Below are 56,751 nucleotides of genomic sequence, written 5' to 3'. Positions count from 1 at the left end.
CCAGTGGGAGCAGGCGTTCGCGCATCGCGTAGCCGACTTCGTCCTTGCCCAGGCGTCCGCCGCCGCCCGCGCGCAGTACCGGGTCGCAAACCATCGGCAAGTGCGGATGCGCCTGCAGCAGCTCGACCACGGTGTCGACCATTTCCAGCGAACCGAGCATGCCCAGCTTGACGGCGGCGACTTCGGAATCGTTGAGCACGGCGTTGGCCTGGGCCAGCACCCATGCTCGGTCGAGTACGCGGAAATCAGTGACGTTGACCGTGTCTTGCACAGTCAGCGCGGTGACGGCCGGAGCCGCATGACAACCCTGGGCGAGCAGGGCTTCGATATCTGCCTGCAAGCCGGCGCCACCACTGGGGTCGTGGCCGGAGAGACAGAGGACAACGGGGCGGGAGCTGTAGATATTCATGGTGCGCGAGCTTACCACCAGTCACTCGACTCATGACAGTGGACTCTGTAGCAGCAGGGTCGCTCCCACAGTCGGCATGAGGGGGGCAACCGCTCTAGCTCAATAGATAGCGCTGCAAAGCCCGTACTAGAGCCTTTCGAGTATATTTTTCAATGGTGTTCATTGGCCACTAACGGCTATGCTAGAGTGGATCCAAATCAATAACAGGTAATACCGGTTTTACGTCTACTCAAAGGGAATGAGGGGCTTCCTGAGATAACCGGACCGGCCACGCTGGGGCTTAGATGCACTATTTGCTGATGTTGCTGCTCTGCTTTCCCCTTTTGGCGAGCGCAGTCGAATTCGACGAGAACACTCAAAGCCTGCCATTGGGCCGAACCCTGCAAGTGTTCGAAGACGCGGGCGGGCAAGCGACCATTGCCGACGTCCGTGCCGAGGATGCCGCAGGACGGTTCAAACCCCACGATAATGCCACCCTCAACGCCGGCTATTCGCGTTCAGCGTTCTGGCTGAAAATCGACCTGCACTATCGTCCGAAGAATCCAGCGACGCAAAGAACCTGGCTGCTGGAACTGGCCTATCCGCCCCTCGATCATCTGGATCTGTATTTACCCGACGCTGCGGGCGAATACCGACTGGTGCGCCAGACCGGCGATGCCTTGCCTTTCTCCACCCGCGAAATTCGCCAGAACAATTACCTGTTCGATCTCGATTTCACCCCCGACCAGGCGCAAACCCTGTACCTGCGCCTGCAAAGCGAGGGGTCGATCCAGGCGCCGGTGACCTTGTGGTCCAGTACCGCGTTTCTCGAAGAGCAACCGCTGCGCCTGTATGTGCTGGGCCTGATCTACGGTGTGTTGCTGGGGATGCTGGTCTATAACCTGTTCATCTACCTGAGCGTGCGGGACACCAGCTACCTCTATTACATCTTCTATATTGCCTCGTTCGGCCTGTACCAACTGTCGGTGAACGGTGCGGCCGTGCAATATTTCTGGCCGGACAATCCCTGGTGGGCCAACGCCGCCACACCGTTCTTCATCGGCTGTGCCGGGTTGTTTGGCAGTCAGTTCGCCCGCAGCTTCCTGCAGACGGCCACCTACAGTCGCTGGCTCGATCGCTTGCTGCTGGCGCTGGTTGTGTTTGGCGCAGTGGTCATCGGTTTGTCCCTCATGACCAGCTACGCCCTGGCCTTGCGCCTGGCCACGGCCCTGGCGCTGATTTTTACCGTGGTGATTTTTGCCGCAGGGATCTTCGCCTGGCTGCGCGGTTTGCGCGTGGCGCGGTATTTCATCATTGCCTGGTCGGCCTTTTTGCTCGGCGGCATCATCAACACACTGATGGTCCTGGGTTACCTGCCAAACGTATTCCTGACCATGTATTCCAGCCAGATCGGTTCGGCCATCGAAGTGGCACTTCTGTCCCTGGCGCTGGCCGACCGCATTAATGCCATGCGCGAGCAGCAGGCGCAGACCCTGTTTGATGCCGGGCAGAAGCTCGAAGTGCTGAACCAGCAACTGGCGCACAGCAACCGGCTCAAGGACGAATTCCTCGCCACCCTGACCCACGAGTTGCGCACGCCCATGAACGGGGTCATCGGTTCGCTGGAGCTGATGCAAACCGTCGCGATGGATCCGGAGCTGGAGCAGTACCAGCAAACGGCGGCAGGATCTGCCCGGGACATGATGCGCATGGTCAACGGCATCCTCACGTTGACCGAGTTGCAGGCCGGCAGGCTTACGGCCAGCGCGGCGACGTTCAGTCTGCGCAGCGTGATCGAAGCCTTGCGCCTGCAGTTCGAGAGCAATGCCCTGAGCAAGTCGCTGGACTTCAAGGTCGACGTGACACCGGGCCTTCCAGACCGCCTGCACGGTGACAGCGCCAAGCTGATGCAATGCCTGGAATGCCTGCTGGACAATGCGATCAAGTTCACCCGGGTCGGTGGGCTGGCGCTGCGCGTCACAGGCAAACCTGCGCAACCTGGAAGAATGGCGCTGTGTTTTGCGGTGATTGATACCGGTATCGGTTTTACCGACCTGGGGGAGGCGACCATGTATCAGCGCTTCTTCCAGCTCGATGGCTCAATGACCCGCGAGTATGGCGGGCTGGGCGTGGGTCTGGCCATTTGTCGGCAGCTGGTCGAGTTGCTTGGGGGGCGACTGACGCACCGCTCCGAGCCAGGTCGCGGCAGTCGTTTCCAGCTGGACGTCGAATTTGAACTGTCAATAACGCAATCCCCGCCCCGCACTTCACAGCATTACTCGCGCCTGCGCCAGCCGCGAGATTGCAAGGTGCTGCTGGTGGACGGGAACACCGTCAACCAACTGGTTATCCGCGGCATGCTGCTCAAGCTCGGGTACCAGGTGCGCACAGCCGACAGCGGGTCGGCGGCACTCGATTACCTGCAGCGGGAGGCGTTTGATGCGGTATTGCTCGACTGCCAATTGCCGCCATTCAACGGCATGCCCGTCAGTAGCCAGATCCGTACGCTGGCGGGCTGCGCCGAGCTTGCGGTCTTCATGATTGCCTTGAGCATCGATCGCGAGCACTGCACCGGCGCCAGTTTCATCGACTACTTGAGCAAGCCGGTGAAGTTCGAGGATTTGCAGGCGGCACTGCAACGCCGGGTGCTGGGTTTTGAGCAGGGCGAAAGCGCCGCCAATTAGGCAGGTATGACACTTTGAACGCTCAGGGGGCAGTGCTTAACTGAAAACCCCTTGGCCGACCAAAGGAGCCCCGTCATGAACCTGCATCAGTTCGCCGAAACCCACGAAGTCACCAACCAGCCACCGTCGCTGGATGGCGCCAACCTGTACCGCGTCGATTTGCCGCTGCAGCAATGGTCGCGGCATTTTGGCGCCGGCTGGGCCGAATCGCGCATTGATGCCTACGGTGCGCTGGCCGGTGGGCCGCTGATGGCAGCCGGGTTCCTGGCCAACGAGAACAAGCCGGTATTTTCCAGCCACGACCGATACGGCCATCGCATCGACCTGGTGGAATTTCACCCGGCCTATCATGAGTTGATGCGTACGGCGGTCGAGCATGGCCTGACGTCGTTGCCCTGGGCGCAGCCGCAGCCGGGAGCGCACGTTGCCCGCGCCGCCATGACCTATCTGCATAGCCAGGCCGAAGCCGGTAGCGGTTGCCCGCTGACCATGACGTTTGCCAGCGTGCCGGCCCTGCGCCTGCAGCCAAATCTGGCTGACATTTGGCTGCCGAAAATCCTCGCCACCGAATACGATCCGCGCAACATCGGCATGGCGCACAAGGCGGGCGTCACCATCGGCATGGCCATGACCGAGAAACAGGGCGGCACCGATGTTCGGGCCAATACCACCAAGGCTTATCCGGTTGGCGCCAGTGGACCGGGCCAGGCGTACGAACTGGTGGGTCACAAGTGGTTCTGCTCGGCGCCGATGTGCGATGCCTTCCTGACGCTGGCCCAGACCGACAAAGGCTTGACCTGCTTCCTGTTGCCGCGCCATCGCCCGGACGACACTCGCAACCAGTTCTACATCCAGCGCCTCAAAAACAAGCTCGGCAACTGCTCCAATGCCTCCAGCGAAGTAGAGTTTCGCGGCGCGCTGGCGTGGATGGTCGGCGAGGAAGGGCGCGGGGTGCCGACCATCATCGAGATGGTGGCCATGACTCGCTTTGATTGCATGGTCGGTTCCAGTTCGCTGATGCGCCAGGCCTTGACCCAGGCGAGCCATCACTGCGCGCACCGCAGCGTCGGGGGCAGGCTGCTGAGTGAGCAACCGCTGATGCAGAATGTGCTGGCGGACCTGGCCCTGGAAAGCGAAGCCGCCCTGGCCTTGAGCCTGCGCATGGGCCGCGCCCTGGATCATTTGGCTGACGATCATGAAGCAAAATTCGCCCGGCTGGTGACCGCCGTGGGCAAGTACTGGATCTGCAAACGTGCACCGGCCATGATCAACGAAGCCGCCGAATGCATGGGCGGTGCGGGGTATGTCGAGGACAGCATCCTGCCGCGCCTGTACCGCGAGGCGCCGGTGAACTCAACGTGGGAAGGCTCCGGCAACGTGCAGTGCCTGGACGTGCTGCGGGCGTTGTCGAAAGAGCCCGGCGTGCTCGATGTGCTGTTCAGTGAACTGGGCGATGGCCATGGCGACAAGCGCCTGGCGGCGCATATCCACCAGCTGCAGGCAGCATTCAAGGACACGGGCGATATCCAGTACCGAGCCCGCCAGCTCACCGAGGACATCGCCCTGGGTTTGCAGGCCAGGTTGTTGCTGGAGGCGGGTAATGCTGCCGTCAGTGATGCGTTCATCGCCAGCCGACTCGGCTCGAACGGCCGCGTGTATGGTGCGCTGCCACGCGGCCTGGAGGTAGAAGCGATCGTCGCCCGATCAACCCCGCAGATGATTTGAAGGGCAAAAGATCGTCCGAAGGCTCGGGCCGCGTTCGGACGATCTTTTTTTCACTGTTCCCGTCCGACGACGATGCAGGCAAGATGAAGCTCTGCAAGTCAGAACACAGGATGCTGATCGTGACCGAAGCTTTTATTGTCGTTCAAACCGCCGAGCAAGCCGTGGATCGGCTTGCGCTCTTGCACGAACGTGCAACCACTGCGCTGAATCAGGCGCTCAAGCGTTACCTCAAGGATCGTATAGAACCGGACGCCGAACAGCGTGCGATGTTTCGTTATCCCGAACTGCGTCTGACCTATCACTGCCAGGGCGAAGTGCCGCAGACCACCCGCGCCTACGCCAAGGTTCAACTGCCGGGCACTTACAGTGTCACCGTCACTCACCCTGCGGCGTTTCGCAAATACCTGCTCGAACAGCTGGTGCCGCTGATGCATGACTTCACCGTGACCGTGGAAGTCGGGATCAGCCAGCAGAACATTCCCTATCCGTACGTGGTCGAGCAAGGCGACGAGCTGGCGGGTTCCGGGGTAACGGCTGCCGTCCTGGCACGCGTCTTCCCCAGTACCGACCTGTCCGCCGCCACCGATGGCATTGCCGATGGCCTGTACGACTGGGAAAACACCGACCCGCTGCCACTGGCCCTGTTCGACGCCGCACGGGTGGATTTCTCCCTGCGTCGCCTGGTGCACTACACCGGCAGCGACTGGCGCCATGTGCAGCCGTGGATCCTGCTGACCAACTACCACCGCTACGTCGACCAGTTCATCGTGCATGGCCTTGAGCAGTTGCGCAGCGACCCGCGTTTCGTGCGCATGGTACTGCCGGGCAACGTGATCATTGAAAAGAGCATGGACCACGGCGAGGCATCGGCCATTGCCGCAGGCGTGGTGTGGCATCGCTACCAGATGCCGGCCTATCACCTGATCGCCAGCGATGGTCATGGCGTGACCCTGGTGAATATCGGCGTCGGCCCCTCCAACGCCAAGAACATCACCGATCACCTGGCGGTACTGCGCCCGCATTGCTGGCTGATGATCGGCCACTGTGGCGGCCTGCGTCAGTCCCAGACCATCGGCGACTACGTGCTGGCTCACGCCTACATGCGGCGCGACGGCATTCTCGACCGGGTGGTGCCACCCAATATCCCGATTCCGGCCCTGGCAGAAGTGCAGATGGCCTTGCAGCAGGCGGCGGCGAACATCACTGGCGAGAAGGGCGACGAGCTGAAGAAGCGTCTGCGCACCGGCACCGTACTGACCTACGACGACCGTAACTGGGAACTGCGCTGGGCCCAGGAGCGTCCGCTGATCAACCTGTCCCGCGCCGTGGCGGTGGACATGGAAAGCGGCACCATTGCCGCCCAGGGCTATCGCTTGCGGGTGCCGTACGGCACGTTGCTGTGCGTTTCGGACAAGCCGCTGCACAGTGAAATCAAGCTGCCGGGCTCGGCGAACGCGTTCTACGAGCGTGCGGTCAGCCAGCACTTGAAGATTGGCATCGAAGCGGTGGACCTGTTGCGCACGGAACTCAACTCGCTGCACTCGCGCAAATTGCGCAGCTTCGACGAACCGCCGTTCCGCTGATTGTTCTCATGGTCATTTGGCGGTCAGGGCACTAGCATTAGCAGCCCTGACCGTTAGATGTTCTCTTCGCCATGTCCCGTCCCCCACGTCCTGCTTCCCGCCGCCCCGGTGCGAACCTTGCGCCATCCGCCTCGGCCCCGCGCCGGGTCGCCAAAGCGCCGCCTGCCGAACCCCGGCTGATCCTGTTCAACAAGCCATTCGATGTGCTGACTCAATTCAGCGACGGCGAAGGGCGGGCGACGCTCAAGGATTACATCGAGATACCCGGCATCTACCCGGCAGGACGTCTGGATCGCGACAGCGAAGGCTTGCTGTTGCTGACCAATGACGGACAGCTGCAGGCGCGCATCGCCGACCCGAAACACAAGCTGGCCAAGACCTACTGGGTGCAAGTGGAAGGCGAGCCGAACGCTGTGCAGCTGCAGCGCTTGCGCGACGGCGTCGAGCTCAATGACGGCATGACCTTGCCCGCCGAGGCGCGGCAGCTGGAAGAACCGCAGCTTTGGCCGCGCAATCCTCCCGTGCGTTTTCGCAAGAGTGTGCCCACCAGTTGGCTGGAACTGGTGATTCGCGAGGGCCGCAACCGCCAGGTGCGGCGCATGACGGCTGCCGTGGGTTTGCCGACCTTGCGTCTGGTGCGCGTCAGAATTGGCGACTGGTCGATCGAAGGGCTCGATCAAGGCCAGTGGAAGGAAGTGCCGGCGCGTTTATAAGGCGCCGGACTCGATCAGGCCGATCACCACGCTCTTGATGATGAACGCGGCCACGCCCAGGCCCAGCACGAAGAACAGAATCATTGAACCGAAGCGACCGGCCTTGGATTTCTTCGCCAGATCCCAGACGATGAAACCCATGAATATGATCAGGATGGTGACCAGTCCGGTCATCATCCACTCTTCGAATACGGCAGGATCCATCGAAACTCTCCGGCGTGGGCGCGGCTAAAATTGCGGGGGGGCGAGTATACGCCACGCAAGGTTCGCGCAGCATTGACCTGCGTCGGTGTGCCGCAGTCATTGGTCGCCTTCGCCGGCCCTATCGCTGGCAAGCCAGCTCCCACAGGGTTTGTGCTCGCTCACAATCGTGAGTTCAACACAAAACCTGTGGGAGCGTGGCTTGCCCGCGATGGCGTCTTCAGCTGCGCAGATGTGTAAGCGGCAACTCGGTACTGTTCAAAACCTGGTTCAATACAAAACTCGAGCGCACACTCGTCACCCCGTCAATCCGGGTCAAGTGCCCCAGCAGCAGCTTCTGGTAGTGATCCATATCCGGCACCACTACCTTGAGCTGATAGTCGGCGTCCATCCCCGTCACCAGGCTGCATTCGAGCACCTGGGGCAAAGTGCGGATCGCCGCTTCGAAGTTCTCGAAGCGTTCCGGCGTGTGCCGGTCCATACCGATCAGCACGTACGCGGTCAGGCTCAGGCCGAGCATCTTGCGATCCAGCAGGGCCACCTGGCGGGTGATGTAGCCGTCGTCCTCCAATTGCTTGACCCGACGTGAGCAAGGGGAAGGCGACAGGCCTATGCGTTCGGCCAGCTCCTGATTGGAGATGCGCGCATCACGCTGCAATTCCGCCAAAATGCTCAAGTCGTATCGGTCGAGTTTGCTCATCATTCAGGCCTTTATCATAACTATTGCGGCAGATTATCTATCCAGGGTTAAAAATTGCGCAAGTGATGTTTAATTCAGCAATCTTCGCAATCCTCTGCCGCAGCCTCAAGCCTATTCTTATTACCAGAATCACTGCTCGGACAAACAGTCCACTGCAGCTCGCCCAATCAGGTCAGCTGCGGCCGCCACCCCCACCGGGGATGTGCCGGCCTCCGAGCTGCACACTGTCCAGAAGACGGCGTGAGGTGAGCCGACGTCATAAGCGTCGAGCACGGACGAAGTTCTCAAGGGGAGGCCGACGGGTCTCCCTTTTTTAATGCCTGCGAAAAATACTGCGCGACTGATAACCTGTTGCAGAACCGGCCTGTGCTTTCCCAGTCTTATGTACAAGCCCTGAGCTCCTGTGAGGAAAAGCATGAAGTCGCGCATCTGGCGTTTGGCCGGTGTTGGTTTGCTGTGCATCAGCGTCACGACCCAGGCGCTGGCTGACGAGCCGCAAAATCGGGGGCCTGGTGGTGGCCCGCAAGGTGATGCTCGCCAGGGCAATAATCCGGGGCGCGGTGGCAACGATCATTCGCAACGCCCGCAGAATGCGCCCCAGCAGAGTAATCAGCCCCGTGGGCAGGGCAACGACATCATTCGCGGTGACAACAGTCGACAGTTCGAGCACAACGGACCCAATCGCAACGGGCAAAGTCGCCCGCCACCGGATTACAACAGCCCGGTGCGACCACCGCCGCCTCCACCCCAATTACCCGCCAATGACCTGCCGATCCAGGGTCGCCCCGACAGCGTGCGCCAGACCCAGCAACCTCAGCGGGGCTATTATCAGGATGTGCCACGGCGCAACGATGCTAACCCGCAGTGGCAATTCGGCGGGCCGGGGGCGCGTCCCGATGACCATCGTAATGACAATCGCTGGCCCGGTCGCCCGCCTGGGCACGGTAGTGGCTGGGGACCTGGGCCGCAGTATCGTCCAGGGCATGTGATCGACCGCTTCCCGGACCGTGATTATCGTGTGCCCTACGGTGGCCGCGATTACTTCTACTCGGGCGGCTACTGGTACCGTCCACAGGGGCCACGTTATGTGGTGGTGCAACCGCCGCGCGGGATCCGGGTGGGCTACCTGCCCGATTACGCACGCGAGGTGTGGATCGGCGGTTCGCTGCTGTTCCTGGCGGCCGGTTCGTACTATGCCTATCAGGAAAGCACCCGGGATTACGTGGTGGTCGAGCCACCGGGACAACCGCTGCCACAGTCGGCCAGCAACGGCTACGACGTTGAAGCTTACCCGGCCAATGGACAGTCGCCGGAGCAGGTCAATCAGGACGGCTACGACTGCTACCGCTATGCAGTCGAGCAGAGTGGTTTCGATCCACGTGCCGACACTTATCAGCCGGACCCCTCGGTGGTGCAGATCTACCGGCAGGCCCAGGGCAACTGCCTTGGCAGTCGCGGTTATCAGGTCAGATTCTGAGCGCGGGCCGCTTGCACCACTTCTTGCGGGTCGGCGTGCACCAACACCTCGGCCCGTGGGTAGGCGGCGTGGATGGCATCGGCGGCCTGGTCGCTGATGCCGTGGGCCACTGCCAGGGTCAGGTCGCCTGGCAGCTCCAGGTGTAACTGCACAAACCACTGGTTGCCCGAGACCCGGGTGCGCAAGTCATGCGCACCCAGCACGCCCGGTACACTGCAGGCCAGTTCAAGCATGTGCTGGCTGACATCCGCTGGCAGCTCTTCATCCATCAGCACGGTAAAACTCTCCCGGGCGATCTGGATGGCGCTCCACAGGATGTAGGCGGCGATGCCCAGCCCGAACCACGCATCCAGCTGATGCCAGCCGAACGCCGCCAGCACCAGTGCCACCAGGATGCTGCCATTGAGCAGCATGTCCGAGCGATAGTGCAGCGAGTCGGCGCGCACTGCATTGGAGCCGGTGGCCTTGACCACACGATGCTGCAGCATCAGCAGCGCCAGGGTCAGTGCCAGGGAGAACAGGATCACCCCGATGCTGATCCAGGCTGCGCCTATCGGTTCCGGATGCTGCAGCCTGTCAAACGCCTGCAGGGCGATCAGCACCGCACTCCCGCCAATGAACAACGCCTGGGCCATACCGGCCAGCGACTCGGCCTTGCCATGGCCGTAGCGGTGATCGTCATCGGCCGGGCGCAGGGCGTAATGCACCGCCAGCAGGTTGAGCATCGAAGTGACGCCGTCCAGCGCCGAATCGGTCAGCCCGGCGAGCATGCTGACCGAGCCGCTCAACCACCAGGCAATGGCTTTGGCGACGATCAGCGTACAGGCCACCGCCACCGAGGCACGGGTCGCCAGCCGCAGCAGGCGGGCGTGTTCGGAGCTTGAGATCATAGGTGCGGCGGTTCCTTGCAACAGGTTTATGCAGCGGGTTGCAGGCCGAACATGGCCAACTGCTGGGTGCTGCCCTTGTGCTGGATCAGGCGTGGATCATCCAGCGGGAAGCTGCGGCCCAGTTCGGTTTCCAGGATGGTCTGCAATTTGCCGTTGTCGACCTTGCCGTCGGCGCCAATCGCTTCCTGGAGTTTTTCCGGAGCCACTTGGGCGGTCTTCCCGGGTTCGAAGTAGATCGCGCCAGTGGCGAAGTCCACGGCGAAGGCGATCAGGCCCGGGACGATGTAGAACAGCAGGCCCACGGCATCGAGCACGGCAATGGCCGGATCGATCTTGCCATCGATCTGGCCGCGGCGATCAGGGTAGAAGATCGATCCGCAGGCGGTCACTTGAGTCAGCAGGGTCGCAACTAGAACACCACCAATCAGGCGAAAGGGAGCACGCATTTGAATCTCCTTGAGTCATCTGGAAAACGAAGCGTCGTCGGTATGAATTAGGACCGTGAGAAACGCCAGGCAGTTCGCCGTTATACTCGCGCCTCTGTTTGGGAGCCAGCATGATTTCTTTACCGATCGATGAAGTTTTACCCGCCCTGCGTGAAGCCTTGGCCGCACGTCATGAAGCGGTGCTCGAAGCACCGCCCGGCGCGGGCAAGACCACTCGGGTACCGCTGGCCTTGCTCGACGAGCCCTGGCTGGCCGGGCAGACCATCCTCATGCTCGAACCACGACGTCTGGCCGCGCGAGCGGCGGCGGAGCGCCTGGCCAGTGAGTTGGGCGAGAAGGTCGGGGAAACCGTGGGCTATCGGATTCGCCTGGACAGCCGGGTGGGGCCCAACACCCGTATCGAAGTGGTCACCGAAGGTATCCTCACTCGACGCCTGCAGGATGACCCGGCCCTGGAAGGCGTGGGCCTGTTGATCTTCGACGAATTCCACGAGCGCAGCCTGGATGCCGACCTGGCCCTGGCCCTGAGCCTCAACGGCCGGGAACTGTTCCGGGAAGACCTGCCGCTGAAAATCCTGCTGATGTCGGCCACCCTCGAAGGCGAGCGCCTGGCCGGGTTGCTCGATGATGCGCCGATACTGCGCAGCGAGGGGCGCATGTACCCGGTGGCGATGCGCTGGGGCAGGCCGTTCCAGGCGGGTGAATTCATCGAACCGAGACTGGTGCAGACAATACTTGAAGCCTTGAACGATGAAGCCGGCAGCGTTCTGGTGTTCCTGCCCGGGCAGGCGGAAATTCGGCGGGTGCATCAACAGCTGGCCGATGCGCTGGGCGACAGTTCCCAGGTTCTGCTCTGCCCGCTGCACGGCGAGCTGGACCTTGGCGCCCAGCGCGCGGCTATTGAGCCGGCTCCTGCGGGCAAGCGCAAAGTAGTGCTGGCCACCAACATCGCCGAGACCAGCCTGACCATCGACGGTGTGCGTGTGGTGATCGATGCCGGGCTGGCGCGGGTGCCGCGCTTCGACCCCGGCAGTGGCATGACCCGCCTCGACACCCAGCGAATTTCCCGTGCCAGTGCCACCCAGCGTGCGGGCCGGGCCGGGCGCCTGGAGCCGGGGGTGTGTTATCGCCTGTGGTCCCAGGATCAGCACGAACAGCTGGCGGCCTATGCCAGTGCGGAAATCCTCTCGGCTGACCTTGCCAGCCTGGCCTTGCAACTCGGTCGCTGGGGTGTAACGCCCGGGCAACTGGTCTGGCTCGACATCCCGCCGGCCGCCGCCTATGCGCAGGCGCAGGATCTGCTGCAACGCCTGGGCGCTCTGGATGGCGAGACGCTGACCCGCCACGGCCAGGCCATGGCCGAGCTGCCGGCGCATCCACGTATTGGTCATTTACTGTTGCGCGGCCAGGACCTGGGGTTGGCAGACATGGCCTGCGACGTCGCGGCTCTGCTGGGGGAGCGCGATATCCTGCGCGGCGCCGGTGCCGATCTGCATAGCCGGTTGGTCCTGTTGTCCGGCGCGGAACGCCCCTCGCGTGGCGCCCAGGGCGGCGTCCAGCGTGCGCGGCAACTGGCACGGCAGTATCGCGGCTACCTGCGGGGCAAGGCGACGCAGGCGGTCAGTGATCCCGAACATCCACGCTGGCTGGGCGCGCTGTTAGCGCTGGCCTATCCCGACCGCGTGGCGCAGCAACGCCGTGCCGGTGGCGCCGAGTATCGCCTGGCCAACGGCCGGGCGGCGCTGTTCGCCGAAGCGGACAGCCTGATGAAGCAAGCGTGGCTGGTGATTGCCGACCTAGGCAGTCGCCAGGGCCAGCGAGAGGAACGGATTTACCTGGCGACGGATTTTGATCCGGCGCTGTTCGACTCCGTGCTGTGCGAGCAGGTGCGCATAGTCGACCAGCTTGACTGGGATGAGCGCGAGGGCGTGTTGCGCGCCGAGCGCCAACGCAAGGTTGGGGAACTGATCCTCAGCCGCGAGCCGTTGACCGGCCTGGATGAAAGCGCCCGGAGTCAGGCGCTGGTCAATCTGGTGCGGCGCAAGGGCCTGGAGCTATTGCCGTGGACCCCGGAGCTGCGCCAGTGGCAAGCGCGAGTGGCGCTGTTGCGCCAGCTGGATCTGGCGGGGAAGGGTGAGAGCGAATGGCCGGACGTCAGCGACGCCGCGTTGCTAAAAAGCCTTGAACACTGGCTGATGCCGTATCTGGGCAAGGTTTCGCGGCTGAGCCATTTCAGCAACCTGGACCTGTCGAGCATCGTCCACAACCTGTTGCCCTGGCCGCTGCCGCAACGCCTGGACGAGCAGGCGCCGCATCACCTGAGCGTGCCGTCGGGCTCTTCGATCCGCCTGGATTACAGCGAGCAGCCACCGATCCTGGCGGTACGCTTGCAGGAACTGTTCGGCCTGTCTGACACCCCGCGCATCGCCGGCGGCAGGCAGTTGGTGAAACTGCACCTGCTATCCCCGGCGCGCCGGCCGGTGCAGGTGACCCAGGACCTGGCGAACTTCTGGCGCAGTACCTACGCCGAGGTGAAGAAGGACTTGAAAGGACGATACCCCAAGCATTACTGGCCGGATGATCCGTTGGTGGCAGAGGCGACAGCGCGCATAAAACCGCGCAAAAGCTGAAGATCAACAGATCGCAGGCTATGCCAGCGCCTACGTTGGCTCGCATTCAAATGCAGGAGCCTGCGATCTTTTGACGGTCAAGTGGCCGCCTTGGCCGTCAGCTGCTCCCGACAGTAATCGGCAAACAACTGCGCCGGCTTGGTCAACTGGCCGCGCTTTAACCACGCCGCCACCAGCCCGGAGCCGGTGACTGCCTCGGCGATGTCCACGCACACCACCTTCTTGCCGTCATAAGTGCATTCCGAGTGCGGCCGGGTTACCAGGATCGAGAAGCCGAATCCTTGCCCGACCATGCCCCGGACCATCTCGATCGACGGCGAGCTGAAAGCGATATGCGGTGCCAGGTCGAGCTCTTCGAACAGGCTGACGAAGTAAGTTCGACTGGGCTGCACGTCCAGCAGAATCATCGGCTCCAGGCACAGGTCCCGCAGCGACACCTGCTTGAGCCGGGCGAATCGATGATCCTCGGGCAGCAATGCATAAGGCCGTTGCGCCGGCATCAGCGGTTCGGTTTCGATGGTCGCATCCAGGTCGTGTTCGTACAGGATCGCCAGGTCGAAAGCGCCCGAGGTCAGACCCTGCACCAGCTCTTGCTGCTCGCCGTCGCGAATGCGGATTTTCACACCGGGGTACAGTGCCGAGAAGCCGGCGATCAACTGCGGCAGGTACAGCGGTGCAACTGTTTCAAAGCAGCCGATATCGATTTGCCCGGCCACCACGTCGTTATCGGCCAGGGCGTTCTGTTCGAACTCCTTGGCCATGCGCAGCAGTTCCTGGGCCTTGCGATAGAAGCGTCCACCGCTGGGCGTCAATGACACGCCCTGGGCGTGATGGCGAATCAGCAACTGCACGCCGAAGCTGTCTTCCAGGCCTTTGATCGCGGTGGAAATCGCGGGCTGGGCGATATACAGCTTGCGTGAAGCCTCGGCGACGCTGCCGCATTCGACGGTGGTGATGAAGTATTTCAGTTGACGCAGATTGTACGCAGCCACGGCAAACCTCGGATTGGATGGGTACGACATCCAGGCAATTTTGCGCCGACGGCTTCCGTTCTGACGACGGTGTTGTTGTGCCCGAACAATAACCACATAGGGCGTCACCGGGGAGATGGGTTGCCCAGTTTTTTCATGGTCTGCGAAGACATTTTTACTATTTTGGCTCGACACCGGCCTGGGCCACCATCCAAAGCACTGGAAAAGCCCATGGAGCATCTGAACCTGCTCCAGACAGCCGCTCATAAGAAAACGGAGAACTGGCGATGACCACACCACGTGAAACCCGCGACTACCAGGCCGCCGACGCTGCGCACCACATCCACGCATTCGTTGATCAGAAGGCGCTCAACGAAGAGGGCCCGCGGGTGATGGTCCGTGGCGAACGCCTGCATCTGTGGGACAACGACGGTCGGCGTTACCTTGATGGCATGTCCGGGTTGTGGTGTACCAACCTTGGGTATGGACGCAAAGATCTGGCGGCTGCCGCATCCCGTCAGCTTGAACAGTTGCCTTACTACAACATGTTTTTCCACACCACCCACCCCCAGGTGATCGAACTCTCCGAGCTGCTGTTCAGCCTGCTGCCCGGGCAGTACAGCCATGCGATCTATACCAACTCCGGCTCCGAAGCCAACGAGGTGCTGATCCGCACCGTTCGCCGTTATTGGCAGGTGCTTGGCAAACCCGAGAAGAAGATCATGATCGGCCGCTGGAACGGCTACCACGGTTCGACCCTGGCGGCGACGGCGCTGGGCGGCATGAAGTTCATGCACGAGATGGGCGGCATGCTCCCGGACATCGAGCACATCGATGAACCGTACTTCTTCGCCCACGAAGGCAACTTGACCCCCGCTGAATTCGGCCTGCGGGCGGCGCAGCAACTGGAAGCGAAAATCCTCGAGCGGGGCGCCGACAAGGTGGCGGGTTTTATTGCCGAGCCGTTCCAGGGCGCAGGCGGCATGATCTTTCCGCCAGAAAGCTACTGGCCAGAGATCCAGCGGATTTGCCGCAAGTACGACGTGCTCTTGTGTGCCGACGAAGTGATCGGCGGCTTTGGCCGCACCGGTGAATGGTTCGCCCATGAGCACTTCGGTTTCGAACCGGACACGCTGTCGATCGCCAAGGGTTTGACCTCGGGTTACATCCCCATGGGCGCTTTGATCCTGTCGAGGAAAATGGCCCGGGTGCTGGTGGAGGAGGGCGGAGTGTTTGCCCACGGCCTGACCTATTCCGGGCACCCGGTAGCGGCGGCGGTGGCGATCGCCAATCTCAAGGCGCTGCGCGATGAAGGCGTGGTGACGCGGGTCAAGGATGACATCGGCCCCTACCTGCAACAGTGCTTGCGTGAAGTATTCGGCAATCATCCGCTGGTGGGGGATATCCAGGGCGTGGGCATGGTGGCGGCATTGCAACTGGCCGAGGACAGAACCAGCCGCAAGCGTTTTGCCAACGAGAACGATATTGCCTGGCGTTGCCGCACCCTTGGCTTTGAGGAAGGGGTCATTATCCGTTCGACCCTGGGCCGGATGATCATGGCGCCGGCGTTGATTGCCAGTCGCGAAGAGGTGGATGAACTGGTGGGCAAAACCCTCAAGGCAGTGGATCGGACTGCCCGGGAGTACGGCGTGCTCTGATACTCCAGGCAGGTCCTGCGAACGCTATCGCGGGCAAGCCTTGCGCTCACAGAGTCTGTGGTGGTCAGACAATTTTTGTTCGGCACACCCCCTGTGGGGGCATGGCTTGCCCGCGATGGCTTAATGCCATTCTGTATCCAGGTTGGATTACGGCGAAGCGGGCAACAGAAACCGCGCAATCACCGGCAAGTGATCGGAGATGCGCAACGTGTCGTCCTGCCTCACCATCGCTTCGACCCGTTTGATTCGCGGGCTGTAGAACAGGTAATCAACCGTGCGGTCCGGCCCGTTCAGGCCCGGATCATTCGGGTAGTGGGTCAGCCAGAGCGCCCGGTCGGCCCCACTGGCTTCATTGTTGGTCGGGATCATGGGGTACTTGTCCCACAGCACGTGCAGGGCGCTGTCGGCTGAGTAGGGGGTACGTTGCTCGTTGGGCAGGCGCTGGAACTGACCCAGCGGCAGCAGGTTGAAATCACCGCCCAACAGCCACGGCGTGCCTCGGCCTTCGTAGCGGTCGAGCACCTTGCCCACGGCGCTGACTTGATTCTGCAGGGTTTCGTCAGGCTGGCTGGCGCGGTCCAGGTGCGTGTTGAGCAGGGCGATCTGACCACCGTCGCTCAGCGGTAGATAAGTGACCAGCAGGGCGTTTTTCGGCTCGAACTGACGGCTGATGAAATTGGCTGGCGCGATGGGCAGTTGCAGGCGTTCGGCGTGGTCGATCTGATAACGGCTCAGGGTCGCGAGTTGGCGGCCAACGCTGCCGTAAATATGCGGGTCGGGAACAAATTCGGCTTTCCAGTCGAAGGCGTGGGCGCTGCAGGGGTACAAATCGGCAAGTCGTTCCTGCAACAGTTTGAGCTGGTTCTGGTAGTCGCTGGCTTTGGCGCCATCGTCCAGCTCTTGCAGAAGCACCACATCCGGGAGCTCGTCGCGGATCACCCGGGCCACCTCGTCCAGGCTGAAGGCCATGTCTTCCGGCGTCGGGCCTTCGTCCTCGCCCTGGGCCAGGTCGTTCCAGAACACGTAGCGTTTACCTGCCAGGTACTGCACGTTCCACGTCATCACCTTCAGCGCCTGACCGGGCACCAGCGTGGGGGCCTGGGCGTTGCAGCTGACCGGCAACACTTCCTTGGCATCGGGGCGCCAGGTCAGGTTGGCAATCAGGGCGGCCAGGCCGATCAACAGTAGCAGGCCCAGCAGGGTGTAGCGCAGTAGACGGGTCATGGCTCGGCTTTTATCGCGTTACATAAGTTGAGCCCGAGCATAACCGAGCGCAGCAGGTAACCCCAAGGGCCGCGACCGTCAAAGCGGCCCATCGATTTTTTCGGGGGCATCGCTGATCAGCATGAACAAGCGGAACAGCACCACGCTGGTGAACAGTTGCAGGAAGCTGTGGGCACTGTCGATCAGCAGTGAGAGCACCGGGTTCTGCGGCTCGGGATATACCGCCAGGGTCGCGCCCTTGAGGATCCACAACGGGCCCATCACACACAGGATGCACACCAGGATGCGCAGGAAATTGCCGCGGGTCAGGCGCAGGCTTTCCTTCATCGCGGCCAGCGGCGCCAGGCCGCGCAGCACCAGCAGGTACTCGCCGAACGCCAGGGTCACCATCAGCCAGATGCCCGGCAGGAAATACAGCGACAGGCCGAGCAGGATCAACAGGGTGTTTAGTGCGGTGAGCAACGCAAAGCGCGGCCACAAGGTTGCAGACATGGCCAGCAGGTCGCGGGTGCGGGGTGATTCGCCCCGGCTGCGTGCGTCCAGAAACAGGATCAGGGCCGCGGTGTAGAGCGGGTAGATCAACAGGCCGACAATCACGCTGATGCCCGGGAAACTGTCCGGCTCGGTGGAGTGGTCGACCACTTGCTGCAGCAGCGCCTCGAAAATTACCAGAGGCAGGCACAGCTGCACGATCTGGCCCAGATTGCGTTTGAAGAAGTACAGGGAGTCACGCAGTACATCGAAGGCATTCATCAGTCGGTATCGCAGGTTGAAAGCAGTGGCACACTTTAACCGATGATGCGCTTTGCGGCGCAAACGTAAACGTTCGGTAAAGGTCATTGAAACATCCTGCATCAGCCTCCATTACCGTCAGGCACCCCATCCACGGCGGATGAGGACGATGAAATTCCCGGCAATCTACGAGGTCGCCATGAACAACGAAGAACAAACCCTGATCGATGGCCTGTTTTCCCGGCTGCAAGAGGCCCAGGCGCAATCTGCCCCGCGTGATGCCCAGGCCGAGGCGCGGATCAACGAGCACCTGGTTCGCCAGCCTGCGGCGGGTTATTACATGGCCCAGTCGATTCTGGTGCAGGAGGCTGCGATCAAAAGCCTTGACCTGCAGAACAAGGAGTTGACCCGGCAAGTGCAGCAATTGCAGGCTGAACTGCAGTCGGCCAAAGCGCAGGCTCCGGCTCCGGCTCCGGCCAGCGGTGGCTTTTTGTCGAGCATCTTTGGCGGCGGTTCCCGTGATCCGCAGCCGGCGCAATCGGCACCTGCCTCCAGCGGTGGCGGCTGGCGCGAGCCCGCCCGGCCGTCGTTCAACGCGCAACCGTCACAGCAGAACTTCGGTGCCGCCCCGCCCCAGCAGAACTATGGCGCGCAGCAGCCTGCCGGCAACAGTTTTCTCGGCGGCGCCCTGAAAACGGCGGCGGGAGTGGCGGGCGGTGTCATGCTGGCGCAGGGTATCAGCAGCCTGTTTCATCACAACCAGCAGCCTGAAGTGGTTGAAGTGATCAAGGAAGAACCGGCCCAGGTCAACGATCAGGGCGATAGCGGCAATGGCTGGGGCGATGAACAGCGGGTGGCTGACAACAACGACCAGGGCGGCTTCAGCGACGCCGACTACAGTGACGACAGCTCGTCGTTCTTCGGCGACGACGACTCCTTCGTCTGACCCTGCGGTGAGGGGCCGGCTCGCGCTTGACTGCGCAGCCGCCCCCCAAACCAGCCCGAGCGCGACCCTGCACCTTCGCCACATGGCCGATTATTCGCGGAATACGCCTGCGGGCTGGCATACTGGGCCACTTTTCGGGCCAGCTGCCCGATCCAGCCCGCGCCCTTGTGCGCGAACGAGGATGCCCGGTGAAAAAAATCGCAGTGTTCGCCGATGTCCAGAACCTCTACTACACCGTGCGTCAGGCCTATGGTTGCCATTTCAACTACGCCGCGTTGTGGGCTGATATCAGCAAGCAGGGCGAGATCGTCGAAGCCTATGCCTACGCCATCGATCGTGGCGACAGCAAGCAGCAGCAGTTCCAGCAGATCCTGCGCAACCTGGGCTTCACCGTGAAACTAAAGCCTTATATCCAGCGCAGCGATGGCTCTGCCAAGGGCGACTGGGACGTGGGGATCACGCTGGACATCATGGACGCTGCCGATCATGTCGACGAGGTAGTGCTGGCGTCCGGGGACGGTGATTTCGACATGCTGCTGGAGCGCATCATCAGCAAACATGGGGTACAAGCGGTGGCTTACGGCGTACCGGGACTGACCGCCAACTCGCTGATCCGCGCCGCCAGCCGCTACGTGCCGATCGAAGGCGCGTTGCTGCTCAAGAATTGATTTTTACGGAGTTGAAACAGGTTTGGAACGCATAGCAGTCATCGACTTTGAAACCACCGGGATCTCCCCGAGCAGCAGCTGCCGGGCCACGGAAATTGCCGTGGTGATCCTTGAACAGGGGCGCATCGTCGAGCGTTACCAGAGCCTGATGAATGCCGGCGTACGAGTGCCGCCCTTCATCGAACAACTGACCGGCATCAGCAACGCCATGTTGCGCACTGCGCCCTCGGCGGAAAAAGTGATGAACGAGGTCAACGAGTTCGTTGGCATCACGCCGTTGCTGGCGCACAACGCCGCGTTCGACCAGAAGTTCTGGGATTTCGAGCTGGGGCGCATCAAGCGCACCCGCCTGCAGAACTTCGCCTGCTCGCTGTTGCTGGCCCGCCGCCTGATGCCTGCTGCGCCGAATCATAAGCTGGGCACGCTGACCACCTTCGCCCAACTGCCCCACACCGGCCAGGCTCACCGGGCCATGGCCGACGCCGAGATGGCCGCCAACCTGACGGCGCATCTGGCGCAGGAGTTGCGGCAAAAGCATGGGTTGCGAGAGTTGTCCCATGATTTGCTGGTGAGCTTGCAGAAAGTGCCGGCAGCGAAGATCAATGAGCACCTCAAGCGTCATCGCGGGTTCTAGGAACAGCGCGGATCCCCCGTAGGAGCTGCCGAGAGAAACGAGGCTGCGATCTTTTGATCTTGATCGGATTGGGCTCTGAATCTCATCCTGGCAGGGCTGCGGCCGCCCACTCTACAATCGATCTGCAAAGATTCTTATGTTGTTTTGAGCGCTCTTCAGCAATTAGCGCCTCTCTGACTTTTCGTAATTCAGTCTTGTGGCCTCGTATACCAGACTGAACAAGGCTAATAAGTAAGTCGGCCCGATTGTATGTTGATTCACTTTGTTTAAGGCAGCCTCATGCTTTGACGAACGATCCTACAAAACAATAAGGCTTTACTGCCTTGCTGCCCTGCGATGGGACCGTTAACCTCTGGGATGTCGCTCCAATTCAGCGACCGGGACTGCAAGCCCGCCGAAAGTTTGTTAGGCGCATACAACCGCACCTATAATCGCGTCGCGTTATCTAGCGACCATCGATTTATGGTAGCTGTGTGCGGGAGACCCTTGGGTCTGCCGAGGTGCCTAACACTCGGTCTTGCAGGCCTGCACATCGCTGCCACCCATCATCTGCAAGTGATGCTGGTAGCTCCGACTTTTGTTAGGAGATTCACATGGTCAAAGTCACCCCCAATCCGCCTGTCGACTCAGGTCAGTCCTGCGCTATGGAAATCGCCGCGTGGAGACCCGAATTTGTACCCCGCAGCTTCATTCGCCATCACATCCAACTCCGAGCTTTTTTGGTGGACTCAGAGGCTTGGTTCTGTGCCCGAGATATCGGTCGATTAATGGGCGTGGATGTATCTGGAAAAAAAGCGCTCAAGCTCGATGCGGATCAGCGACAAATAATTTGTTTGTCTGAGGGCGATGGGTCCGAGGGGACTCTGGTACTGAGTGAGTCGGGCGTCTATGCGATGTTGGTATACCATTACTGCCCGGAAAATCGGCAATTAAGGCGTTGGCTGACTCAACATGTGGTGCCGACGTTGCGAGAGGATGCCGGCCCCGTTTCGACTCAAGTGCCGCAAATGCAGGCTATGGACTGGGGTGGTGGAACCCTGAACTTGCTTCATTGGAGGAGAGAACCTTGGATTCGCCTGCGTGATATGCCGGGATTTTTGTCCGCCAGCTGATGTGGTGTTTGCTCCGCCAATACGCGGGTTCCAGGAACAGCGCGGATCCCCCGTAGGAGCTGCCGAGAGAAACGAGGCTGCGATCTTTTGATCTTGATCTTGATCTTGATCTTGATCTTGATCTTAGAAGCGAAAAGATCGCAGCCTCGTTTCACTCGACAGCTCCTACGCAGCTCCTACGCAGCTCCTACGCAGCGTCTGTGCGCACTCATTTTTGAAAGTGTACCGGCGCTAAAAATCGCTTTTGTAACTTATTTTTACCCGCTCGCTTTCCTAGAATGCCTGTTCTCCTGTCCTGCCCGCGAGCTTCCCAATGTCTGCCCCACGTCGCTTTCCCTTATCGTTGATCGCCGCTTTTTTTGCGTTGTACGTGATTTGGGGCTCGACCTACCTGGTGATTCGCATCGGGGTGGAATACTGGCCACCGCTTCTGCTCGCCGGGATCCGTTTCGTCATCGCGGGCTCCTTGATGTACGCCTTTCTACGCTGGCGCGGGGCGCCGGCGCCGACGTGGGCACAGTGGAAGGCGGCGGGAATTATCGGGATTTTGCTGCTGACCTGCGGTAATGGCGCGGTCAGTGTGGCCGAGCACACCGGGGTCGCTTCGGGCGTGGCGGCCCTGGCGGTGGCGACGGTGCCGTTGTTTACCTTGCTCTGCGGCTATTTCTGGGGCGCGCGTAACACGCGTCTCGAATGGGCCGGGATCGTGCTCGGGTTGATCGGCATCGCCATGTTGAATCTGGGTTCCAACCTGCAATCGAGCCCGCTGGGCGCCGCCCTGCTGATCTTCGCGGCAGCGGCCTGGGCCTTCGGCTCGGTGTGGAGCAAACATCTGCCGCTGCCCCAGGGCGCGATGGCCAGCGCCGTGGAAATGCTGGTCGGCGGCGTGGCGTTGTTAATCGCCAGTGCACTCAGCGGTGAACACCTGGACAGCCTGCCACCGATCGAGGGCTGGGCCGCGCTGGCCTACCTGACGTTCTTCGGCTCGATCATCGCTTTTAACGCCTACATGTACCTGTTGAAAAACGTCCGTCCCGCTGCCGCGACCAGTTATGCCTACGTCAACCCGGCCGTCGCGGTGTTGCTGGGCATCGTGTTTGTCGGCGAGACCATCGGAATAGAGGAGGCGCTGGCGATGGCGGTGATCATCAGTGCGGTGGTATTGATCGGCTTGCCGCAGTGGCGCCGCCCGCCAGTCAAACCCGCTGTAGCGGTGCCGACAGAATCCCGAGTGAATTAGGGTAAACTGCGCGGTATTGCACACTCGTTTTGCACAACCGCGCTGAATTTTCCTACGGTAATCCCATGACTTTCGCCTCCCTTGGCCTGATCGAACCCTTGCTGCGCTCTTTAGAGACGCTCGGCTACCAGACTCCTACGCCGGTTCAGGCGCAAGCCATTCCGGCGGTGCTGGCCGGTCGCGACCTGATGGCTGCGGCCCAGACCGGCACTGGCAAAACGGCCGGTTTCGCCCTGCCGCTCCTGCAACTGCTGGCCATGGAAGGGCCGAAAGTCACGGCCAACTCGGTACGCGCGCTGATCCTGGTGCCGACTCGCGAGCTGGCGGAGCAGGTTCACGAGGCCGTGCGTCAGTACGCCGAAAACCTGCCGTTGAGTACGTATGCCGTGTACGGCGGCGTCAGTATCAACCCGCAGATGATGAAGCTGCGCAAAGGCGTGGACCTGTTGGTCGCAACACCGGGACGTTTGCTGGACCTGTTCCGCCAGAACGCGCTCAAGTTCAACCAGCTGCAAACCCTGGTGCTGGACGAAGCCGATCGCATGCTCGACCTCGGCTTTTCCGAGGAACTGGGCAACATCTACAAAGCGTTGCCGAAGAAGCGCCAGACCCTGCTGTTCTCCGCGACCTTCTCGGATGCAATTCGCACACTGGCCGGGCAAATGCTCAACGACCCGCTGCTCATCGAAGTCAGCCCGCGCAACGTAGCGGCCAACACGGTCAAGCAGTGGGTGGTGACGGTCGACAAGAAGCGCAAGCCGGAGCTGTTCATTCATCTGCTGCGCAAGGGCAAGTGGAAACAGGTGCTGGTGTTCGCCAAGACCCGTAACGGTGTGGACGCGCTGGTGGAGAAACTCCAGGGCCTGGGCATCAACGCCGACGGTATCCACGGCGACAAGCCGCAGGCGACCCGCCAGCGTGCGCTGGACCGCTTCAAGGCCAGCGAAGTGCAGATCCTGGTGGCCACTGACGTCGCGGCTCGTGGCCTGGACATCGAAGACCTGCCGCTGGTGGTCAACTTCGACCTGCCCATCGTTGCTGAAGACTATATTCACCGCATCGGTCGTACCGGCCGTGCGGGTGCGACCGGGCAGGCTATTTCCCTGGTCTGCGCCGACGAAGTGAATTTGCTGTCGGCCATCGAGACGTTGACGCGTCAGACGCTGCCCCGGCAGATGGAGCATGATTTCGAGCCGGAGCATCGCGTGCCGGACACCGATGCCAGCGGCCAGGTGGTCAAGAAGCCGAAAAAGCCGAAGAAACCCAAGACTTCCGGCGGCGGCAAACGCAATCTGGGCAAGTGGGTCGAGAGCGCAGAAGCATCGACGCCAGAGCCTTCGATCAAGCCTGTGCGCAAGGTGCCGGTGTTTAATACCGGGCCGCGCAAGAAGAAACCTTAACGGGTGCGGTGGTAGCCAGGCCCATCGCGAGCAGGCTCGCGATGGGCCGCCTCGGTCTTCATTCTTTGCGCTGCAACCACTCCAGCATCCCCAGCCCCGCCGCCCGACCACTGGCGAAGCACGCGGTCAGCAGGTAGCCGCCAGTCGGCGCCTCCCAGTCCAGCATCTCACCGGCGCAAAACACTCCGGGGAGTTGCTTGAGCATCAGTCGCTCATCCATCGCTTCGAATCGCACGCCACCGGCGCTGCTGATCGCCTCGTCCAGCGGACGCGTTTTCACCAGGGTCACGGGCAGCGCCTTGATTGCCCGGGCCAGCCGCACGGTATCGGCAAAATCCGCCGCTGCAACCTGCTCTCGCAGCAACGCCGCTTTCACCCCATCGATCCCCAACTGACTGTGCAAGTGCTTGGACATGGAGCGCGAGCCACGGGGTTTATCCAGTGCTGCCTGGATTTTATCCACAGGCCGTCCCGGCAGCAGATCGATATGCACAGTGGCCGCGCCATCGCGATTGATGGCCTGGCGAATCGGCGCTGACAGGGCGTAGATCAGGCTGCCTTCAATTCCGGTGGCCGTGATCACGCATTCGCCCAGGCGCGGCACGTCGTCATCCAGGCCAATGGCGATGTTTTTCAGCGGCGCGCCGGCGAATTTACTGACCATCAAATCGCTCCAGGCCTGCACCTCGAAGCCGCAATTGCTCGGTTGCAACGGTGCCAGCTGCACCCCGCACTGTTCCAGGGGCAGCATCCAGGCGCCATCCGAGCCGAGTCGCGCCCAGCTGCCACCGCCCATGGCGAGCAGCGTAGCGTCTGGCGTAATGGTTTTTTCGCCCTCGGGGCTGTCGATGCGCGATCCACCCTGCGAATCCCAGCCGAGCCAGCGGTGGCGGGTGTGGATAACTACGCCGGCTTCGCGCAGACGTTTGAGCCAGGCGCGCAGCAGCGGGGCGGCTTTCATGTCTGTGGGAAATACTCGGCCGGAGCTGCCGACAAAGGTCTCAATGCCCAGGTCATGTATCCATTGGCACAGCGCGTCGGCGCCAAATGCCCGCAGCAGTGGTGCGATTTGCGGGGCGCGTTCGGCATAGCGCGAGAGAAAGGCCGGATAGGCTTCGGAATGGGTGATGTTCATGCCCCCGACCCCGGCCAGCAGGAATTTGCGCCCCACCGACGGCATGCCGTCGTACAGGTCGACCTTGCAACCGGCCCGGCTCAACACTTCGGCGGCCATCAAGCCGGCGGGGCCGCCGCCGATGATGGCGACTTGCGGGGGGAGGGTGGTCGAGGGTTGGGTCATCTTCAACGCTGCGCAGTGGCGGAATAGGGCGGGCATTCTACCAGCCCGACACACTCTCTTGTGGGCCCCGACCAAGCCCGCTTGCACGGACGATTAGTTGTGTGTTCGAGAGTGGTCAAAAAACAACCAGTGCTTCGCACGCCATAGCCAGTATGGCTTGCAGCGCCTTTCTCTCAGGTTATCCACAGGCAGTTCCACAGGCATTGTGGGTAACCAGCCATACCTCAGTGACAACCTGATGACTGCCAGACCCGCTGAGCGCTGTGATGCAGAATCCCGTGGCGCCGCGCCAGGGCCTTGCGGTCTTTGCTGTAGCCCCCACCAATGACTCCGACCACGGGAATGTCCCGGCCAAGGCAGTGGCGCATCACGCTTTCATCGCGGGCGGCGACGCCTTCGTCCGTCAGCTTCAGGTAGCCGAGGGCGTCGTCCTTGTGCACGTCGACCCCGGCGTCATACAGCACCAGGTCCGGCTGGTAGAGCGGCAGCAGATAATTGAGCGCATCGTCCACGACCTTCAGGTAAGCGGCATCGCCCATGCCCATCGGTAATGGAATGTCCCAGTCACTTTCGGCTTTGCGTGCAGGAAAATTCTTTTCGCAGTGCAAGGAAACAGTGACCGCGTCCGGGGTGTTGTGCAGGATGCGTGCAGTCCCGTCGCCCTGGTGTACGTCGCAATCGAAGATTAGCACCCGATTCACCCGGCCACTTTCCAGCAAATAGCGGCTGATAATCGCCAGATCGTTAAAAATGCAGAATCCGGCTGGATAATCGTAATGCGCATGGTGGGTGCCACCGGCCAGGTGGCAGGCGAGCCCGTGTTCCAGCGCCTGCTCCGCTGCCAGCAGCGAGCCGCCGACTGCCCGCACGGTGCGCCGGGCCAGGGCTTCGCTCCAGGGCAGGCCAAGGCGGCGCTGGTCTTCGCGGGACAACTCGCCTTCCATGTAGCGCGCGATGTATCCGGGGTCATGTGCCAGGGCGAGAATCTGCGACGGGCACAGTGGCGGGCGCAGCAGGTCGGCGTCCCGGGTCAGGCCGCTGTCCACCAGGTGGTCACGCAGCAAGCGGAACTTGTCCATGGGGAAGCGGTGGTCCGCCGGGAAGTCGGGACTGTAGTCTTCGTGGTAGATCAACGGCAGCGGCATGGCGGTTTTATCTGGAAGGAACGCAGGAAAGAATCAGGGATCCTACCAGCGATCTAGACTTGCGACATGGAAAGGGGAGCACGATGGAGCCGATACTGGAACTCGAGAGCGCGCGACTGTTGTTGCGACAATGGAGCGATGCGGATTTGCCTGAGTTTGCGGCCATGTGCGCCGATCCGCAGGTGATGCGCTATTTTCCGGCGCCGTTGAGCCGCCTGGAAAGCGCGTCGCTGATCGGGCGCATTCGCGGCCACTTTGCCGAACACGGGTTCGGCCTGTGGGCGCTGGAGCGCAAGGACACCGGTGCGTTTATCGGCTTTACCGGCCTGGGCGTGGTGGGTTTTGATGCGCCTTTTACCCCGGCGGTCGAAATCGGCTGGCGCCTGGCGCGTGAACATTGGGGGCTGGGTTACGCCAGCGAAGCGGCCTGGACCGCTCTGCGCTGCGGCTTTGACCGCCTCGGGCTGAACGAGGTGGTGGCGTTTACCGCGCAAGCCAATCTGCCGTCGGAGAAAGTCATGCAAGCCATCGGAATGCACCATGATTCAGCCGATGACTTCGATCATCCCAAGCTCGCCGCCGGACATCCACTGGAGCACCATGTGTTGTATCGCATCAGCCGTGAACAATGGCTGCAAACCCTGCATGGCTAAGCCGGCGCGGACGTTTACAATGGCTCCCATGATGGCGCTGGCCAGAAATTGAATTGTTCGTCGCAGCCAAGACTGCGCGGCATTGTGTTGTGTTAGGAGAGTCTGAATGAGCCAAGTGTTGGATGATCTGGTCGACCTGTTGACCCTGGAACCGATCGAAGAAAACCTGTTTCGCGGCCGCAGCCAGGATTTGGGTTTTCGCCAGTTGTTCGGCGGCCAGGTCATCGGGCAGTCCCTTTCGGCAGCCAGTCAGACAGTGGAAGAGGCGCGCCATGTGCACTCGATGCACGGTTACTTCCTGCGTCCGGGGGACTCTGCGCTGCCGGTGGTGTATCAGGTCGATCGAGTGCGTGATGGCGGCAGTTTCAGCACCCGCCGGGTGACGGCAATCCAGAAGGGCAACCCGATCTTCACCTGCAGCGCTTCGTTCCAGTACGACGAAAAGGGCTTCGAGCACCAGGCACAGATGCCGGTGGTGGTCGGCCCGGAAAACCTGCCGTCGGAGCTCGAACTCACCCAGCAGCGTGCCCACCTGATTCCGCAACACATGCGCGAAAAGCTGCTGTGCCCCAAGCCCATCGAATTCCGTCCGGTGACCGAGGAAGACCCCTACAACCCGCAACCCTCAGATCCCGTCAAGTACGTCTGGTTTCGCGCCGACGGCGCCTTGGCCGATACCCCGGCGCTGCATAAATATCTGATGGCCTATGCTTCGGATTTCGGCCTGTTGACCACCTCGATGCAGCCCCATGGCAAGTCGGTGTGGCATCAGGACATGCAGGTGGCCAGCCTTGATCACGCGCTGTGGTTCCACGCCGACCTGCGTGCCGATGACTGGCTGCTGTACGCGATGGACAGCCCTTGGGCGGGCAATTCCCGCGGTTTCTCCCGGGGCAGCGTGTTCAATCGCGCCGGGCAACTGGTGGCCTCGGTGACCCAGGAAGGCCTGATCCGTCACCGCAAGGACTGGGCATGAGCCTGGCGGCGGTGCGGCACTGGGTGTTCGACATGGACGGCACCCTGACGGTGGCCGTGCATGACTTCGCGGCTATCCGCGTGGCATTGGCCATTCCCGCCGAAGACGACATCCTGACTCATCTCGCGGCCCTGCCGGCGCAGGAAGCCGCCGCCAAGCATGCGTGGTTGCTGGAGCACGAGCGTGACCTGGCCCTGGGTTCGAAACCCGCACCGGGTGCCGTGGAACTGGTGCGCGAGTTGGCCGGACGCGGCTATCGCCTGGGTATCCTCACGCGCAATGCCCGCGAGCTGGCGCACGTCACGCTGGAGGCGATCGGCCTGGCCGACTGCTTTGCGGTCGAGGATGTGCTGGGGCGCGACGAAGCGCCGCCGAAACCTCATCCAGGTGGCCTGCTCAAATTAGCCGATGCGTGGAAGGTCCCGACAAGCGAGATGGTGATGGTTGGCGATTACCGGTTTGACCTGGATTGTGGGAGAGCGGCCGGAGCGCGCACGGTGCTGGTGAACTTGCCGGATAATCCGTGGCCGGAGTTGACCGATTGGCATGCGGTGGATTGTGTGGCGTTGCGCGAAATGCTTTCGGCTTGAGGGCCCCATCGCGGGCAAGCCTTGCTCCCACAGAGTAAGCGGTGCCGCTATTGAAAGGTGGATACGCCAAATCTTGGGAGGCAGGCTTGCCCGCGATGGCTGCATTCGCCGCACTGCAAGTGCTACTGACCAAAGAGCGCCCTGCGCCCCTCAGGTGAGGTAAACATCCCATCCCCATCATGCCCGACGCCGGGCACTTCGATCAGTTGCTGATTCAAACCCTGGGGATGGTCGCGCTTCAAATACTCAAAATAATTGCGCCCGCGCGCCAAACGATTCGCACCCTGGGCTTTCGCTTCGCAGCTTTTGTCCAGGGCAGGATGATTCGGATCGATATCCTGCTGGCCCAGCAAGTAAACGACATCGCGTTTGACGTAACTGGCCTCCAGCGCCGCGGGCGTCTGGCCCTCGGCATACGCGGGCAGATCCGCCAGCCCGTATTTCCAGCGATTGTAATCCGCACAGCCGGCATGGCTGAACGCCACCGGCCGACGTTCATCGAAATAGGCGTAGGAGGACGGGTTGGCAATCACATAACGCACCCGAACTCCGGCGGCGTCGAGTTCCGGTTGATCATGACCCAGCAGCGCATAACGCTGGACCACCTGAGCGCCGCCAGAGTGTCCGGCGATCACCACTTCCTTGAGCGCCGGGAACTGTTGCCGGTCAGCGAACCGGCCGATGATCTGGTCCATTGCCCCGTACGAACTGAGGGCAAAAGGCGCCGTGGACAATCCACCGGCCATCCATTCATTGCCTTGCCAACGCAAAACCGTGTCGGCCAATGGATGCAGCGCGACGTCGGTTTCATTGAGAAATTGCGGGGCGATCACCAGCGTGGTCGACGCCTGTCCCGCTTGCTCGGCCGCGTGTTCGGCGGTTTTGCGGTAGGTTTCGGCGTTGCGTAGCCGGCCATGGATAATGATCAGCACCCGTTCGATGGTCGCCGGTGCCGGGCCGATACCGACGGCCATTTCGCCTTCCTTCAACAACAGGCGACCGGGGCTGATGTCCCGCACACCGTGGTCGGCAGCCTGGGAACTGGTGCAGGTGATCAACAGGACCAGCCACCACTTGTTCATCTACAGGTTTTTCGCGGCGAAGGTGTCGCACTGGCTGATCTGGCCCTGGGCGAACCCGGTCTTGAACCAGCGTACCCGTTGCGCCGAAGTGCCATGGGTGAACGAGTCCGGAACCACGCGACCCTGGCCGCGCTGTTGCAGGCGATCGTCGCCAATGGCGTTGGCCGCATTCAAGGCTTCCTCGATGTCGCCGGGTTCGAGCCAGTTCAGCCGTTGCTGGGCATTATTGGCCCATACACCGGCCAGGCAATCAGCCTGAAGTTCCTGGCGTACCAGCAAACCGCCATCGCCTTCCATTTGCCGCCCTTGCTGGCGAGCAGCCTGGATTTTTGCCGAGACGCCGAGCAGGGTTTGCACATGGTGGCCAACTTCGTGAGCGATCACATAGGCCTGCGCGAAGTCACCGGCTGCGGAAAAGCGCTGCGACATTTCCTGGAAGAAGCTGGTGTCCAGGTAGACCTTCTGATCCGCCGGGCAGTAGAACGGCCCGGTGGCCGAGGTGGCCATCCCGCAGGCGGAGTTGACCCTGCCGCTGAACATCACCAGGGTCGGGTCCTTGTACTGCCGGCCGGCCTGCTGAAAAATCTGGCCCCAGGTGTCTTCGGTATCTCCGAGAATCGAGCGCACGAATTCTGCGCCTTCGTCATTGGCCGGTGGCGCCTTGCGGCTCTGGGTGGTGGCCGGTGCCGACTGTTCGCTCATCTGCCCGGTCAATTGCCCGAGAATCTGCAGTGGGTCCTGGCCGGTGATCCAGCCTATGCCGACAATCAGGATGATCGCCGTCAGGCTCAACCCTTTGCCGCCACCGAAGCGCATCCCGCCGCCACCACCGCCCACGTCATCTCCACGGGCGTCGACCACGTTGTCGCTGCGTCGGCCTTTTTTCCATAGCATGGGTGAGCCCTCTTTCCTTAATCTGGTGAAGATGCGTGGTGATGAGTGTTGCTGGTGTGCAGGAGCCGCGCCAGTCCGGTCGTCTGACAGCTGCGGGGCAGACCGGTTCCAGATTTCGCATTTCCGGCATTGTCTTTTAGAATCGATGAAACCTTTCTCGTGGACCCTCTTATGGCCGGCAGTCAGATTGAACGCGTTTTCAGCGTGCTGGAAACCCTTACCGGTGAACCCAGGGGCGTACCGATGCAGGTATTGTCCGAACAGCTGGGGATTCCAAAGAGTGCCACCCACCGTTTGCTGACCGAACTGATCCGCCTGGGTTATGTGCGGCAGAATCCGGATAATCTGCGCTATCACTTATCGACCAGGCTGGTCGCCATGGGCTTTCGCTACCTGTCTCGCAGCGGCGGGGATATCGTCCAGCCGGTACTCGATCGGCTGGCCGAGGAAACGGGCGAACTGGTTCGCCTGGGGGTGATCTCGGGGGAGCGACTGACTTGGATCGCCAAATCCCAGGGCGCGCGTTCCGGCTTGCGTTATGACCCCGACATGGGGCGCGATGCCCCACTGTTCTATACCGCCTCGGGGCATGCGTGGCTGGCGAGCCTGTCCGATGCCGAAGCCTTGGCGCTGGTTGAACGCCAGGCCGGCGACACATTGCCAGCACCCGGGCCGAATGCGCCGCGTTCGAACATTGAACTGCTGGAGCATCTGCGCCAGGGACGAGAACAGGGTTATGCCTGGGTAGAGGAGAGTTCGGCGGTGGGGACCTCGGCCATTGCCGCAGTGGTGCGCCATCCGCTGGATGCACGGGTGATAGGCGTGCTGAGTATTGCCGGCCCCAGCGCTCGGTTGCCGGGTGCGCGGTTACACGATCTGGCGCCGCTGCTGTTGCAGTTCACCGAAGAGCTGTCGGCGGCCAGCCAGGCGTCGGAGTTTTTCAACGGTTGATTGTTCCAGGCGAGCGCAATGGCCGTGATGGAAAATCTGTACGCTGTTCGCACGCTTTCTCGGCTTGTTGGTTTGAAAAAATGGAACAACGTTCTAAAATATTGATCCGTTGGCTTGTTATTCCTTTCAGAGAGCATTGCCTTGACGTCACGTATCAGCACTCCGCTCTCCGGCGTCAACCAACCCTTCAAGGGCATCTTGCTGATCGTTGTCGCGACCTTCCTGTTTTCCAGTCACGACGCGTTGTCAAAATACCTGTCGGGGTTCTATCCAATCGTCATGGTGGTGTGGGCCCGTTATGTGGTGCACACCTTGCTGATGGCGGGGATCTTCCTGCCGCAGTCGGGCTTGCGCGTGCTGCGTACCAAACGCCCGCTGCTGCAGCTGGTCAGGGCCTTGTGCCTGCTCGGCACCAGTCTGTTTTTTACCACCGGCCTGCAGTACATCCCGCTGGCGGAAGCTACGGCAGTCAACTTTCTGGCCCCGGTGCTGGTCACGGCTCTGTCGGTGCCACTGCTGCGCGAGCACGTGACCCGCGGCCAGTGGATCGCGGTGATTTGCGGATTCATCGGCGTGTTGATCATCGTGCACCCGGGTGGTGAGCTGTTCACGCCGGCGGTGCTGCTGCCCTTGTGCTCGGCGCTGTTTTTCTGTTTTTACCAGTTGTTGACCCGCAAGCTCAGCGAGATCGACAGCCCGACCACCAGCAACTTCTTCGCCGGTTTGTGCAACACCCTGGTGATGAGCGCGCTGGTACCGTTTTTCTGGCAGGTACCAACCCTGGGTCATGGGTTGCTCATGGTGGCGCTGGGGGCTTGCGGGATGACTGCGCACTTGTTCCTGACCCAGGCATTCCGCTACGCGGCCCCGGCGTTGCTGGCGCCTTTCGGTTATTGCCAGATCGTCTTCGCCGGGTTGCTGGGCTGGCTGCTGTTCTCCCACACGCCGACCCTGACCACGATCATCGGGATTGCGGTTATCTGTTGCAGCGGGTTGGCAGCCGTGTGGCAGCAGAGTCGCCGCTAGAGAGCGTGGGCAGGCCTGGAATCAGGCCTGCCGCAGGAGATTTCAGTCGATAACGGAAGGGATCTTGCGCGGCGCCATGAAGTACATCCAGATCAGCGCGATGAAGTACATCGCCGGAATCATGGTGAACAGTACGGTGTAGTTGTTGTTGGTGATGGTCAGGATATGGCCGACCAGCTGGGTCATGAACATCCCGCCAATCGCGGCGCACATGCCGCCGAAACCGAACACGGTACTCATCATGTGCTTGGGCGTGTAGTCCATCACCAGGCTCCAGATATTCGCCGTCCAGGCCTGGTGCGCGCCGATGGCCAGCGAGATCGCGGCTACGGCAACCCACAAACTGCTGGAACCTGCCGCCATGACCACGCCGACGATGCAGCAGGCAAACAGGAACATGGACATCAGTCGCGCCTTGATCGGATTGATCCCGCGGCCAATCAGGAACGAAGACAGGATCCCGCCGCCGACGCTGCCGAAGTCAGCCGTCACATAGATGATGATCAGCGGGATGCCCATCTGGGTCACGTTGATCCCCAGGTTGTATTGCTGGTTAAGGAACGGCGGCAGCCAGTACAGGTAGAACCAGAACACCGGCGCGGTCATCGAGTAAGCGAGGGCGAAGGCCCACGTGCCGCGCATGCGCAGGATTTTCGAGAAAGGCACGCGGGTTTGTTCCGGCTCGACCTCCTGCTGGATGTAGTCCAGTTCCGATTGTCTGACGCTTGGGTGATCTTCCGGGTTGAAGTACTTCAAACCCCAGAACAACAGCCAGATCCCGCCCAGTGCCGACATGCACAGGAATGCGGCCTGCCAGCCCCATACGTGCAGAATCAGCGGCAGCAGCATTGGGGTGAACATCGCGCCGACGTTGGTCCCGGCATTGAAGATCCCGGTGGCCACGGCGCGTTCGCCGGCGGGGAACCACAGCCGGGTGGTCTTGACGCAGGCCGGATAGTTGGCCGCTTCGGTTAGCCCGAGGATGAACCGGCAGACCATGAAACCGACCGCCGAAGTGGCCAGGCCATGCGCGCCGGTCGCCAGGCTCCACAACAGGACGGCGCAGAAAAACACCCGCTTTACGCCGACCCGATCAATCAACCGGCCCTGCAGGACAAAGCCGATGGCGTAGCCGACCTGGAACCAGAAGTTGATGTTGGCGTAATCCATCGCCGTCCAGCTCATCTCCTTGGCCAGGATCGGCTGCATGACGCCCAGCGCGGCGCGGTCGATATAGTTCAGCGTTGTAGCGAAAAACACCAGTGCCAGCATGCCCCAACGGGTCTTGCCGACTGCCATGGCGCCTCGAACTTTGTCGCCAATGCCACCGGTGGCAGGAATCATGGAGGAACGCTCCACGGAAGAGCTTTGAGAAGGAGTCATTTAAGCCACCGATTATTTTTATGTGGTGTTTTGAATCTATGTCCATCGGGCCGACCTGTGACCGCACCCAATGTGGAGTTGATGGTGGGCAGTGGACGAAAAATCGTCAATTCGCCAAGCGGCATTTTGTTCGATAATCGCACATAAAACTAACCGGATAGTACACTTTGAATTGCTGTGCGAGACTGCCACCCTAATAATTCCCCCAACAGAAAAAAACGTGGTCCCCCTGGGAGCATGCAATACCCCCAATAAGATCTCCACCACCGGGAGTCGAAAGATGCAGCGTTCCATTGCCACCGTTTCCTTGAGCGGTACCCTGCCGGAAAAACTCGAAGCCATTGCCGCCGCCGGCTTTGACGGGGTGGAGATTTTCGAGAACGACCTTCTCTACTACGACGGCAGTCCGCGGGAAATTAAACAGATGTGTGCCGATCTCGGCATCGCCATCACACTGTTCCAGCCTTTCCGCGACTTCGAAGGATGCCGCCGCGACCGCCTGCCGCGCAACCTGGAGCGGGCCGAGCGCAAATTCGACCTGATGCAGGAGCTGGGTACCGACCTGGTGCTGGTGTGCAGCAACGCCTCGGCCGACTCCCTGGGGGATGAACAGATTCTGGTCGACGACTTGCGCCTGCTGGCCGAGCGCGCAGGTGCCCGAGGCCTGCGCATCGGCTACGAAGCGCTCGCCTGGGGACGGCACGTCAACACCTGGCAGCAGGTCTGGAACATTGTGCGTCAGGCCGATCATCCGAGTCTCGGCGTGCTGCTCGACAGCTTCCACACCTTGTCACTCAAGGGTGACCCCGCGGCGATCGCCGAGATTCCCGGCGACAAGATCTTCTTTGTGCAGATGGCCGACGCGCCGATCCTGGCCATGGATGTGCTGGAATGGAGCCGGCACTTCCGTTGCTTCCCAGGCCAGGGTGAATTCGATCTTCCCGGCTTCCTCGCACCGATCATCAAGAGCGGTTACACCGGGCCACTCTCGCTGGAGATTTTCAACGACGGCTTCCGCGCCGCGCCACCTCGGGCCAACGCCGCCGATGGCCTGCGCTCGCTGCTGTATCTTGAGGAGAAAACCCGCGAGCGCCTCGCGCAGGAGGCCAAGCCGGTGGCCAGCCCTGAAATTCTGTTCGAAACGCCCAAAGCCAGCGAGTACAACGGCATCGAATTTCTCGAATTCGCCGTGGACGAAAGCCTTGGCGCCAAGCTTTCCCATTGGCTGGAGCGGCTGGGCTTCGTCAAGGCCGGGCAGCATCGCTCCAAGAGCGTGAGCCTGTTGCGTCAAGGCGACATCAACCTGATCCTCAACTCCGAGCCTTACTCCTTCGCCCACAGTTTTTTTGAAGCCCACGGTCCTTCGCTGTGCGCCACCGCCGTGCGGGTGAAAGACAGCGGCAGTGCCCTGGCTCGCGCGGTCGCCTACAAGGGCCAGCCCTATCGTGGGCTGGTAGGCCCCAACGAGCTTGAACTGGCCGCAGTGCGCGCGCCGGATGGCAGCCTGATCTATCTGGTCGACCAGCATGCCGACGTCTATGGCACCGACTTCAACCTGCAACCGGTCGCCCAGGCGAGCGGCGGGCTCAAGCGAATCGACCATATGGCCATGGCGCTGCCGGCTGACAGCCTCGACAGCTGGGTGCTGTTCTACAAGAGCCTGCTGGATTTTGAAGCGGACGACGAAGTGGTGCTGCCCGATCCTTATGGCCTGGTGAAAAGCCGGGCATTGCGCAGCCGCGACAGCTCGATCCGTCTGCCGCTCAATATCTCCGAGAACCGCAACACCGCGATCTCCCACGCGTTGTCGAGTTATCGCGGTTCCGGTGTGCATCACATCGCGTTTGACTGCGATGATATTTTTGCTGAGGTCAGTCGTGCAAAAGAGGCCGGAGTGCCGCTGCTGGATATTCCGCTCAACTATTACGACGACCTGGCTGCGCGCTTCGATTTCGACGACGAATTCCTCAGCGAACTGGCGTACTTCAACGTGCTGTACGACCGTGATGCCCAGGGTGGCGAGCTGTTTCATGTTTACACCGAGCCGTTTGAAGGGCGATTTTTCTTCGAAATCATCCAGCGCAAAAACGGCTATGCCGGATACGGCGCGGCCAACGTCGCCGTGCGCTTGGCGGCCATGGCCAAGTCTCGAAGCGGGGCCGTGCGTCAGGCAAAGTTGTAGGAAATTGGTAAGCTCCTGTGCAAACCCATGCCGCGCGGCTTCCTTCGCCGTGCGGCGCGGCCCATAATCGCCGCCTGTGCAGTGATGGCCGTGAGCCCGCGATGACAATAATTTCAGAACTCTCCGCAGCGCCTGACAAATCCCTTGCCGAGCCGCGCAAGAGCCGCAAGAACAACCCGGAAAAGACCCGCGAGAACATTCTTCAAGAGGCCATTGTCGAGTTCGTGCAGCAGGGGCTTTCCGGTGCGCGGGTCGATGCGATCGCCGAGCGCATCCACACCTCCAAGCGCATGATCTACTACTACTTCGGCAGTAAGGAACAGCTCTACGTCGAGGTGCTGGAAAAGTTGTACGGCGACATCCGCACCACTGAAAACCGCCTGCACCTGACCGAACTGCCCCCGGTGGAAGCGATCCGACGCCTGGTGGAGTTCACGTTCGACCACCATGACCGCAACGTCGATTTCGTGCGCATCGTGTGCATCGAGAACATTCACAACGCCGAATACGTGAAGCGCTCCGATGCGATCAAGACCATGAACACCACGGTGCTCGATTCACTGGGCGTCATTCTGCGTCGTGGTACCGACGAGGGGGTGTTCCGTGCGGGTCTCGACCCGCTGGACGTGCATCTGCTGATGAGTTCGTTCTGCTTCTACCGAGTGTCGAACCGCCATACCTTTGGCGAGATTTTCCAGATCGACCTGCCGGATGAAGGCATCAAGCAGCGCCATCGGGAAATGATCTGCGAGTCGGTCCTGCGCTACCTCAAGGCATGAACCCAGGATCGCAGCCCCTGCCGAACGCTGCGATCTGATTTTTCTGTGCTTACCCGACCATCCCCTGGAAATGCGCCAGCATCCGCTGCGCATCGGGCGCCACGCCACTGAACAGCTCAAACGCCTTCACCGCCTGAAACACCGCCATGTTGCCGCCGTCCAGGGTCCGGCATCCCAGGGCGCGGGCCTGGCGCAGCAGTTCAGTCTCCAGCGGGAAGTACACGATCTCCGCCACCCACAATTCCCGGCGCAGCAATTCCACCGGCACCGGCGTGCCCGGCAGTTTTTTCATGCCCATGGGCGTGGTGTTCACCAGGCCGTCGGCCACGGCCAGTGCGCCAGGTAAATCTTGCCCGGCAACCGCGCGGCCAGCACCGAAATGCTGGTTGAGATTATCTGCCAGGGCTTGGGCGCGACGGATCTCCACATCAAAAATGCTCAGCAGCTGTGTGCCTTCGCTCAGCAGCGCGTGGGCCACCGCCGCACCGGCTCCGCCAGCACCCATCTGCACCACGCGTGCCACGCCAACGCCCGGCAAGCCGCGGCGGAAACCTTCGGCAAATCCCAGGCAGTCGGTGTTATGGCCGATGCGTTTACCTTCCTTCAGCACCACTGTATTTACCGCGCCAATTCCCCGGGCTTCCGGCGACAGTTCGTCAAGCAGGGGAATGATGGTTTGCTTGCAGGGGAAGGTGATGTTCAGCCCCGTGAAGTTCATGCGCTCGGCGGCCAGCAGCAAGTCGGGCAGGGCGCCGCTGTCGAGTTGCAACTGGTCGAGATCGATCAGGCGATAGAGGTAGCGCAAGCCTTGGGCATCGCCCTCGTGTTCGTGCAGCGCCGGGGTGCGCGACGCCTGGATGCCAGCGCCGATCAGGCCGGCCAGTACCACGTTATGCGGGTCCATGGTGCTCACCCTTTCAACTGCTGGCGAAAGTGGTCCAGTGCCAGGCGATAACCATGGCTGCCGAAACCGGCCATCACCGCCATGGCCACCGCAGAGACGAACGAGTGGTGACGAAAGGGTTCACGGGCATGAACGTTGGACAGATGAACCTCGATCACTGGCAATTCACTGGCTACCAGGGCATCACGGATCGCGACCGAGGTATGGGTCCAGGCTGCCGGATTGATCACGATGCCTGCGCAGCGCCCGCGGGCGGCGTGAATCCAGTCCAGCAATTCACCTTCATGATTGGTCTGGCGGAATTCCACGCGCAGTCCGAATTCTTCTGCGGCGCGACCGCACAGCGCGGAAATGTCCGCCAGGGTTTCATGGCCATAGGTGGCCGGTTCGCGGGTGCCGAGCAGATTCAGGTTTGGGCCGTTAAGCACCAGGACAATAGGGTCCATGGGTATCTCCACTTATTATTGTTGGCGTTGGCCGATGGTCTCAGCCTGTGGAGATAAAATGTACTAGTTGGTTAATTTGGTCAATTGACGAGGTGCGCCCGTCAGCATTTGTGTGCGGTGATCGGACGACTTTTCATCGCGGCAGCTGCTCCACCAGGAAATCGATGAACGCCCGCAGCCGCAGTGGTACATGGCGACTCTGGGGATAGAGCAGGGTAAACGGCCTTGAACGTCCACCGTAGGGTTTGAGCACTTCCACCAGCGAACCGTCGGCCAACTCCTTTTCAACGATAAAGCGATAAGTCTGAAACAACCCCGCGCCGTGCTTTGCCAGGGTCACGCCGCCCAGCACGTCGTCGGAGCAACTGAGATTGCCTTGGGCCAGAAGCTCGACAGGCGTGCCACCGTCATTGAACAACCAGGCAATGCGCCGGCCGCTGCTGGGTAATTCGTACTGAATGCATTCGTGCCGTGACAGGTCGTCCAGGGTCTGCGGCACGCCCGCCTGCTTGAGGTAGTCGGGGCTGGCAATCATCACCAGGGCGGCATCTTCAAGTGGTCGGGCGATCAGGCCGGAGTCCGGGATGGCCCGCACGCGAATCGCCATGTCATAACCTTCGCCAACGAAATCGATATTGCGGTTACTGATGTGCACTTGCACCTTCACATCGGGAAAGCGCGCCCTGAAGGCTGGCAGTAACGGCAGGATGCGGTGATGGCCATACGTGGTGGGAATGCTGATGCGCAAGGTGCCTGAAGGTTGCTGCTGCTGGCCCATGACCTCGCGCTGCGCCTCCACCAACTGTGCCAGCGCCTGGCGACATTCTTCGTAATAACGCCGGCCGCTGTCGGTGAGCTTGACGCTGCGGGTGGTACGCGCGAACAGCCGCACCCCAAGGCGTTCTTCCATGCGCGACACCGAGCGACTCACCGCCGCCGGCGTGACCCCCGCCACCAGCGCCGCCGCGGTAAAACTGCCAGCCTCGGCAGCCAGGCAAAACAGCTCAATGCTGCCCAACTGAAGATCGTCGAAGAGTCGCTGCATGGTTGATTACACCGTGGATCAAGTGAAGCTGATTCTGTACCGATCCCGCTGGGAGGTGAAAGGATTGCTTACTTATTAGCGTGCCTTTCCCAGGCTTGCGGCGAGCTCAGGCGCTAGCCTGAGGGGTAGGATGTCGATTCGGCTCGCCGCGCCGATCGTCGAATTTTACGAGGATAGGATCAGGATATTGATCCAATAACCTAACGGATGGGTTAATATGAATATATGTCGCTACAAGGGACTTTCACTGGTGATTATGCTGCGCGATGAACACTGCCCTCCGCATGCACATGTGAATGCCGGGATCTGGAGCGCTCGATTCAGGTTCAGCTTCTGGCACAACAGTGTCGATCTGTGGGACGTTGTCCCTCATTCACGTCGTCCACCTGTGGCAGTGCTGGAAGGGCTGCGCCAGGCGCTCAGGCACCCAGTCCACCTTCGACGCGCTCGCAGCATATGGTGGTGCAAATTACAGACGGCATGCCTCGATCATCAGTTATGGGATTGGCAGACCAATGAAGTCGTGATGCCGAAAAGCATCGCCAACGCGACCTACATAATTGGTTCGGCTCGATATGAGCCCGAAAATGACAAGACCCTGCTTTCCCTGATGGGGGCGCCGGAGGGCGTGGAGATCGAACTTTGAAAACGATAAAAGCAAAAACACTGATGGATCAGCCAGTGACCGAGGCAGCACTGGACGAGGCGATCGAGCGTGGGCAGTTGAAGCAACAAAACTGCCTTCAGGCAATTGCGGTCACCCATGGGGCATCGCGTCTGACCGTGAGTTTCGAAGACGGTAGCGGCGTGTTGCTGCCCGTGAAGCTCTACGCTGAGTTCGATGATTTCTGCGCCGAGGACTTTGCAGCTTTGACTGTCGGGTTCTCGGGGACCGCCCTGTGTCATGAGGGGAAGGACCTGCAGGTGTCGATTGCCGGGATGATCTCTGCCAGCAAACCGTTGATGGCCATGGCCGCTTCCGTCGTCGCTTCGCGCAATGGCCGGCAAAGCAGCGCCGCGAAGTCTGCTGCAGCTCGGGCCAATGGCAAGAAAGGCGGGCGCCCGCGCAAAGTGGATGCGGTGCTTTAGGCGCGCACAAAAAAGCCGTCAGGACGACGGCTTGTCTGATGTTGGCTGTTGAACTCAGCGCCGGGTCAGCATGACGCCGGATTCCATGTGATGGGTCCATGGGAACTGGTCGAACATTGCGCAACGGGTGATGCGGTGCGTGTCATGCAACTGGGCGATGTTGGCTGCCAGGGTTTCCGGGTTGCAGGAAATGTACAGAATGTTGTCGAAACGCCGGGTCAGTTCGCAGGTGTCCGGGTCCATCCCGGCGCGCGGCGGGTCGACGAAGACGCTGCCAAATTCGTAACTCTTGAGGTCAATGCCTTGCAGGCGACGGAATGGCCGCACTTCGTTCAAGGCTTCGGTCAGCTCTTCGGCAGACAGGCGCACCAGGGTGACGTTATCCACCGCGTTTTCGCTGAGATTGCTCAGGGCTGCATTGACTGAAGACTTGCTGATTTCGGTCGCCAGTGCCTTGCGCACGCGGGTCGCGAGCGGCAGGGTGAAGTTGCCGTTGCCGCAATACAGCTCGAGCAAATCGTCCGGGCGATCGCCCAGGGATTCATACGCCCAGTTGAGCATCTTCTGGTTCACGGTGCCGTTGGGCTGGGTGAATGCGCCTTCGGGCTGGCGGTAGCTGAAGGTGCGACCGCCCACTTCGAGCTTCTCCACCACGTAATCGCGACCGATAACTTCGCGCTTACCCTTTGAGCGGCCAATCACACTGACATTCAGGTCGGCTGCCAACTTCGACGCAGCAACGTGCCAGTGCTCGTCCAGCGGACGGTGGTAACACAGGGTGACCATTGCGTCGCCGGCCAGGGTGGTCAAAAACTCCACCTGGAACAACTTGTTACTCAAGGGCGCGCTCGCTTGCCAGGCGGCCTTGAGTTGCGGCATCAGTTGATTGATCCGCAGGCTGGCGATCGGAAAGGCTTCGATCAGGATCGGCGTGCGTTTGTCTTCCGGGGAGAACATGGCGTAATGACGTTCGCCACCTTCGCGCCACAAGCGAAATTCGGCACGCAGCCGGAAGTTTTGCAGCGGCGAGTCGAACACCGTCGGTTCGGGTGCATCGAACGGGGCCAGCAGGTCACGCAGGCGTGTGACCTTGTCTTCGAGCTGAGCGGCGTAGGCCTGGGAATCAAAAGTCATGCGTTGAACCAACCCAACTTGATCACGAACAGAATCGACAGAATCACCAGCGCCGGATTGAGCTCACGGGCGCGGCCGGACAGCAACTTGATCGCGGTCCAGGAGATGAAACCGAAGGCGATGCCGTTGGCGATGGAATAAGTGAACGGCATGGCCAGGGTGGTCACCACGACCGGTGCCGCTACGGTGATGTCGTCCCAGTCTATTTCGGCCAGGCCGGAAGTCATCAGGACTGCGACGAACAGCAGTGCCGGAGCGGTTGCGAACGCCGGAACGCTGGCGGCCAGTGGCGAGAAGAACAGCGCCAGCAGGAACAGGATCGCCACCACCACGGCCGTCAGGCCAGTACGGCCACCAGCACTCACACCGGCTGCGGATTCGATGTAGCTGGTGGTCGTCGAGGTGCCCAGCAGCGAACCGGCCATGGCCGCAGTGCTGTCGGCGATGAGCGCACGGCCCATCTTCGGCATGTGGCCGTCCTTGCCCATCAGGCCGGCGCGCTTGGCGACGCCGATCAGGGTGCCGGAGTTGTCGAACAGATCGACGAACAGGAAGGCGAAAATAACGCTGACCAGACCGATGTCCAGCGCGCCTTTGATATCCAGTTGCAGGAAGGTTGGTGCCAGGGATGGCGGCATCGACATCACGCCACCAAAGGGCGTGAACCCCAGGGCAATGGAGGCGATGGTGACCACCAGGATACCGATCAGCACCGCACCACGGATTTTCAGCGCTTCGAGGGCGACGATCAGGGCAAAGCCCAGGGTCGCGAGAATCGGTGCCGGCTGCTTCAGGTCGCCAAGGCCGACCATGGTCGCCGGGTTGCTAACCACGATGCCGGCGTTATGCAGGGCAATCAACGCCAGGAACAGGCCGATGCCGGCTGCAATAGCCGAACGCAGTGGCAACGGGATGCTGTTGATGATCCATTCGCGGATGCGAAAGATCGACAGCAGGAAGAACAGCACTGCCGAGATGAATACCGCGCCCAACGCCACTTGCCAGGTGTGGCCCATGTGCAGCACGACGGTGTAGGTGAAGAAGGCATTCAGGCCCATGCCTGGTGCCAGTGCGATCGGGTAGTTGGCGATCAGGCCCATCACGGTGGAGCCGATGGCTGCTGCCAGGCAGGTCGCGACGAACACCGCGCCCTTGTCCATGCCGGTCTCGCCGAGAATGCTCGGGTTGACGAACAGGATGTAGGCCATGGCCAGGAAGGTCGTGATGCCCGCAAGAATCTCGGTCCGCACGTTGGTGTTGTGTGCCTTGAGTTGAAACAGCCTTTCCAGCATGTCTGCTCCCCGTGGCGCGCCGGGCGCCGTGAATGTATCGACCTCAACAGCAAAGCACAGACCGTGAAAGGGGCCGTTAATTTTCTGTGGGTCGGAAAAAGCCGCGCATCATACCAGCAGCGTGGGGCTGTGGCTGCTTATGGCTGCGATCGTCGTCGATGTTTTGCGTTCAGGCCAAGTGCGCCATACTGCGTACTGGCATTCGGGGCAACATGGGACATGCATGAACAGGCGTCTGGTTGGGGTATTTGCGATGGTCATCGCCTCTTTGGCGGGGGGGCAGGCGGTGTGGGCTGCATCGGCACCGGCGCTGAGCCAGGTCAAAGTGGTCAAGGTCGAGTCGCCGGCCTGTGGCTTTGAAGACATCACGCCTGGCCAGGAACAGACCCGCTGTAATCACAGCGGGCCGGGCATCAAGGTGTATGTGCTGGAAGTCGGCTACGGACGCGCGGCGCGGGTCGGTCTGGACGGGTTCGATCTCAACGGTACCCGTACGCCGGTCTGTGCCTTTGATAACGGCAACCTGACAGAATGCACCGTCGGCAGGAAAACCGTCGGCTACCTCTACGTCTTCGATCTGGCGGGCAAGCAGGAGGGAACGTTCACCTTCAGCAATACCTCAATCAACGCGCCGGGCAATACGCTGGCGACGCAGCTTTACATCAAGTAACCGCCCGCCCAGACAACAGGCGCGAAAGCTGACTACGCTCTAAAGATCATTCAGTGGATGTCGCCCATGACCTTTAGAGCCCTGATTACCCTCGCCGAGGGCATCGATGATCTGCAAGCAGTGACGTTGGTCGATGTACTGCGCCGCGCCAAGGTGGAAGTGGTAGTGGCCAGTATCGAAGGCCGGCGCATGTTGACCTGTGCCCGTGGTACCCGCTTGACCGCCGATGCCATGCTGGTGGATTTGCTCGCGCAACCCTTCGACCTCATCGCACTGCCCGGCGGTGCGGTGGGCGCGCAGCATCTGGCAGCCCATCAACCCCTGCAACAACTGATCAAGGATCAGGCGGCCGCCGGTCGCCTGTTCGCCGCGATTGCCGAGTCTCCGGCGCTGGCGCTGCAAAACGCGGGGGTGTTGCGTCAGCGCCGTATGACTTGCCTGCCCTCAGCCAGCCATCAATTGTCGGGCTGCAATTTTGTCGATCAGCCGGTGGTGGTCGACGGTAACTGCATCACCGCCCAGGGGTCGAGCGCGGCGCTGGCATTTGCCCTGGCCCTGGTGGAACAGCTCTGTGGCAAGGCCATACGCACGGCGGTGGCGGCACAATTGCTGGTCTGACACCGCGGATCAATCCCCTTGAACGCTGTTCGCCACGCGAAGTCGTACCCCTTATGACGGCGGTTTGCCAAAACGCCGCGACTAGACGACCAATCGTGAGGTGTACATGAGCGCAACCAATGACGACGCCACGCCAGCGTCATATGCCCGCCATCCACTGGGTTTGACGCTCAATGGCCGGGCGCGTCAGCTTGAGGTCCTGCCCTGGACCACCTTGCTGGATCTGCTGCGGGAACAACTGGACCTGACCGGCACGAAGAAAGGCTGTGACCACGGCCAATGCGGTGCCTGCACCGTGTTGCTCAACGGCAAGCGGGTGAATGCCTGCCTGACGTTGGCGGTGATGTGCGACGGTGCCGAGTTGACCACTATCGAAGGCCTTGCCGAGGGTGAACAGTTGCATCCGATGCAACAGGCGTTCATCAAGCACGATGCCTTCCAGTGCGGGTATTGCACGCCAGGGCAGATCTGCTCTGCCGTCGGGCTGGCCAACGAAGGACGGGCCAACAGCCAGGCAGACATCAAGGAGTTGATGAGTGGCAACCTGTGCCGCTGCGGTGCCTACAGTAATATTCGCGATGCCATCGAAGAGGCGCTTCCTGCCTGCCGCGCCAACGCCGGGCAAGGGGGTGGCCAATGAATCCCTTTCAGTACAGCAAGCCTGAATCGGTGCAGGACGCGGTGCATCTGGCCGGTCCCGCATCCCGCTTCATTGCCGGCGGCACCAACCTGCTGGACCTGATGAAGGAAAACGTCACTCGTCCCGAGCACCTGATCGACATCACCGGCCTGCCACTGCGCGAAGTGCGCGAAACTGCTGGAGGCGGGCTGATGATTGGCGCGCTGGTCAGCAATGCCGACCTGGCCTGGCACCCGTTGATCGAACAACGTTACCCGCTGTTGTCCCAGGCGATACTGGCCGGCGCATCGCCGCAGTTGCGCAACATGGCCAGCACGGGTGGCAACCTGCTGCAGCGCACGCGCTGTTATTACTTCTACGACGCCAGCGTGCCATGCAACAAGCGCGACCCCGGCAGCGGCTGTCCGGCGCGGGACGGGTTGAACCGTATCCATGCGATCTTCGGTGCCAGTGCCCAGTGCGTCGCTACTCACCCGTCAGATATGTGCGTGGCATTGGCGGCACTGGAAGCCGTGGTGCATGTGCAGGGTCGTGGCGGGCCGCGCACGATCGAATTTGCCGACTTCCACCGCCTGCCAGGCGATGCGCCCGAGCGCGACAATCAACTGGCCGACGATGAATTGATCACGAGCATTGAACTGCCTGCCACCGGATTCGCCGACTGCAGCCATTACCTCAAGATTCGCGATCGCGCCTCCTATGCTTTTGCCCTGGTTTCGGTGGCCGCTGCGCTGGAGCTGGACGGGCCGGTCATTCGTCAGGCACGCCTGGTGCTGGGCGGCGTGGCGCACAAGCCGTGGCGCGACAAGTCAGTGGAAAACGCCCTGGTGGGCAAGACCGTCAGCCGCGAAACCTTCACCGCTGCCGCCGATACGCTGCTGCGAAACGCCGAGCCGCTTGAGCACAACGCTTTCAAAGTCAAACTGGCGCGTCGGGCGATTGTCCGTGCGCTGAGCGACGCCGCGCTGGGAGGGCAAGCCTGATGAATACGTTCACTCAACCGATGGGCCAGCCGCTGGATCGTGTCGATGGCCACCTCAAAGTCACCGGCCAGGCGCGGTATGCCGGGGAGTTTCCCGAGCAGGGCCTGCTGCATGGCAGCGTGGTCTCGAGCCCTGTCGCTTGCGGGCGCGTGCTGACGATTGATGCCTCGGCAGCCCTGGCATTGCCCGGCGTCGTTGCCGTGATCGATCATACGAACCGCCCGCAAATAGCCAGCTATGACAAAGATTATGAGGACGCTGACTCTGCCGAAGGCTCACCGTTTCGTCCGCTCTACAACGACCAAATCCTCTACAGCGGCCAGCCGCTCGCGCTGGTGATAGCCGACAATCTGGAGCTGGCGCGACATGCCGGTTCGCTGGTGCGGATCGAATATGAAAGCGCGGGCCATCAAACCGATCTGCTGTCGATGCAGGGTGAAGCTCATCCTGCGCCCGCCGAGTTGCCCAAGCCCCGCGGGAATTTCCAGGCGGAGTTCGCCGGTGCGGCTCTGAGTCTCGACCTGCACTACAGCACGCCGATAGAGCATCACAACCCGATGGAGCCGCACGCCAGTACCGTGCTCTATCAGGCCGATGGCACCCTGCACATTCACGACAAGACCCAGGGGCCGCAGAACTGTCAGTCCTATGTACAAAAAGTCTTTGGCCTGGACAAAGAGCAGGTGCGGATTTTCGCCGCCTTTGTCGGTGGTGCCTTCGGTTCCGGCTTGCGTCCGCAATACCAATTGCCACTGGCTGTGATGGCCGCGCTCAAACTCAAGCGTTCGGTACGCGTGACCCTGACTCGCCAGCAGATGTTCACCTTTGGCTACCGGCCTCGCACCTTGCAGCGCCTGCAACTGGGTGCTGCGGCTAACGGCCGTTTGCTGGCAGTCGGGCACACGGCGATCGGCCAGACCTCGCGCTTTGAAGACTTCACCGAGCACGTAGTGGAGTGGAGCGGCATGCTTTATCACTGCGACAACGTGCAGCTGACTTACAAGCTGGTGCCACTGGATGTCTTCACGCCGCTGGACATGCGCGCCCCAGGCGCGGCACTCGGCTTGATCGGCCTGGAGTGCGCCATGGACGAGCTGGCCTGCGCGCTGGCGATCGACCCGGTACAGCTGCGGTTGATCAACTATGCAGAGCGCAACCAGAACGAAGATAAGCCGTACTCGAGCAAGGAGCTACGGGCCTGCTACGAGCAGGGTGCCGAACGCTTCGGCTGGAACCAGCGCAACCCCGAACCGCGCAGCATGCGTCACGATCGGCAACTGGTCGGCTGGGGCATGGCTGGGGGTGTCTGGGAAGCCATGCAACAGAAAGCCAGCGCCAAGGCCAGTATCGACCAGAACGGCAAGCTGACTGTCAGCAGCGCAACCACTGACATCGGCACCGGGACCTACACCGTCATGACCCAGATCGCCGCCCAGGCCTCAGGTGTGGCGGTGCAGGACGTCACCTTTGTACTCGGTGACTCGTCATTGCCCACCGCGCCACTGCAGGGCGGCTCCTTTACCGTGTCCTCGGTCGGCACAGCGGTCCAGCAGGCGTGCGCTGCATTGCAGGAAAAACTGCTGGCGGTTGCCCGGCAGACCCATCCGGCATTCGCTGCCGTCACTTCGGAACAGGCCGTGTTCGAAGCCGGGCAGTTGCGTTGTGGGGACTCGCACACGTCCCTGGCCGAGCTGGTGCGCAGCAGCGGCGAAGCGACTCTGGAGGTCCAGGTGGATGCCGAGCCGGACAAGAAGCGCGAAGCGTACGCTACGGCCACGCATTCGGCGGTGTTCGTCGAAGTACTGGTCGATGAAGACCTGGGGACCGTGAAGGTCAATCGCGTGGTCAGTGCCATCGCCGCCGGCCGGGTGGTGAACCCGAAAATGGCCCGCAGCCAGATCCTCGGCGGCGTGGTCTGGGGGATCGGCATGGCGCTGCACGAGGAAACCCAGACTGATCATGCATTGGGTCGGCACATGAACCACAGCCTCGCCGAATACCACATTCCGGTGAATGCCGACATCGGTGACATCGACGTACTGTTCGTTGAAGAGCACGACGAGATCGTCAATGCCCTGGGTTCCAAGGGCGTGGGGGAAATCGGCATTGTGGGTGTCGCGGCAGCGGTGGCCAACGCGATTTACCATGCCACGGGCAAAAGGGTGCGGGACTTTCCCATCACCCTCGACAAGCTGCTCTAAACCCTGGCCTCTTGCGCCGGTACATGCATGCGGTCGCGGTTGGCCAGGGTCGGGAACAGTTTGATCCAGACCCCGGTCACCACCAGCGTGCCGATTCCGCCCATGACCACGGCGGGAACGGTGCCGAACCAGTGAGCCGTGAGGCCGGATTCGAACTCGCCCAACTGATTCGAAGCGCCGATGAACAATCCGTTCACGGCGCTCACCCGGCCCCGCATTTCGTCAGGGGTTTCAAGTTGTACGAAGGACGCGCGGATGACCATGCTGATCATGTCCGCTGCGCCGAGCACCACCAGTACAGCCAGGGAAAACCAGAATGACGTCGACAGGCCGAAGGCTATGGTGGCGACGCCAAACACGCCCACCGCCGTGAACATCACCCGGCCAACCTGGCGATCCACGGAAAACCGTGCGAGCCACAGCGACATCAGCAGCGCGCCGACCGCCGGCGCAGAGCGCAACAGGCCCAGGCCCCAGGGCCCGGTCAGCAGGATGTCCTTGGCAAATACCGGTAGCAGGGCGGTCGCACCTCCAAGCAGCACGGCAAACAGATCCAGGGAAATCGCCCCGAGTATGTCCGGTCGACTGCGAATGAAACGAATACCCGCCAACAACGAGTCGAGGGTCGCCTTGCCCTTGTTCAGTGGAGTCTGCCGGGCCGGCAGGTTGAGCATCAGGGCGCAGGCAATGATGTACAGGACGACCGTGGGGCCATAGACCCAGACGCTGCCGAACGCATACAGCAAGCCGCCCAGCGCGGGAGCGACGATGGTTGCCGATTGCTGCGCCGACTGGGCGGCGGCCACCGCGCGGGGAAACAGCGCGCTGGGCACGATGCTTGGCAGCAGCGCCTGGGTCGTGGGCATCTCGAAGGAGCGGGCGGCGCCCAGCAGGAACGCCAGGATGAAGATCATTTCCCGGGTGACATGCCCGGTCGCACTGCTGATCGCCAGCGCCAGGGCGATCATCGCCTGCAACGACTGACAGATTGCGGCCACCTTGCGTCGGTCGTAGCGATCGGCGACGTGCCCGGTGTGCAACATGAACAGCACCCGCGGGGCAAACTCCACCAGGCCCACGAGGCCGAGGTCAAGTACGTTGCCGGTGAGCTGGTAGAGATTCCAGCCGATGGCCACGGTCAGCATCTGGAAGCCGCTGGCGGTGAAGATCCGGGCCAGCCAGAACGCGATGAACGGGCGATGGTGACGTAACAGCAAGGGCGGTTGGCTGGGCATATGGCGGCGGATCTTGAACGGGGATAACGTCGAGACTACCACCAACCTGTAACCAGAAGTTGCAGGCCCGGAAAAATTAGTTAGCTAGACACCAATCCCTCAGGCAGTCCCATTCATGTGGGGGCGAGCCTGCTCGCGATGACTGTGTGTCAGTAGAAGACAAAGTGCCCTGGCTAACCGCTATCGCGAGCAGGCTCACTCCCACACACGAATGTGTTACGGCAGATTGCCATGCCTGTGAGGCAACCTGTCACGCGGCAAAAGACCACACCGGTTACCTGCAAAAATGGGACTACTCTTTCAATCATGCTTGATCCAGATCAAAACCTTTCGTGGAGATGATCCGGCGGCCAATTGGCCAGACTCCCTACGTGTGATGCAGGTAAAAAAAGAACGAATTTGAATTCGCCACACTCCATATCCGTGGGGGCAGTGGGTGCAGGCCGCAGGCCTTCAGCCGGAATTACCTGACAGAGGAAGACTTATGTTCGGTTTGGAGGCGCTTGATCTCGCCCGAATTCAGTTCGCGTTCACCATTTCATTCCACATCCTGTTCCCGGCCATCACCATCGGCCTGGCGAGTTACCTGGCGGTGCTTGAAGGCTTGTGGCTGAAAACCAAAAACGACACTTACCGCGATCTGTACCACTTCTGGTCGAAGATCTTTGCCGTCAACTTCGGTATGGGCGTGGTCTCCGGGCTGGTCATGGCTTATCAGTTCGGCACCAACTGGAGTCGTTTCTCGGACTTCGCCGGTGCCGTGACGGGCCCGTTGCTGACGTACGAAGTGCTCACCGCCTTCTTTCTGGAAGCCGGCTTCCTCGGGGTCATGCTGTTCGGCTGGAACAAGGTCGGACGCAACCTGCACTTCTTTTCAACGGTGATGGTGGCCATCGGCACGCTGATCTCAACATTCTGGATCCTCGCATCCAACAGCTGGATGCAGACCCCCCAGGGCTTTGAAATCATCAACGGCCAGGTGATTCCCACTGACTGGTTTGCGGTCATCTTCAACCCGTCTTTCCCGTACCGCCTGATGCACATGGCAACGGCAGCGTTCGTCGCGACGGCGTTTTTCGTAGGTTCCTCGGCTGCCTGGCACTTGCTGCGGGGCAAGGACAACCCGGCCATTCGCACCATGCTGTCGATGGCCATGTGGATGGCGTTGATCGTTGCGCCCATCCAGGCCGTGATCGGCGATTTCCATGGCCTGAATACGCTCAAGCACCAGCCGGCGAAAATTGCGGCAATTGAAGGTCACTGGGAAAACCATGGCGATGAGCCGACCCCGCTGATCCTGTTCGGCTGGCCGGACATGAAAGCTGAAAAAACCAAATATGCGGTCGAGATTCCGTATCTGGGCAGCCTGATCCTCACCCATTCGCTGGACAAACAGGTCCCGGCGCTCAAGGATTTTCCGCCTGAAGACCGGCCCAATTCAACCATCGTGTTCTGGTCGTTCCGGATCATGGTTGGCCTGGGTTTCCTGATGATCTTCACCGGTTTGTGGAGCCTGTGGCTGCGCAAGCGCGACAGGCTGTACACCTCGCGTCCGTTCCTCTATTTGGCACTGTGGATGGGGCCTTCGGGTCTGGTCGCGATCCTTGCAGGATGGTTCACCACGGAAATCGGCCGCCAGCCTTGGGTGGTCTACGGATTGATGCGCACGGCGGATGCTTCCTCAAACCACAGTTTCATGCAGATGAGCATTACCCTGATCATGTTCGTCGTGGTGTATTTCGCCCTGTTCGGTGCCGGCCTTGGCTACATGATGCGCCTGGTGCGCAAAGGGCCGAAGATCGACGAAGGCAAGGAAACCAATGACGGTGGTCCTGGCAAGCAGCGCACCCCGGCACGTCCGCTGTCGGCAGCTGACGACAGTGCCGACAACGACCACAGCCTGACCAAGGAGATTTGAGTCATGGGTATTGATCTTCCGCTGATCTGGGCCGTGATCATCATCTTCGGCATCATGATGTACGTGGTCATGGACGGGTTTGACCTGGGAATCGGCATTCTCTTCCCCTTTATCCCGGGCAAGACCGACCGCGATGTCATGATGAACACCGTTGCACCGGTCTGGGACGGCAACGAAACATGGCTGGTCCTTGGCGGGGCCGCCTTGTTCGGCGCCTTTCCGCTGGCGTACTCTGTGGTGTTGTCGGCGCTGTACCTGCCGCTGATGTTCATGTTGATCGGCCTGATCTTCCGCGGCGTGGCGTTCGAGTTTCGCTTCAAGGCCAAGGATGACAAGCGCCACCTGTGGGACAAGGCGTTCATCGGCGGTTCGGTGGCGGCCACATTCTTCCAGGGGGTGGCACTCGGCGCGTTCATTGACGGGTTACCGGTGGTTAACCGGCAATTCGCCGGTGGCTCGCTGGACTGGCTGACTCCGTTCACCCTGTTCTGTGGCGCCGCACTGGTCGTGGCTTATGCTTTGCTCGGTTGCACCTGGCTGATCATGAAGACCGAAGGCAAGTTGCAGGAGCAGATGCATAACCTCGCGCGCCCCTTGGCTTTCGTGCTGCTGGCGGTGATCGGTATCGTCAGTATCTGGACGCCGCTGGCGCATCCGGAAATTGCCTCGCGCTGGTTCACGTTGCCAAACCTGTTCTGGTTCCTGCCGGTGCCGATCCTGGTACTGGTGACGATGTACGGACTGATTCGTGCCGTGGCGCGCAATGCCAACTACATGCCCTTCCTGCTGACGCTGGTCCTGATTTTCCTGGGCTACAGCGGTCTTGGGATCAGCCTGTGGCCGAACATCGTGCCACCGTCGATCTCGATCTGGGACGCTGCCGCACCGCCGCAGAGCCAGGGCTTCATGCTGGTGGGTACGCTGTTCATTATCCCGTTCATCCTGGGGTACACCTTCTGGAGCTATTACGTGTTCCGCGGCAAGGTCACCCACGAGGATGGCTATCACTAGCAGCAGTTGCAAAGACTACTGCAGAGCTTGATGCACAGCCTGTGGGAGCAAAGCTTGCTCGCGATGGCGTCGACACGCCATCAACCTTGAATAGGAGGGTAGAAGTTCATGGCCAGTAAACGCTCGTTGCAGGAAATCGAGGCCGCAGAGAAGAAACCACTGTGGCAACGCCTTGGCTGGCTGGCAATGATCTGGGTCGGCAGCGTCGGCGCATTGTTCATCGTCGCCAGCCTGATGCGCATGTTCATGAACGCAGCAGGCCTGAGCACGCATTGAGATGGGCGGATAAAAAAACCTCCTGGAAGGGAGGTTTTTTTCGTCTGGATTATTTTCGCGCTTTGAGAATCACGAACTTCGGCGTCGCCGCCACCTGTTCGACGCCGCGGAACAGCCGCGCCAGTTTGCTGTGATAGCCCAGGTGACGGTTGCCCACGATGTACAGCGCACCACCGACCACCAGCGCTTCACGGGCCTGTTGGAACATGCGCCAGGCGAGGAAGTCGCCGACGACTTGCTGCTGGTGGAACGGTGGGTTGCACAGCACCACATCCAGCGACTGCGCGGCCTGTTCGGCCAGGCCATCACCGGCGCGCACCTGGACTTCCCGGTCACCTAGCGCTGCGCGCCAGTTTTCGCTCGCCGATTGCACCGCCATGAACGACTCGTCGACCAGCGTGTAGTGCGCCTCAGGGTTCTGCAGCGCGCTGGCGATTGCCAGCACGCCATTGCCGCAGCCAAGGTCCGCGACCCGCGCCCTGCCGAGATTGTTGGGCAAGTGCGCCAGAAAAGCCCGGGTGCCGATGTCCAGGCCTTCGCGGCAGAACACGTTGGCGTGGTTGAGCAACTCGATGGCCGGTGCATCCAGCTGATAACGGGTCGGGTAGGGCGACACCGCCGCAGGCTTGGGTTCGGCAGTGGCGATCAGCAACCGGGCCTTTTTGACCGCCAGCGAGGCCTGTACCGGGCCAATGTAACGTTCGAGCAGATCACCCGCAGCGCGGGGCAGATGCTTGATCATGGCGGCGGCCACCACCTGGGCGCCGGGCGCCAGTTGCCCTTGCAGGCGGATCAGTTGCTCTTCCAGCAGGGCCAGGGTTTTCGGGACCCGGATCAACACCTGATCGAACGGGCCGGCAAAAGACTGATGGGCGGGTACTGTCGGCACCGCATCGAAGGCATGGCCATTGCGGACCAGATTTTTTTCCAGGCCCTGGAATGCCAGGAACGAGTCGCCGCTGCTGGTGACCTGAACGTTACCGGCCAGGCTCGCAGCCAGTGCCCCAAAGCTGTCATTGAGCACCAGAACCCGCGTCTGAGCGGCCGGTTGCAGCTGCGCCAGGTGATTGAGCAGGTACTCGTCGGCGGCATCAAATGCCTGCAGCGGTTCATTCGACTGTTCGGGCTGGCGGATCAGGTCGAGGTGGGCGAAGGGTGTTTCGAGCAAAGGCATGGAGTGTGGCTCTTGTTAATCAACGGGGTTCCCGCCGCCAAGGGCCTGTTGCGGGCTGATCCGGCCGAGTGCACAGCGTCATGCGGGAGGGCATGTCATCACTCAGTAAGGACCGTAAATGGTACTTTTTTTTCTTAAGGATTACTCGCGGCATTTTTCAACGAACAGCTCAAGGCGCGAGAGAACCCGCAGTGCTCCCTGCAATCAGTGTCCCATGACCATGGCCTGCGGGAATTATGTCGGCGCAATCAGGCATTAATTCAAAACGGTTGGTTCTAAACAATTTGGATTGTGCAGGGGAGGTTTAGATGCTGCGTTTAATACGAGCCGTGACTAACGAACTGGTTAAACATTCTGTTGGTGCTCCGTTTAAAGCCATTACCAATCGTCGGTGTTTAATTCTGCGTTTTTGCGGGAAACTGCAAGCCTCTGTTTAATGGAGCGACCCATGACTGCCAGTGCAGAAAAATTTACCCGCCAGACCTTGCTCGACGTTCAGCCCCTGACGCCGAACCTGTTCACCTTGCGCACTACAAGGGATCCCGGGTTCCGCTTTCGCGCGGGCCAGTTTGCTCGCCTGGGCGTCACCAAAGCCGACGGCAGCACGGTGTGGCGTGCGTATTCGATGGTCTCCTCGCCCCATGACGAGTTTCTCGAATTCTTTTCCATCGTGGTGCCCAATGGCGAATTCACCAGCGAGCTGAGCCGCCTGGTCAAAGGAGACTCGCTGCTGATAGATCGCCAGGCATTCGGTTACCTCACACTCGATCGTTTTGTCGACGGCCGTGACCTTTGGTTACTGGCCACCGGTACCGGCGTCGCGCCGTTCCTGTCGATCCTCCAGGACTTTGAAGTGTGGGAGCGGTTCGAACGCATCATCCTGGTCTACAGCGTGCGAGAAGCTGCAGAGCTGGCCTATCAGGAGCTGATCGCCGGGCTGGCGCAGCGAGACTACCTGGCCGAATATGCGCACAAGCTGCAGTTCATCCCCATTGTCACGCGCGAGTCTCACGCGGGTGCCCTGAATGGACGAATCACCACACTGATAGAAAACGGCGACCTGGAGGGCGCGGCGGGGCTGACTCTCACCCCGGAACATTCGAGGGTAATGCTGTGCGGCAACCCGCAAATGATCGATGACACGCGTCAGTTGCTGAAGCGCAGGGACATGCACCTGAGTCTCAGCCGCCGCCCGGGGCAAGTAGCGGTGGAAACCTACTGGTGAGAAAACGGCGCCGAAAAGGCGCCGTTTTTCTGGTTATTCCAGGTTCCGCGGCCGCTCGTTCTGCACCTTCAGGAGGTCACGAATTTCCCCCAGCAACACTTCTTCCTTGGTCGGAACAGGCGGCACGGTCGGGGCAACGGCTTCTTCGCGCTTGAGGCGGTTGATGGCTTTCACACCCATGAAGATCGCGAAGGCGACGATGATGAAGTCGATCACGCTTTGAATGAACTTGCCGTAGGCCAGCATCACGGCGGGGGTGGTTCCCTCTCCAGCCTTCAGGGTGACGGCCAGGTCACTGAAATCAACCCCCCCGATCAACAGGCCGAGCGGCGGCATGATCACGTCGCCAACGAACGACGAAACGATCTTGCCAAAGGCCGCACCGATGATGATGCCGACCGCCATGTCGACCACATTTCCCTTGACCGCGAAGGCCTTGAACTCACTGATCACGCCCATTGGTTGATTCCTTGTACGGATTGGTTGGTAGCCGCAGTGTAATTCAGCAATACGGTTCTTGCTCGAAACGGCTGCTTTAGAGCTTGCCAGCAGTCGACCCGGCCGCCGGCGAAAAGTTTACAAAAACCTCATGATTGTTGGGCGCTCAGCGTGTTTTGGCGAACTACTTTTTCAGTGCGCTACTTCTGAAAGTGCATGTTTGGTTAATGAATTGCCATTTGCTTCATTGACGGTGGTGCTGATGTTTCGAGTATTAACTTGGAGGCGACAGATAGTAACCAGGAGGTCGGGTACAAGTTAATGAGTTGCAGTTGGATGGCAGTTGGGTAACTTATCCAAAGGCAACTAAGGCTCTCCACTGTCCCGTATTGCTGCGCGCTTATCCGTTCCAGCTGCGCTATCATCCCGGTTTTTGCCGGGAGTCAAGATGGCCAAGGCCAAACGCATGTACGGCTGCACCGAGTGCGGCTCAACTTTCCCCAAGTGGGCCGGACAGTGCGGCGAGTGCGGCGCTTGGAACACCCTGACTGAAACCATGGTCGAGAGCGGTGGGGCGGCACCTCCCAGCGGTCGCACCGGCTGGACTGGCCAGCAAGCGCAAATCAAGACGCTGGCCGAAGTCAGCGTTGAAGAAATCCCGCGGTTCTCCACGGCCTCCAGTGAACTCGATCGAGTCCTGGGCGGTGGTCTGGTCGACGGTTCGGTGGTGCTGATTGGCGGTGACCCGGGGATCGGCAAGTCGACCATCCTCCTGCAGACCCTGTGCAATCTGGCCAAGAGCATGCCGGCGCTGTATGTCACCGGTGAGGAATCGCAGCAGCAAGTGGCCATGCGTGCCCGGCGCCTGGGATTGCCCCAGGACCAGCTACGCGTGATGACCGAGACCTGCATCGAAACCATCATCGCCACGGCGCGGGTGGAAAAGCCCAAGGTCATGGTAATCGACTCGATCCAGACGATTTTCACCGAGCAGCTGCAGTCGGCCCCGGGGGGTGTGTCCCAGGTCCGGGAGAGCGCGGCGTTGCTGGTGCGTTATGCCAAGCAGAGCGGGACGGCGATCTTCCTGGTCGGCCACGTCACCAAGGAAGGCGCGCTGGCGGGTCCGCGGGTGCTTGAGCACATGGTCGACACCGTGCTGTATTTCGAGGGCGAGTCCGATGGCCGCCTGCGGCTGTTGCGTGCAGTGAAGAACCGCTTTGGCGCGGTCAATGAACTGGGCGTGTTCGGCATGACGGACAAAGGGCTCAAGGAAGTCTCCAACCCTTCGGCAATTTTTCTCACCCGTGCCCAGGAAGAAGTGCCGGGCAGCGTGGTCATGGCGACGTGGGAAGGCACTCGGCCGATGCTGGTGGAAGTTCAGGCGCTGGTAGACGACAGCCATCTGGCTAACCCGCGCCGTGTGACCCTGGGCCTGGATCAGAACAGGCTCGCAATGTTGCTCGCCGTGC

General features: G+C 61.1%; 53 protein-coding genes (2 of these 53 cut by a window edge). 32 read left to right on the top strand and 21 right to left on the bottom strand.

The genetic code is table 11. From position 1 onward, the window contains the following. Positions 1–409 carry the 5' portion of a hydroxymethylpyrimidine/phosphomethylpyrimidine kinase gene (locus tag HYI44_RS13830; protein ID WP_045062071.1) on the bottom strand. 389 nt of this gene lie to the left of the window's left edge, so 409 of the gene's 798 nt are visible here — the first part of the coding sequence; it begins with the start codon at positions 407–409; its stop codon lies off the left edge, out of view. A 284-nt stretch (positions 410–693) separates the two neighbouring features. On the opposite strand from HYI44_RS13830, the gene HYI44_RS13825 reads away from it, so the two are divergent. From HYI44_RS13825 to HYI44_RS13810, 4 genes are all read left to right on the top strand, one after another. Further along, positions 694–3,072, top strand: a complete 2,379-nt coding sequence (locus HYI44_RS13825) for a hybrid sensor histidine kinase/response regulator (protein WP_225569631.1) — start codon at positions 694–696, stop codon at positions 3,070–3,072. 75 nt (positions 3,073–3,147) lie between these two features. Next, positions 3,148–4,797 carry an acyl-CoA dehydrogenase family protein gene (locus HYI44_RS13820; RefSeq protein WP_122838945.1) on the top strand — a complete coding sequence of 550 codons (1,650 nt, stop codon included), beginning with the start codon at positions 3,148–3,150 and terminating at the stop codon, positions 4,795–4,797. An 83-nt stretch (positions 4,798–4,880) separates the two neighbouring features. Then, on the top strand, positions 4,881–6,380 hold the full coding sequence (gene amn, locus HYI44_RS13815; protein ID WP_177328595.1) for an AMP nucleosidase: 1,500 nt from the start codon (positions 4,881–4,883) through the stop codon (positions 6,378–6,380). A 71-nt stretch (positions 6,381–6,451) separates the two neighbouring features. After that, the gene (locus HYI44_RS13810) at positions 6,452–7,093 is read left to right on the top strand and encodes a pseudouridine synthase (protein ID WP_122838946.1); all 642 of its coding nucleotides are present in this window, start codon (positions 6,452–6,454) and stop codon (positions 7,091–7,093) included. Here the strand turns inward: HYI44_RS13810 and HYI44_RS13805 are convergent. Further along, positions 7,088–7,297 carry a DUF2788 domain-containing protein gene (locus HYI44_RS13805; protein ID WP_122838947.1) on the bottom strand — a complete coding sequence of 70 codons (210 nt, stop codon included), beginning with the start codon at positions 7,295–7,297 and terminating at the stop codon, positions 7,088–7,090. The two genes, HYI44_RS13810 and HYI44_RS13805, sit on opposite strands and share 6 nt — an antisense overlap. A gap of 217 nt (positions 7,298–7,514) precedes the next feature. Further along, positions 7,515–7,994, bottom strand: a complete 480-nt coding sequence (locus HYI44_RS13800) for an Lrp/AsnC family transcriptional regulator (protein ID WP_045062103.1) — start codon at positions 7,992–7,994, stop codon at positions 7,515–7,517. Between the two features lie 415 nt (positions 7,995–8,409). On the opposite strand from HYI44_RS13800, the gene HYI44_RS13795 reads away from it, so the two are divergent. After that, the gene (locus tag HYI44_RS13795; RefSeq protein ID WP_225569630.1) at positions 8,410–9,471 is read left to right on the top strand and encodes a DUF6515 family protein; all 1,062 of its coding nucleotides are present in this window, start codon (positions 8,410–8,412) and stop codon (positions 9,469–9,471) included. On the opposite strand, the gene HYI44_RS13790 is transcribed toward HYI44_RS13795, so the two are convergent. Then, positions 9,456–10,361, bottom strand: coding sequence for a cation diffusion facilitator family transporter (locus HYI44_RS13790; RefSeq protein WP_225569629.1), 906 nt, complete (start codon positions 10,359–10,361; stop codon positions 9,456–9,458). The two genes, HYI44_RS13795 and HYI44_RS13790, sit on opposite strands and share 16 nt — an antisense overlap. Before the next feature lie 26 nt (positions 10,362–10,387). Continuing rightward, on the bottom strand, positions 10,388–10,807 hold the full coding sequence (locus HYI44_RS13785) for a polyribonucleotide nucleotidyltransferase (RefSeq protein WP_225569628.1): 420 nt from the start codon (positions 10,805–10,807) through the stop codon (positions 10,388–10,390). Positions 10,808–10,917: 110 nt separating this feature from the next. Between HYI44_RS13785 and hrpB the strand changes: the two genes are divergently transcribed. Beyond that, on the top strand, positions 10,918–13,437 hold the full coding sequence (gene hrpB / locus HYI44_RS13780; RefSeq protein ID WP_225569627.1) for an ATP-dependent helicase HrpB: 2,520 nt from the start codon (positions 10,918–10,920) through the stop codon (positions 13,435–13,437). 77 nt (positions 13,438–13,514) lie between these two features. On the opposite strand, the gene HYI44_RS13775 is transcribed toward hrpB, so the two are convergent. Further along, complete coding sequence (locus tag HYI44_RS13775; RefSeq protein WP_225569626.1) at positions 13,515–14,429, bottom strand: LysR substrate-binding domain-containing protein; 915 nt, start codon at positions 14,427–14,429, stop codon at positions 13,515–13,517. Positions 14,430–14,695: 266 nt separating this feature from the next. On the opposite strand from HYI44_RS13775, the gene HYI44_RS13770 reads away from it, so the two are divergent. Continuing rightward, positions 14,696–16,066, top strand: coding sequence for an aspartate aminotransferase family protein (locus HYI44_RS13770; RefSeq protein WP_225569625.1), 1,371 nt, complete (start codon positions 14,696–14,698; stop codon positions 16,064–16,066). A 147-nt stretch (positions 16,067–16,213) separates the two neighbouring features. Here HYI44_RS13770 and HYI44_RS13765 read toward each other — a convergent pair whose 3' ends face one another. Further along, positions 16,214–17,290 carry an endonuclease/exonuclease/phosphatase family protein gene (locus HYI44_RS13765; protein WP_225569624.1) on the bottom strand — a complete coding sequence of 359 codons (1,077 nt, stop codon included), beginning with the start codon at positions 17,288–17,290 and terminating at the stop codon, positions 16,214–16,216. A gap of 78 nt (positions 17,291–17,368) precedes the next feature. Then, on the bottom strand, positions 17,369–18,043 hold the full coding sequence (locus HYI44_RS13760; RefSeq protein WP_225569623.1) for a YciC family protein: 675 nt from the start codon (positions 18,041–18,043) through the stop codon (positions 17,369–17,371). Positions 18,044–18,221: 178 nt separating this feature from the next. Between HYI44_RS13760 and HYI44_RS13755 the strand changes: the two genes are divergently transcribed. The 6 genes from HYI44_RS13755 to HYI44_RS13730 all read left to right on the top strand — a co-directional run bounded on the left by HYI44_RS13755 (position 18,222) and on the right by HYI44_RS13730 (position 24,022). After that, positions 18,222–18,968, top strand: a complete 747-nt coding sequence (locus HYI44_RS13755; protein WP_122839061.1) for a DUF2076 domain-containing protein — start codon at positions 18,222–18,224, stop codon at positions 18,966–18,968. A 188-nt stretch (positions 18,969–19,156) separates the two neighbouring features. Beyond that, positions 19,157–19,636: an NYN domain-containing protein gene (locus HYI44_RS13750; protein ID WP_007946629.1), complete on the top strand. Its 480-nt coding sequence runs from the start codon at positions 19,157–19,159 to the stop codon at positions 19,634–19,636. Between the two features lie 22 nt (positions 19,637–19,658). After that, positions 19,659–20,270 carry a PolC-type DNA polymerase III gene (locus HYI44_RS13745; protein ID WP_122838954.1) on the top strand — a complete coding sequence of 204 codons (612 nt, stop codon included), beginning with the start codon at positions 19,659–19,661 and terminating at the stop codon, positions 20,268–20,270. 593 nt (positions 20,271–20,863) lie between these two features. After that, on the top strand, positions 20,864–21,382 hold the full coding sequence (locus HYI44_RS13740) for a Bro-N domain-containing protein (protein WP_225569622.1): 519 nt from the start codon (positions 20,864–20,866) through the stop codon (positions 21,380–21,382). Between the two features lie 313 nt (positions 21,383–21,695). Continuing rightward, the gene (gene yedA / locus HYI44_RS13735; RefSeq protein WP_225569621.1) at positions 21,696–22,622 is read left to right on the top strand and encodes a drug/metabolite exporter YedA; all 927 of its coding nucleotides are present in this window, start codon (positions 21,696–21,698) and stop codon (positions 22,620–22,622) included. Positions 22,623–22,687: 65 nt separating this feature from the next. After that, complete coding sequence (locus HYI44_RS13730) at positions 22,688–24,022, top strand: DEAD/DEAH box helicase (RefSeq protein WP_225569620.1); 1,335 nt, start codon at positions 22,688–22,690, stop codon at positions 24,020–24,022. A gap of 58 nt (positions 24,023–24,080) precedes the next feature. On the opposite strand, the gene HYI44_RS13725 is transcribed toward HYI44_RS13730, so the two are convergent. Together HYI44_RS13725 and HYI44_RS13720 are read right to left on the bottom strand one after the other, a co-directional pair. After that, positions 24,081–25,322 carry a TIGR03862 family flavoprotein gene (locus HYI44_RS13725; RefSeq protein ID WP_225569708.1) on the bottom strand — a complete coding sequence of 414 codons (1,242 nt, stop codon included), beginning with the start codon at positions 25,320–25,322 and terminating at the stop codon, positions 24,081–24,083. Positions 25,323–25,546: 224 nt separating this feature from the next. Beyond that, the gene (locus HYI44_RS13720) at positions 25,547–26,467 is read right to left on the bottom strand and encodes a histone deacetylase (RefSeq protein WP_225569619.1); all 921 of its coding nucleotides are present in this window, start codon (positions 26,465–26,467) and stop codon (positions 25,547–25,549) included. Between the two features lie 83 nt (positions 26,468–26,550). Between HYI44_RS13720 and HYI44_RS13715 the strand changes: the two genes are divergently transcribed. From HYI44_RS13715 to HYI44_RS13705, 3 genes are all read left to right on the top strand, one after another. After that, positions 26,551–27,120, top strand: a complete 570-nt coding sequence (locus HYI44_RS13715; RefSeq protein WP_045062055.1) for a GNAT family N-acetyltransferase — start codon at positions 26,551–26,553, stop codon at positions 27,118–27,120. Between the two features lie 106 nt (positions 27,121–27,226). Further along, positions 27,227–28,096: an acyl-CoA thioesterase II gene (gene tesB / locus HYI44_RS13710; RefSeq protein WP_122838959.1), complete on the top strand. Its 870-nt coding sequence runs from the start codon at positions 27,227–27,229 to the stop codon at positions 28,094–28,096. Beyond that, entirely contained in the window at positions 28,093–28,686 is a 594-nt protein-coding gene (locus HYI44_RS13705; protein WP_045062053.1) for an HAD family hydrolase, read from the top strand. Before tesB ends, HYI44_RS13705 begins: the two co-directional genes overlap by 4 nt. A gap of 122 nt (positions 28,687–28,808) precedes the next feature. Here HYI44_RS13705 and HYI44_RS13700 read toward each other — a convergent pair whose 3' ends face one another. Next, positions 28,809–29,768, bottom strand: a complete 960-nt coding sequence (locus HYI44_RS13700) for an alpha/beta hydrolase (RefSeq protein ID WP_201149333.1) — start codon at positions 29,766–29,768, stop codon at positions 28,809–28,811. Then, the gene (locus HYI44_RS13695) at positions 29,769–30,662 is read right to left on the bottom strand and encodes a neutral zinc metallopeptidase (protein ID WP_122838962.1); all 894 of its coding nucleotides are present in this window, start codon (positions 30,660–30,662) and stop codon (positions 29,769–29,771) included. Positions 30,663–30,833: 171 nt separating this feature from the next. Here HYI44_RS13695 and HYI44_RS13690 point away from each other — a divergent pair, with 171 nt between their 5' ends. Continuing rightward, positions 30,834–31,613, top strand: a complete 780-nt coding sequence (locus HYI44_RS13690) for an IclR family transcriptional regulator (RefSeq protein ID WP_122838963.1) — start codon at positions 30,834–30,836, stop codon at positions 31,611–31,613. 141 nt (positions 31,614–31,754) lie between these two features. Further along, the gene (locus HYI44_RS13685) at positions 31,755–32,639 is read left to right on the top strand and encodes a DMT family transporter (protein ID WP_122838964.1); all 885 of its coding nucleotides are present in this window, start codon (positions 31,755–31,757) and stop codon (positions 32,637–32,639) included. 42 nt (positions 32,640–32,681) lie between these two features. Here HYI44_RS13685 and HYI44_RS13680 read toward each other — a convergent pair whose 3' ends face one another. After that, a complete protein-coding gene (locus HYI44_RS13680; RefSeq protein WP_225569618.1) occupies positions 32,682–33,983 on the bottom strand; it encodes an MFS transporter in 1,302 nt (433 codons plus the stop codon). 319 nt (positions 33,984–34,302) lie between these two features. Here HYI44_RS13680 and quiC point away from each other — a divergent pair, with 319 nt between their 5' ends. Both quiC and HYI44_RS13670 read left to right on the top strand, forming a co-directional pair. Beyond that, the gene (quiC, locus tag HYI44_RS13675; RefSeq protein ID WP_122838966.1) at positions 34,303–36,204 is read left to right on the top strand and encodes a 3-dehydroshikimate dehydratase QuiC; all 1,902 of its coding nucleotides are present in this window, start codon (positions 34,303–34,305) and stop codon (positions 36,202–36,204) included. A 101-nt stretch (positions 36,205–36,305) separates the two neighbouring features. After that, the gene (locus tag HYI44_RS13670; RefSeq protein WP_225569617.1) at positions 36,306–36,983 is read left to right on the top strand and encodes a TetR family transcriptional regulator; all 678 of its coding nucleotides are present in this window, start codon (positions 36,306–36,308) and stop codon (positions 36,981–36,983) included. Positions 36,984–37,032: 49 nt separating this feature from the next. On the opposite strand, the gene HYI44_RS13665 is transcribed toward HYI44_RS13670, so the two are convergent. The 3 genes from HYI44_RS13665 to HYI44_RS13655 all read right to left on the bottom strand — a co-directional run bounded on the left by HYI44_RS13665 (position 37,033) and on the right by HYI44_RS13655 (position 39,378). Beyond that, entirely contained in the window at positions 37,033–37,887 is an 855-nt protein-coding gene (locus tag HYI44_RS13665) for a shikimate dehydrogenase (protein ID WP_225569616.1), read from the bottom strand. A 5-nt stretch (positions 37,888–37,892) separates the two neighbouring features. Next, positions 37,893–38,333, bottom strand: coding sequence for a type II 3-dehydroquinate dehydratase (gene aroQ, locus HYI44_RS13660; RefSeq protein WP_122838969.1), 441 nt, complete (start codon positions 38,331–38,333; stop codon positions 37,893–37,895). 133 nt (positions 38,334–38,466) lie between these two features. Then, a complete protein-coding gene (locus HYI44_RS13655; protein ID WP_045062043.1) occupies positions 38,467–39,378 on the bottom strand; it encodes a LysR family transcriptional regulator in 912 nt (303 codons plus the stop codon). 217 nt (positions 39,379–39,595) lie between these two features. On the opposite strand from HYI44_RS13655, the gene HYI44_RS13650 reads away from it, so the two are divergent. Together HYI44_RS13650 and HYI44_RS13645 are read left to right on the top strand one after the other, a co-directional pair. Next, positions 39,596–40,024, top strand: coding sequence for a DUF4160 domain-containing protein (locus HYI44_RS13650; protein ID WP_225569615.1), 429 nt, complete (start codon positions 39,596–39,598; stop codon positions 40,022–40,024). Further along, complete coding sequence (locus HYI44_RS13645; protein WP_225569614.1) at positions 40,021–40,467, top strand: DUF2442 domain-containing protein; 447 nt, start codon at positions 40,021–40,023, stop codon at positions 40,465–40,467. Before HYI44_RS13650 ends, HYI44_RS13645 begins: the two co-directional genes overlap by 4 nt. 54 nt (positions 40,468–40,521) lie before the next feature. Here the strand turns inward: HYI44_RS13645 and trmA are convergent, their stop codons facing one another. Both trmA and HYI44_RS13635 read right to left on the bottom strand, forming a co-directional pair. Next, positions 40,522–41,601, bottom strand: a complete 1,080-nt coding sequence (trmA, locus tag HYI44_RS13640; RefSeq protein ID WP_122838971.1) for a tRNA (uridine(54)-C5)-methyltransferase TrmA — start codon at positions 41,599–41,601, stop codon at positions 40,522–40,524. Then, on the bottom strand, positions 41,598–42,893 hold the full coding sequence (locus HYI44_RS13635) for an NCS2 family permease (RefSeq protein WP_045062040.1): 1,296 nt from the start codon (positions 42,891–42,893) through the stop codon (positions 41,598–41,600). Before HYI44_RS13635 ends, trmA begins: the two co-directional genes overlap by 4 nt. Before the next feature lie 223 nt (positions 42,894–43,116). On the opposite strand from HYI44_RS13635, the gene HYI44_RS13630 reads away from it, so the two are divergent. The 5 genes from HYI44_RS13630 (at position 43,117) to HYI44_RS13610 (ending at position 48,005) form a co-directional block, all read left to right on the top strand. Next, on the top strand, positions 43,117–43,563 hold the full coding sequence (locus HYI44_RS13630) for a DUF4879 domain-containing protein (RefSeq protein ID WP_122838972.1): 447 nt from the start codon (positions 43,117–43,119) through the stop codon (positions 43,561–43,563). A gap of 66 nt (positions 43,564–43,629) precedes the next feature. Continuing rightward, positions 43,630–44,181 (top strand): DJ-1 family glyoxalase III, encoded by a 552-nt coding sequence (locus tag HYI44_RS13625; RefSeq protein ID WP_122838973.1) that lies wholly within the window; start codon positions 43,630–43,632, stop codon positions 44,179–44,181. Between the two features lie 106 nt (positions 44,182–44,287). After that, positions 44,288–44,821 (top strand): (2Fe-2S)-binding protein, encoded by a 534-nt coding sequence (locus HYI44_RS13620; protein ID WP_122838974.1) that lies wholly within the window; start codon positions 44,288–44,290, stop codon positions 44,819–44,821. Then, positions 44,818–45,804, top strand: coding sequence for an FAD binding domain-containing protein (locus HYI44_RS13615; RefSeq protein ID WP_122838975.1), 987 nt, complete (start codon positions 44,818–44,820; stop codon positions 45,802–45,804). The genes HYI44_RS13620 and HYI44_RS13615 overlap by 4 nt, the downstream gene beginning before the upstream one ends. Beyond that, a complete protein-coding gene (locus tag HYI44_RS13610) occupies positions 45,804–48,005 on the top strand; it encodes a xanthine dehydrogenase family protein molybdopterin-binding subunit (protein WP_225569613.1) in 2,202 nt (733 codons plus the stop codon). Before HYI44_RS13615 ends, HYI44_RS13610 begins: the two co-directional genes overlap by 1 nt. On the opposite strand, the gene HYI44_RS13605 is transcribed toward HYI44_RS13610, so the two are convergent. Next, entirely contained in the window at positions 48,002–49,240 is a 1,239-nt protein-coding gene (locus HYI44_RS13605) for an MFS transporter (RefSeq protein WP_122838977.1), read from the bottom strand. The genes HYI44_RS13610 and HYI44_RS13605 overlap by 4 nt on opposite strands. 484 nt (positions 49,241–49,724) lie before the next feature. Between HYI44_RS13605 and HYI44_RS13600 the strand changes: the two genes are divergently transcribed. The 3 genes from HYI44_RS13600 to HYI44_RS13590 all read left to right on the top strand — a co-directional run bounded on the left by HYI44_RS13600 (position 49,725) and on the right by HYI44_RS13590 (position 52,445). Further along, the gene (locus HYI44_RS13600; protein WP_122838978.1) at positions 49,725–51,158 is read left to right on the top strand and encodes a cytochrome ubiquinol oxidase subunit I; all 1,434 of its coding nucleotides are present in this window, start codon (positions 49,725–49,727) and stop codon (positions 51,156–51,158) included. Positions 51,159–51,161: 3 nt separating this feature from the next. After that, the gene (cydB, locus tag HYI44_RS13595; RefSeq protein WP_122838979.1) at positions 51,162–52,169 is read left to right on the top strand and encodes a cytochrome d ubiquinol oxidase subunit II; all 1,008 of its coding nucleotides are present in this window, start codon (positions 51,162–51,164) and stop codon (positions 52,167–52,169) included. Between the two features lie 108 nt (positions 52,170–52,277). Next, positions 52,278–52,445 carry a DUF2474 domain-containing protein gene (locus tag HYI44_RS13590; protein WP_122838980.1) on the top strand — a complete coding sequence of 56 codons (168 nt, stop codon included), beginning with the start codon at positions 52,278–52,280 and terminating at the stop codon, positions 52,443–52,445. Positions 52,446–52,494: 49 nt separating this feature from the next. Here HYI44_RS13590 and HYI44_RS13585 read toward each other — a convergent pair whose 3' ends face one another. Continuing rightward, positions 52,495–53,619 (bottom strand): methyltransferase, encoded by a 1,125-nt coding sequence (locus tag HYI44_RS13585; protein ID WP_225569612.1) that lies wholly within the window; start codon positions 53,617–53,619, stop codon positions 52,495–52,497. Between the two features lie 448 nt (positions 53,620–54,067). Here HYI44_RS13585 and HYI44_RS13580 point away from each other — a divergent pair, with 448 nt between their 5' ends. Beyond that, on the top strand, positions 54,068–54,844 hold the full coding sequence (locus tag HYI44_RS13580; protein WP_225569611.1) for a ferredoxin--NADP reductase: 777 nt from the start codon (positions 54,068–54,070) through the stop codon (positions 54,842–54,844). 33 nt (positions 54,845–54,877) lie between these two features. Here HYI44_RS13580 and mscL read toward each other — a convergent pair whose 3' ends face one another. Further along, a complete protein-coding gene (gene mscL / locus HYI44_RS13575) occupies positions 54,878–55,303 on the bottom strand; it encodes a large-conductance mechanosensitive channel protein MscL (RefSeq protein ID WP_045059326.1) in 426 nt (141 codons plus the stop codon). A 427-nt stretch (positions 55,304–55,730) separates the two neighbouring features. On the opposite strand from mscL, the gene radA reads away from it, so the two are divergent. Next, positions 55,731–56,751, top strand: the 5' portion of a protein-coding gene (gene radA, locus HYI44_RS13570) for a DNA repair protein RadA (RefSeq protein ID WP_045059327.1). It continues 347 nt past the right edge of the window; only the first 1,021 of its 1,368 coding nucleotides appear in the window; it begins with the start codon at positions 55,731–55,733; the stop codon falls past the right edge of the window.

This window comes from Pseudomonas sp. Y24-6, assembly GCF_020295325.1.
GTDB classification, from domain to species: domain Bacteria; phylum Pseudomonadota; class Gammaproteobacteria; order Pseudomonadales; family Pseudomonadaceae; genus Aquipseudomonas; species Aquipseudomonas gregormendelii.
Note: the sequence above shows the minus strand (reverse complement) of the source record. Positions and strands in the feature narration are given on the sequence as shown.

Bases quoted from the DNA above. Each gene is read 5' to 3' on its own strand.
- HYI44_RS13825 (WP_225569631.1), top strand. From the start codon at position 694: ATGCACTATTTGCTGATGTTGCTGCTCTGCTTTCCCCTTTTGGCGAGC.
- HYI44_RS13820 (WP_122838945.1), top strand. From the start codon at position 3,148: ATGAACCTGCATCAGTTCGCCGAAACCCACGAAGTCACCAACCAGCCA.
- amn (WP_177328595.1), top strand. From the start codon at position 4,881: ATGAAGCTCTGCAAGTCAGAACACAGGATGCTGATCGTGACCGAAGCT.
- HYI44_RS13810 (WP_122838946.1), top strand. From the start codon at position 6,452: ATGTCCCGTCCCCCACGTCCTGCTTCCCGCCGCCCCGGTGCGAACCTT.
- HYI44_RS13805 (WP_122838947.1), bottom strand. From the start codon at position 7,297: ATGGATCCTGCCGTATTCGAAGAGTGGATGATGACCGGACTGGTCACC.
- HYI44_RS13800 (WP_045062103.1), bottom strand. From the start codon at position 7,994: ATGAGCAAACTCGACCGATACGACTTGAGCATTTTGGCGGAATTGCAG.
- HYI44_RS13795 (WP_225569630.1), top strand. From the start codon at position 8,410: ATGAAGTCGCGCATCTGGCGTTTGGCCGGTGTTGGTTTGCTGTGCATC.
- HYI44_RS13790 (WP_225569629.1), bottom strand. From the start codon at position 10,361: ATGATCTCAAGCTCCGAACACGCCCGCCTGCTGCGGCTGGCGACCCGT.
- HYI44_RS13785 (WP_225569628.1), bottom strand. From the start codon at position 10,807: ATGCGTGCTCCCTTTCGCCTGATTGGTGGTGTTCTAGTTGCGACCCTG.
- hrpB (WP_225569627.1), top strand. From the start codon at position 10,918: ATGATTTCTTTACCGATCGATGAAGTTTTACCCGCCCTGCGTGAAGCC.
- HYI44_RS13770 (WP_225569625.1), top strand. From the start codon at position 14,696: ATGACCACACCACGTGAAACCCGCGACTACCAGGCCGCCGACGCTGCG.
- HYI44_RS13765 (WP_225569624.1), bottom strand. From the start codon at position 17,290: ATGACCCGTCTACTGCGCTACACCCTGCTGGGCCTGCTACTGTTGATC.
- HYI44_RS13760 (WP_225569623.1), bottom strand. From the start codon at position 18,043: ATGAATGCCTTCGATGTACTGCGTGACTCCCTGTACTTCTTCAAACGC.
- HYI44_RS13755 (WP_122839061.1), top strand. From the start codon at position 18,222: ATGAACAACGAAGAACAAACCCTGATCGATGGCCTGTTTTCCCGGCTG.
- HYI44_RS13740 (WP_225569622.1), top strand. From the start codon at position 20,864: ATGGTCAAAGTCACCCCCAATCCGCCTGTCGACTCAGGTCAGTCCTGC.
- yedA (WP_225569621.1), top strand. From the start codon at position 21,696: ATGTCTGCCCCACGTCGCTTTCCCTTATCGTTGATCGCCGCTTTTTTT.
- HYI44_RS13730 (WP_225569620.1), top strand. From the start codon at position 22,688: ATGACTTTCGCCTCCCTTGGCCTGATCGAACCCTTGCTGCGCTCTTTA.
- HYI44_RS13725 (WP_225569708.1), bottom strand. From the start codon at position 25,322: ATGACCCAACCCTCGACCACCCTCCCCCCGCAAGTCGCCATCATCGGC.
- HYI44_RS13720 (WP_225569619.1), bottom strand. From the start codon at position 26,467: ATGCCGCTGCCGTTGATCTACCACGAAGACTACAGTCCCGACTTCCCG.
- HYI44_RS13715 (WP_045062055.1), top strand. From the start codon at position 26,551: ATGGAGCCGATACTGGAACTCGAGAGCGCGCGACTGTTGTTGCGACAA.
- tesB (WP_122838959.1), top strand. From the start codon at position 27,227: ATGAGCCAAGTGTTGGATGATCTGGTCGACCTGTTGACCCTGGAACCG.
- HYI44_RS13705 (WP_045062053.1), top strand. From the start codon at position 28,093: ATGAGCCTGGCGGCGGTGCGGCACTGGGTGTTCGACATGGACGGCACC.
- HYI44_RS13700 (WP_201149333.1), bottom strand. From the start codon at position 29,768: ATGAACAAGTGGTGGCTGGTCCTGTTGATCACCTGCACCAGTTCCCAG.
- HYI44_RS13695 (WP_122838962.1), bottom strand. From the start codon at position 30,662: ATGCTATGGAAAAAAGGCCGACGCAGCGACAACGTGGTCGACGCCCGT.
- HYI44_RS13690 (WP_122838963.1), top strand. From the start codon at position 30,834: ATGGCCGGCAGTCAGATTGAACGCGTTTTCAGCGTGCTGGAAACCCTT.
- HYI44_RS13680 (WP_225569618.1), bottom strand. From the start codon at position 33,983: ATGATTCCTGCCACCGGTGGCATTGGCGACAAAGTTCGAGGCGCCATG.
- quiC (WP_122838966.1), top strand. From the start codon at position 34,303: ATGCAGCGTTCCATTGCCACCGTTTCCTTGAGCGGTACCCTGCCGGAA.
- HYI44_RS13670 (WP_225569617.1), top strand. From the start codon at position 36,306: ATGACAATAATTTCAGAACTCTCCGCAGCGCCTGACAAATCCCTTGCC.
- HYI44_RS13665 (WP_225569616.1), bottom strand. From the start codon at position 37,887: ATGGACCCGCATAACGTGGTACTGGCCGGCCTGATCGGCGCTGGCATC.
- aroQ (WP_122838969.1), bottom strand. From the start codon at position 38,333: ATGGACCCTATTGTCCTGGTGCTTAACGGCCCAAACCTGAATCTGCTC.
- HYI44_RS13655 (WP_045062043.1), bottom strand. From the start codon at position 39,378: ATGCAGCGACTCTTCGACGATCTTCAGTTGGGCAGCATTGAGCTGTTT.
- HYI44_RS13650 (WP_225569615.1), top strand. From the start codon at position 39,596: ATGAATATATGTCGCTACAAGGGACTTTCACTGGTGATTATGCTGCGC.
- trmA (WP_122838971.1), bottom strand. From the start codon at position 41,601: ATGACTTTTGATTCCCAGGCCTACGCCGCTCAGCTCGAAGACAAGGTC.
- HYI44_RS13635 (WP_045062040.1), bottom strand. From the start codon at position 42,893: ATGCTGGAAAGGCTGTTTCAACTCAAGGCACACAACACCAACGTGCGG.
- HYI44_RS13630 (WP_122838972.1), top strand. From the start codon at position 43,117: ATGAACAGGCGTCTGGTTGGGGTATTTGCGATGGTCATCGCCTCTTTG.
- HYI44_RS13625 (WP_122838973.1), top strand. From the start codon at position 43,630: ATGACCTTTAGAGCCCTGATTACCCTCGCCGAGGGCATCGATGATCTG.
- HYI44_RS13620 (WP_122838974.1), top strand. From the start codon at position 44,288: ATGAGCGCAACCAATGACGACGCCACGCCAGCGTCATATGCCCGCCAT.
- HYI44_RS13615 (WP_122838975.1), top strand. From the start codon at position 44,818: ATGAATCCCTTTCAGTACAGCAAGCCTGAATCGGTGCAGGACGCGGTG.
- HYI44_RS13610 (WP_225569613.1), top strand. From the start codon at position 45,804: ATGAATACGTTCACTCAACCGATGGGCCAGCCGCTGGATCGTGTCGAT.
- HYI44_RS13605 (WP_122838977.1), bottom strand. From the start codon at position 49,240: ATGCCCAGCCAACCGCCCTTGCTGTTACGTCACCATCGCCCGTTCATC.
- HYI44_RS13600 (WP_122838978.1), top strand. From the start codon at position 49,725: ATGTTCGGTTTGGAGGCGCTTGATCTCGCCCGAATTCAGTTCGCGTTC.
- cydB (WP_122838979.1), top strand. From the start codon at position 51,162: ATGGGTATTGATCTTCCGCTGATCTGGGCCGTGATCATCATCTTCGGC.
- HYI44_RS13590 (WP_122838980.1), top strand. From the start codon at position 52,278: ATGGCCAGTAAACGCTCGTTGCAGGAAATCGAGGCCGCAGAGAAGAAA.
- HYI44_RS13585 (WP_225569612.1), bottom strand. From the start codon at position 53,619: ATGCCTTTGCTCGAAACACCCTTCGCCCACCTCGACCTGATCCGCCAG.
- HYI44_RS13580 (WP_225569611.1), top strand. From the start codon at position 54,068: ATGACTGCCAGTGCAGAAAAATTTACCCGCCAGACCTTGCTCGACGTT.
- mscL (WP_045059326.1), bottom strand. From the start codon at position 55,303: ATGGGCGTGATCAGTGAGTTCAAGGCCTTCGCGGTCAAGGGAAATGTG.